Source organism: Corynebacterium lubricantis DSM 45231 (assembly GCF_000379425.1).
In the GTDB taxonomy this organism is placed as follows: Bacteria; Actinomycetota; Actinomycetes; order Mycobacteriales; family Mycobacteriaceae; genus Corynebacterium; species Corynebacterium lubricantis.
The window spans coordinates 1-57,671 of sequence record NZ_KB902187.1; the positions used below are offsets into that span (position 1 = coordinate 1).

Annotated in this window: 49 protein-coding genes, 3 tRNA genes and 3 pseudogenes (1 of these 55 running past the window's edge); 22 read left to right on the forward strand and 33 right to left on the reverse strand. The window is 58.6% G+C overall.

What is annotated here, in order from left to right; genetic code table 11:
- From A37O_RS16060 to A37O_RS0104195, 5 genes and pseudogenes are all read left to right on the forward strand, one after another.
- Window positions 1-210: transposase (locus A37O_RS16060; protein WP_018295694.1), on the forward strand; the 210-nt coding region annotated here is incomplete at its 5' end.
- Between the two features lie 77 nt (window positions 211-287).
- Window positions 288-653: pseudogene (locus A37O_RS0104180) on the forward strand (oxidoreductase C-terminal domain-containing protein); the annotation flags it as partial.
- Complete coding sequence (locus A37O_RS0104185) at window positions 650-1,384, forward strand: HD domain-containing protein (RefSeq protein ID WP_018296243.1); 735 nt, start codon at window positions 650-652, stop codon at window positions 1,382-1,384. The pseudogene A37O_RS0104180 and the gene A37O_RS0104185, both read left to right, overlap by 4 nt.
- Window positions 1,381-2,871, forward strand: a complete 1,491-nt coding sequence (locus tag A37O_RS0104190) for an aldehyde dehydrogenase family protein (RefSeq protein WP_018296244.1) — start codon at window positions 1,381-1,383, stop codon at window positions 2,869-2,871. The genes A37O_RS0104185 and A37O_RS0104190 overlap by 4 nt, the downstream gene beginning before the upstream one ends.
- A 97-nt stretch (window positions 2,872-2,968) precedes the next feature.
- Window positions 2,969-4,225, forward strand: a complete 1,257-nt coding sequence (locus tag A37O_RS0104195) for a benzoate/H(+) symporter BenE family transporter (protein WP_425386895.1) — start codon at window positions 2,969-2,971, stop codon at window positions 4,223-4,225.
- Between the two features lie 43 nt (window positions 4,226-4,268).
- Here A37O_RS0104195 and A37O_RS0104200 read toward each other — a convergent pair whose 3' ends face one another.
- The gene (locus tag A37O_RS0104200) at window positions 4,269-4,589 is read right to left on the reverse strand and encodes a hypothetical protein (RefSeq protein ID WP_156802497.1); all 321 of its coding nucleotides are present in this window, start codon (window positions 4,587-4,589) and stop codon (window positions 4,269-4,271) included.
- On the opposite strand from A37O_RS0104200, the gene A37O_RS0104205 reads away from it, so the two are divergent.
- Complete coding sequence (locus A37O_RS0104205; RefSeq protein ID WP_018296247.1) at window positions 4,588-4,977, forward strand: hypothetical protein; 390 nt, start codon at window positions 4,588-4,590, stop codon at window positions 4,975-4,977. The two genes, A37O_RS0104200 and A37O_RS0104205, sit on opposite strands and share 2 nt — an antisense overlap.
- A gap of 3 nt (window positions 4,978-4,980) precedes the next feature.
- On the opposite strand, the gene A37O_RS0104210 is transcribed toward A37O_RS0104205, so the two are convergent.
- A complete protein-coding gene (locus A37O_RS0104210) occupies window positions 4,981-6,276 on the reverse strand; it encodes an MFS transporter (RefSeq protein WP_018296248.1) in 1,296 nt (431 codons plus the stop codon).
- 278 nt (window positions 6,277-6,554) lie between these two features.
- Between A37O_RS0104210 and A37O_RS0104215 the strand changes: the two genes are divergently transcribed.
- Entirely contained in the window at window positions 6,555-7,844 is a 1,290-nt protein-coding gene (locus A37O_RS0104215) for an MFS transporter (protein ID WP_018296249.1), read from the forward strand.
- Window positions 7,845-7,854: 10 nt separating this feature from the next.
- Here A37O_RS0104215 and A37O_RS0104220 read toward each other — a convergent pair whose 3' ends face one another.
- The 3 genes from A37O_RS0104220 to catA all read right to left on the reverse strand — a co-directional run bounded on the left by A37O_RS0104220 (window position 7,855) and on the right by catA (window position 10,200).
- Window positions 7,855-8,100: a muconolactone Delta-isomerase family protein gene (locus tag A37O_RS0104220; RefSeq protein WP_169332145.1), complete on the reverse strand. Its 246-nt coding sequence runs from the start codon at window positions 8,098-8,100 to the stop codon at window positions 7,855-7,857.
- Window positions 8,101-8,122: 22 nt separating this feature from the next.
- A complete protein-coding gene (locus A37O_RS0104225) occupies window positions 8,123-9,244 on the reverse strand; it encodes a muconate/chloromuconate family cycloisomerase (RefSeq protein WP_018296251.1) in 1,122 nt (373 codons plus the stop codon).
- Window positions 9,245-9,330: 86 nt separating this feature from the next.
- Entirely contained in the window at window positions 9,331-10,200 is an 870-nt protein-coding gene (gene catA, locus A37O_RS0104230) for a catechol 1,2-dioxygenase (RefSeq protein WP_018296252.1), read from the reverse strand.
- Window positions 10,201-10,750: 550 nt separating this feature from the next.
- Here catA and benA point away from each other — a divergent pair.
- The 6 genes from benA to A37O_RS0104260 all read left to right on the forward strand — a co-directional run bounded on the left by benA (window position 10,751) and on the right by A37O_RS0104260 (window position 20,276).
- On the forward strand, window positions 10,751-12,271 hold the full coding sequence (gene benA / locus A37O_RS0104235) for a benzoate 1,2-dioxygenase large subunit (RefSeq protein WP_018296253.1): 1,521 nt from the start codon (window positions 10,751-10,753) through the stop codon (window positions 12,269-12,271).
- Between the two features lie 47 nt (window positions 12,272-12,318).
- Complete coding sequence (gene benB, locus A37O_RS0104240; protein ID WP_018296254.1) at window positions 12,319-12,813, forward strand: benzoate 1,2-dioxygenase small subunit; 495 nt, start codon at window positions 12,319-12,321, stop codon at window positions 12,811-12,813.
- A gap of 73 nt (window positions 12,814-12,886) precedes the next feature.
- Window positions 12,887-14,473, forward strand: a complete 1,587-nt coding sequence (benC, locus tag A37O_RS0104245) for a benzoate 1,2-dioxygenase electron transfer component BenC (protein ID WP_018296255.1) — start codon at window positions 12,887-12,889, stop codon at window positions 14,471-14,473.
- Window positions 14,473-15,312 (forward strand): 1,6-dihydroxycyclohexa-2,4-diene-1-carboxylate dehydrogenase, encoded by an 840-nt coding sequence (locus A37O_RS0104250; protein ID WP_018296256.1) that lies wholly within the window; start codon window positions 14,473-14,475, stop codon window positions 15,310-15,312. The genes benC and A37O_RS0104250 overlap by 1 nt, the downstream gene beginning before the upstream one ends.
- Window positions 15,313-15,369: 57 nt before the next feature.
- Complete coding sequence (locus tag A37O_RS0104255) at window positions 15,370-17,943, forward strand: helix-turn-helix transcriptional regulator (protein ID WP_018296257.1); 2,574 nt, start codon at window positions 15,370-15,372, stop codon at window positions 17,941-17,943.
- Window positions 17,944-17,987: 44 nt separating this feature from the next.
- Window positions 17,988-20,276, forward strand: coding sequence for a helix-turn-helix domain-containing protein (locus A37O_RS0104260; RefSeq protein ID WP_156802498.1), 2,289 nt, complete (start codon window positions 17,988-17,990; stop codon window positions 20,274-20,276).
- Between the two features lie 155 nt (window positions 20,277-20,431).
- On the opposite strand, the gene A37O_RS0104265 is transcribed toward A37O_RS0104260, so the two are convergent.
- The 11 genes from A37O_RS0104265 to A37O_RS0104315 all read right to left on the reverse strand — a co-directional run bounded on the left by A37O_RS0104265 (window position 20,432) and on the right by A37O_RS0104315 (window position 32,735).
- On the reverse strand, window positions 20,432-21,730 hold the full coding sequence (locus A37O_RS0104265; RefSeq protein ID WP_018296259.1) for an MFS transporter: 1,299 nt from the start codon (window positions 21,728-21,730) through the stop codon (window positions 20,432-20,434).
- A 35-nt stretch (window positions 21,731-21,765) separates the two neighbouring features.
- On the reverse strand, window positions 21,766-22,965 hold the full coding sequence (locus tag A37O_RS0104270) for a 4-hydroxybenzoate 3-monooxygenase (RefSeq protein ID WP_018296260.1): 1,200 nt from the start codon (window positions 22,963-22,965) through the stop codon (window positions 21,766-21,768).
- Window position 22,966: 1 nt separating this feature from the next.
- Window positions 22,967-23,371: a 4-carboxymuconolactone decarboxylase gene (gene pcaC, locus A37O_RS0104275; protein ID WP_018296261.1), complete on the reverse strand. Its 405-nt coding sequence runs from the start codon at window positions 23,369-23,371 to the stop codon at window positions 22,967-22,969.
- The gene (locus A37O_RS0104280) at window positions 23,371-24,474 is read right to left on the reverse strand and encodes a lyase family protein (RefSeq protein ID WP_018296262.1); all 1,104 of its coding nucleotides are present in this window, start codon (window positions 24,472-24,474) and stop codon (window positions 23,371-23,373) included. The genes pcaC and A37O_RS0104280 overlap by 1 nt, the downstream gene beginning before the upstream one ends.
- Window positions 24,475-24,507: 33 nt before the next feature.
- Window positions 24,508-25,104: a protocatechuate 3,4-dioxygenase subunit alpha gene (gene pcaG / locus A37O_RS0104285; protein WP_018296263.1), complete on the reverse strand. Its 597-nt coding sequence runs from the start codon at window positions 25,102-25,104 to the stop codon at window positions 24,508-24,510.
- A 28-nt stretch (window positions 25,105-25,132) separates the two neighbouring features.
- Window positions 25,133-25,846: a protocatechuate 3,4-dioxygenase subunit beta gene (gene pcaH, locus A37O_RS0104290; RefSeq protein ID WP_018296264.1), complete on the reverse strand. Its 714-nt coding sequence runs from the start codon at window positions 25,844-25,846 to the stop codon at window positions 25,133-25,135.
- 169 nt (window positions 25,847-26,015) lie between these two features.
- Window positions 26,016-26,483, reverse strand: coding sequence for a TlpA disulfide reductase family protein (locus A37O_RS0104295; RefSeq protein WP_033377777.1), 468 nt, complete (start codon window positions 26,481-26,483; stop codon window positions 26,016-26,018).
- A gap of 169 nt (window positions 26,484-26,652) precedes the next feature.
- Complete coding sequence (locus A37O_RS0104300) at window positions 26,653-28,119, reverse strand: aldehyde dehydrogenase family protein (RefSeq protein ID WP_018296266.1); 1,467 nt, start codon at window positions 28,117-28,119, stop codon at window positions 26,653-26,655.
- Window positions 28,120-28,260: 141 nt separating this feature from the next.
- Window positions 28,261-29,715 carry a carotenoid oxygenase family protein gene (locus tag A37O_RS0104305; RefSeq protein ID WP_018296267.1) on the reverse strand — a complete coding sequence of 485 codons (1,455 nt, stop codon included), beginning with the start codon at window positions 29,713-29,715 and terminating at the stop codon, window positions 28,261-28,263.
- Between the two features lie 31 nt (window positions 29,716-29,746).
- On the reverse strand, window positions 29,747-31,291 hold the full coding sequence (locus A37O_RS0104310) for an FAD-binding oxidoreductase (protein ID WP_018296268.1): 1,545 nt from the start codon (window positions 31,289-31,291) through the stop codon (window positions 29,747-29,749).
- A gap of 133 nt (window positions 31,292-31,424) precedes the next feature.
- Window positions 31,425-32,735, reverse strand: a complete 1,311-nt coding sequence (locus A37O_RS0104315; protein ID WP_018296269.1) for a PucR family transcriptional regulator — start codon at window positions 32,733-32,735, stop codon at window positions 31,425-31,427.
- Window positions 32,736-33,187: 452 nt separating this feature from the next.
- Between A37O_RS0104315 and A37O_RS16880 the strand changes: the two genes are divergently transcribed.
- Entirely contained in the window at window positions 33,188-35,671 is a 2,484-nt protein-coding gene (locus A37O_RS16880; RefSeq protein WP_018296270.1) for a YPDG domain-containing protein, read from the forward strand.
- 155 nt (window positions 35,672-35,826) lie between these two features.
- Here A37O_RS16880 and A37O_RS0104325 read toward each other — a convergent pair whose 3' ends face one another.
- The 3 genes from A37O_RS0104325 to A37O_RS0104335 form a co-directional block, all read right to left on the reverse strand.
- Entirely contained in the window at window positions 35,827-36,447 is a 621-nt protein-coding gene (locus A37O_RS0104325) for an ATP-dependent Clp protease proteolytic subunit (RefSeq protein ID WP_018296271.1), read from the reverse strand.
- A gap of 23 nt (window positions 36,448-36,470) precedes the next feature.
- Window positions 36,471-37,073 carry an ATP-dependent Clp protease proteolytic subunit gene (locus tag A37O_RS0104330; protein WP_018296272.1) on the reverse strand — a complete coding sequence of 201 codons (603 nt, stop codon included), beginning with the start codon at window positions 37,071-37,073 and terminating at the stop codon, window positions 36,471-36,473.
- Window positions 37,074-37,172: 99 nt separating this feature from the next.
- Entirely contained in the window at window positions 37,173-37,754 is a 582-nt protein-coding gene (locus A37O_RS0104335; protein ID WP_018296273.1) for a TetR/AcrR family transcriptional regulator, read from the reverse strand.
- Window positions 37,755-37,900: 146 nt separating this feature from the next.
- Between A37O_RS0104335 and A37O_RS0104340 the strand changes: the two genes are divergently transcribed.
- Window positions 37,901-39,085, forward strand: a complete 1,185-nt coding sequence (locus A37O_RS0104340) for an acyl-CoA dehydrogenase family protein (protein WP_018296274.1) — start codon at window positions 37,901-37,903, stop codon at window positions 39,083-39,085.
- A gap of 4 nt (window positions 39,086-39,089) precedes the next feature.
- Here A37O_RS0104340 and A37O_RS0104345 read toward each other — a convergent pair whose 3' ends face one another.
- Together A37O_RS0104345 and A37O_RS0104350 are read right to left on the reverse strand one after the other, a co-directional pair.
- Entirely contained in the window at window positions 39,090-39,470 is a 381-nt protein-coding gene (locus A37O_RS0104345) for a tautomerase family protein (protein ID WP_018296275.1), read from the reverse strand.
- Between the two features lie 10 nt (window positions 39,471-39,480).
- The gene (locus A37O_RS0104350; RefSeq protein ID WP_018296276.1) at window positions 39,481-40,494 is read right to left on the reverse strand and encodes a YeiH family protein; all 1,014 of its coding nucleotides are present in this window, start codon (window positions 40,492-40,494) and stop codon (window positions 39,481-39,483) included.
- 71 nt (window positions 40,495-40,565) lie between these two features.
- Between A37O_RS0104350 and A37O_RS0104355 the strand changes: the two genes are divergently transcribed.
- Window positions 40,566-41,495, forward strand: coding sequence for a LysR substrate-binding domain-containing protein (locus tag A37O_RS0104355; protein ID WP_018296277.1), 930 nt, complete (start codon window positions 40,566-40,568; stop codon window positions 41,493-41,495).
- Window positions 41,496-41,518: 23 nt separating this feature from the next.
- Here A37O_RS0104355 and A37O_RS0104360 read toward each other — a convergent pair whose 3' ends face one another.
- From A37O_RS0104360 to A37O_RS0104395, 8 genes and pseudogenes are all read right to left on the reverse strand, one after another.
- Window positions 41,519-43,768 carry a 3-hydroxyacyl-CoA dehydrogenase/enoyl-CoA hydratase family protein gene (locus tag A37O_RS0104360; protein WP_018296278.1) on the reverse strand — a complete coding sequence of 750 codons (2,250 nt, stop codon included), beginning with the start codon at window positions 43,766-43,768 and terminating at the stop codon, window positions 41,519-41,521.
- A gap of 2 nt (window positions 43,769-43,770) precedes the next feature.
- Complete coding sequence (locus A37O_RS0104365; RefSeq protein WP_018296279.1) at window positions 43,771-44,943, reverse strand: acetyl-CoA C-acyltransferase; 1,173 nt, start codon at window positions 44,941-44,943, stop codon at window positions 43,771-43,773.
- 227 nt (window positions 44,944-45,170) lie between these two features.
- Window positions 45,171-46,559: a trigger factor gene (tig, locus tag A37O_RS0104370; protein ID WP_018296280.1), complete on the reverse strand. Its 1,389-nt coding sequence runs from the start codon at window positions 46,557-46,559 to the stop codon at window positions 45,171-45,173.
- 82 nt (window positions 46,560-46,641) lie between these two features.
- Window positions 46,642-46,715, reverse strand: a tRNA-Pro gene (locus A37O_RS0104375).
- A gap of 201 nt (window positions 46,716-46,916) precedes the next feature.
- Window positions 46,917-46,990, reverse strand: a tRNA-Pro gene (locus A37O_RS0104380).
- Window positions 46,991-47,102: 112 nt separating this feature from the next.
- Entirely contained in the window at window positions 47,103-47,891 is a 789-nt protein-coding gene (locus A37O_RS0104385) for a quinate/shikimate dehydrogenase (NAD+) (protein ID WP_018296281.1), read from the reverse strand.
- A 72-nt stretch (window positions 47,892-47,963) separates the two neighbouring features.
- Window positions 47,964-48,303: pseudogene (locus tag A37O_RS14635) on the reverse strand (type II 3-dehydroquinate dehydratase); the annotation flags it as partial.
- Window positions 48,304-48,490: 187 nt separating this feature from the next.
- Window positions 48,491-48,565 (reverse strand) — tRNA-Gly (locus A37O_RS0104395).
- Between the two features lie 164 nt (window positions 48,566-48,729).
- On the opposite strand from A37O_RS0104395, the gene A37O_RS0104400 reads away from it, so the two are divergent.
- Window positions 48,730-49,512 (forward strand): hypothetical protein, encoded by a 783-nt coding sequence (locus A37O_RS0104400; RefSeq protein WP_018296283.1) that lies wholly within the window; start codon window positions 48,730-48,732, stop codon window positions 49,510-49,512.
- Window positions 49,513-49,608: 96 nt separating this feature from the next.
- Window positions 49,609-50,433: pseudogene (locus tag A37O_RS15645) on the forward strand (aldo/keto reductase).
- A gap of 54 nt (window positions 50,434-50,487) precedes the next feature.
- On the opposite strand, the gene A37O_RS0104410 reads toward A37O_RS15645, so the two are convergent.
- Together A37O_RS0104410 and A37O_RS0104415 are read right to left on the reverse strand one after the other, a co-directional pair.
- On the reverse strand, window positions 50,488-50,961 hold the full coding sequence (locus tag A37O_RS0104410) for a ribose-5-phosphate isomerase (protein WP_018296286.1): 474 nt from the start codon (window positions 50,959-50,961) through the stop codon (window positions 50,488-50,490).
- A 61-nt stretch (window positions 50,962-51,022) separates the two neighbouring features.
- On the reverse strand, window positions 51,023-51,637 hold the full coding sequence (locus A37O_RS0104415) for a mycothiol-dependent nitroreductase Rv2466c family protein (RefSeq protein ID WP_018296287.1): 615 nt from the start codon (window positions 51,635-51,637) through the stop codon (window positions 51,023-51,025).
- A gap of 160 nt (window positions 51,638-51,797) precedes the next feature.
- Here A37O_RS0104415 and pepN point away from each other — a divergent pair, with 160 nt between their 5' ends.
- The 4 genes from pepN (at window position 51,798) to A37O_RS0104435 (ending at window position 56,758) form a co-directional block, all read left to right on the forward strand.
- Window positions 51,798-54,203, forward strand: a complete 2,406-nt coding sequence (pepN, locus tag A37O_RS0104420; RefSeq protein ID WP_018296288.1) for an aminopeptidase N — start codon at window positions 51,798-51,800, stop codon at window positions 54,201-54,203.
- An 80-nt stretch (window positions 54,204-54,283) separates the two neighbouring features.
- Window positions 54,284-54,694 carry a hypothetical protein gene (locus A37O_RS0104425; protein ID WP_018296289.1) on the forward strand — a complete coding sequence of 137 codons (411 nt, stop codon included), beginning with the start codon at window positions 54,284-54,286 and terminating at the stop codon, window positions 54,692-54,694.
- Window positions 54,657-56,108, forward strand: coding sequence for a sensor histidine kinase (locus tag A37O_RS0104430; RefSeq protein ID WP_245533789.1), 1,452 nt, complete (start codon window positions 54,657-54,659; stop codon window positions 56,106-56,108). The genes A37O_RS0104425 and A37O_RS0104430 overlap by 38 nt, the downstream gene beginning before the upstream one ends.
- Complete coding sequence (locus A37O_RS0104435; protein WP_018296291.1) at window positions 56,105-56,758, forward strand: response regulator transcription factor; 654 nt, start codon at window positions 56,105-56,107, stop codon at window positions 56,756-56,758. The genes A37O_RS0104430 and A37O_RS0104435 overlap by 4 nt, the downstream gene beginning before the upstream one ends.
- On the opposite strand, the gene A37O_RS0104440 is transcribed toward A37O_RS0104435, so the two are convergent.
- Together A37O_RS0104440 and A37O_RS0104445 are read right to left on the reverse strand one after the other, a co-directional pair.
- A complete protein-coding gene (locus tag A37O_RS0104440) occupies window positions 56,755-57,462 on the reverse strand; it encodes a GntR family transcriptional regulator (RefSeq protein WP_018296292.1) in 708 nt (235 codons plus the stop codon). The genes A37O_RS0104435 and A37O_RS0104440 overlap by 4 nt on opposite strands.
- 126 nt (window positions 57,463-57,588) lie before the next feature.
- Window positions 57,589-57,671: the end of a cystathionine gamma-synthase gene (locus A37O_RS0104445; RefSeq protein WP_018296293.1), read on the reverse strand. The gene runs 1,054 nt beyond the window's last position; only the last 83 of its 1,137 coding nucleotides appear in the window; its start codon lies beyond the right edge, outside the window — the gene reads right to left on this strand; its stop codon occupies window positions 57,589-57,591.

The following is a 57,671-nucleotide window of genomic DNA, read 5'->3' on the forward strand; positions in this document are numbered from 1 at the left end:
ACCAATGTCGTGGGGATCTTCCCTGACCGTGATTCGGTGGTCCGGTTGGTCGGGGCAGTGCTGGCTGAGCAGCATGAGGACTGGATGCAGCAGCGTCGGTACATGCCTCTGGCGATGCTGTCCTCGACGGCGGAGATGCTGGCGAAGGCCCGGGCAGCTGACGGCGTCGGCGTCGTTGTCGGTGACGGTCAGGAGGCTCTGGTGGCGTAAGGAATCCTGTTCCGTCAGCGGTCAGTTCATCGCTGAGTCAACCGCTGGCGGATACACCACTCAAAAGGACTTGACCGATTGAGAGCGTCAATAATGCCATCGAACACGCAAAGGTCGCGGCCTATTCCGTCATGGGCCAGCGCGAAGAATATGCAGGAATTCCCTGGTTTTGGTCAAATCAAGGCGACCTCAAGCTCCAGATCGCCGGATTGTCTACCGGATTCGATTCCACCGTCATTCGACGCGACGACGAGAAACAAAAGTTCTCGGTTCTGTACTACAAAGACGGCCGGATTATTGCTGCGGATTGCGTGAATAACCCACTTGATTTCATGGCAGTCAAGAAGGCCCTCGGCGCCACGCAAAACATCCCTGCTGAAGCTGCCGCAGACAGCTCGGTTGCATTGAAAACACTCACAGTTGAATTGGAGAAGACCCGATGAGCACGACCAGTCCACAATGGGCTCCGGCCGATAAGAAGGAGCACGCTAACGACGAGCGCGCACAGGAATTTGCCGCGCAGTACCCGCAACGGCCAATCCCCACCGATCAGCCTTTTCACACTGATCCATTAATCACCAGTCCGGCATTCGGACTCGATGAATTGTGGAAGGCCATTGAGCCGGAGACCCGCACGCGCGCAAACGATATTCATCTCCCCGTGGTGGTCGCTTTTGCGACACGGCTGTGCGATGCCTACCCACAAGCAGATCGCGACATCGTTCTGACGGCTGCACTGCTACACGACACAGGGTGGGCGCACGTCGACGAAAGTCGCATTATTTCTGAAGGGTTCAGCGGAGACTGGCGAAAGGCAGCAATTCGCTTCGAGCACGAAGCCGAGGGTGTCAAAGTCGCTCGTCGTGTGCTTCCAGGCCTTGGTGCCGACGAGGCGTTCATCACCGCTGTCTGTGACATTATCGATGGGCACGACACCCGCCATGTTCCTTATTCACTTGAAGATGCCCTCGTACGCGATGCCGATCGGCTCTGGCGCTTTGATCTCGCAGGTATCTCGCTTTCCTGCTCGTGGTTTGGAATGGCTGCAAGCGACTACGTTGCTCGTCTCGAGCGGGAGATTCTCCCCGAGCTGATCACTGAGGTAGCTCATGCAATCGCCAATGCTGACTTGGAGCGCTCCCGCCAGCTACTGCGTACGGAGGTCATCCGATGACGTTGACTAGGTCCGCTGCACTTCCATATACCCACGTCGACGATTTCTATATCGGTGGGCACTGGGTGTCGTCGCAAAGCGATGCTCGAAGCGACGTCACCGACCCAGCAACCGGGGAGGTCTGGGGCTCGGTCCCGGTCGCCACGGAGGTGGAGATCAACGCCGCGGTGGAATCGGCAGCGCAAGCATTGGACGACTGGTCGACGCTGTCGGCGGCGCAACGAGCGGAATTCATGGGTCGGATGGCCGATGAGATTGAACTGCGTGCCGAAAACTTGGCGTTAACCAATTCACGTGAGAACGGCAGTCCGACGAGTGAAACTTTGGGGGCGGCAAAGAACGCTGCGGGAATTCTGCGGTATTTCTCCACTCTTGCGGGCTTTCTCGACGGTGACGATGTTCGCCCCTTCCCTGCGGGCGGCGCGGAGTCCATCGTGGATAAGGATCCGATTGGGGTCTGCGCGCTGATCGCGCCGTGGAATTTCCCCATCAATCTCGTGGTGATTAAGTTGGCGCCGGCGCTTCTTGCAGGGTGCACTGTGGTGATTAAGCCCGCCTCGCCGACTCCGCTTTCCATCCGTTTTATTGTCGATGCGGCCGCTGCTGCGGGCATCCCTGGCGGGGTCATCAATTTGATTACAGGTCCAGGCCGCATGGGAGACACGCTGGTGCGGCATCCGAAAGTTGCGAAGGTCGCCTTTACGGGATCTACCGGGGTAGGCAAAAAGATCGCGGCGGCATGCGGTGAAAATCTGAAGCCGGTCACGTTGGAGTTGGGCGGAAAATCGTCGGCAATTGTGATGCCCGATGTTGATCTCGACGCGATGTCGAAAAACCTCATCCGTACGTGCCTAAGAAACACCGGCCAGACCTGCTATATCTCCACTCGGATTCTCGCCCCTGCCTCGCGCTATGACGAAGTGGTGGACATGGTCGCGGACACGATTGCGTCAGCCAAGCAGGGCGATCCCATGGAGAGCGACACCGTATTTGGTCCGATCGCGAATAAACCTCAGTACGACACTGTCGTGGGGTATCTGGATTCGGCGAAAAGTGAGGGTGCTCGTTTTGTCACCGGTGGTGACAAGCCCGCTGATCTCAGCGACGAGCTAACTAATGGATACTTTCTCGCACCCACTGTGCTTGCGGATGTCACCCCGGATATGACCGTTGCCAAGGAAGAAATCTTCGGCCCAGTGCTCACCATTCTCAAATATGACGATTCGGACGGCACATACGACGAAGCAATTGAGCTGGCAAACAATACAGAATTCGGACTCGGCGGAGTTGTTTTCGGTAGCGATGAATCCGAGGCGTTGAAGATCGCACGCCGTGTGGATTCGGGCTCGGTGGGGATCAATTTCTTTGGTTCCAACCACTCTGCGCCTTTCGCAGGCCGCCACGATTCTGGCCTTGGTGCGGAGTACGGTATCGAAGGATTGAGTGCTTATCTCACCTACAAATCGATTCATCGACGCACACATTAGGATACTGCGTTAGGGGCCTTCTTTAGGGGCAAGACTAGGGAAAACTCCTATTAAAGCGACAGTTTTGTCCGTAGCATGGGCAAATCTGTCGCTTTAAATGTCTAGATCAGGAGTTGAGATTGACGTGAGCATTTTCCCGCTCCTTGCCGTCGAGCGTCCCACGCTGCCGCGGCCCACTCTGAAGGAAATTTTCAGGGACCTCGGCCCGCAGGAGTTCGGCAACGGCATCGTTGCGCTCATCTTCTCGGCGTCGGGCCCCATTGCCGTCATCCTCGCCGCCGCGGCCGCCGGCCAGCTCTCGGCCCAGGAAACGTCGTCGTGGATTTTCGGTGCCTTCCTCGGCAACGGCCTCCTCACCCTGGTGATGACCTATCTTTATCGCTCCCCGATGGCCTTCTTCTGGACCATCCCGGGCACCGTCCTCGTCGGCGACGCGCTCACCCATTTAAGCCTCCAAGAGGTCGTCGGCGCGTACATGGCCACAGCAGTGCTGGTGTTCTTTCTCGGGTGGACGGGTCTGATCGGCAAAATTATGGAACTGCTCCCCGCCACGATCGTGATGGCCATGGTCGCAGGTGTGTTCCTGCGCTTCGGCACGGACTTAATACATTCGCTTATCGACGATCCGCTGATCGCCGTTCCGATGGTGGTCGTTTTCGTCGTTCTCACCATGTTTTCCGCCGTGGGCAAATATCTTCCGCCGGTTGCTACCGCGGCTGTATTGGGCACAATTGTGGCTATCGTGGCCGGCCGTCTCCAGGGCGGGATCTTGGATAACGGTGTCGTCGCAAAGCCTCTCTTGATCGTGCCGGAGTTCTCTTGGTCCGCGATGATCGAGCTAGTCATCCCGTTGGCCGTGACCGTGGTGTTCGTCCAAAACGGGCAGGGTCTGGCGGTCCTGCGCGCTGCGGGACACCGGCAAGGAGTCAATCTCTCTGCTGCAGTCTCGGGATTGTGGTCGATTCCGGTGGGCCTGCTGGGTTGTACTTCCACGTGCCTCACGGGCCCGACCAACGCGTTGATCGTGTCCGGCAAGGACAAGTCGCGCCACTACACAGCTGCGATGGTCACCGCGGTGGGCGCGATTATCGTCGGTATCTTCTCTCCGGCTTTCGTGGGTTTCATGCTGGCCATGCCGGCCTCGTTCATCGCGGCTTTGGCAGGTATTGCCATGTTAACTCCGTTGAAAAATGCGTTTGTCGCAGGTTTTAGTGGTTCCTGGTCGACAGGTGCGCTGGTATGCTTTTTAGTAACTATCACTGAGGTGACTTTCCTTGGTTTGTCTGCACCATTCTGGGGTCTTGTCGCCGGGGTGGTCGTAGGCAAGCTGCTAGATCCTGCCCCCACCAAGTAGAGGGCCGGCGGTAGCTTCGACAGAGAGGCACCGTCATGGGCACTCAGCGAACAATTGTCATCGCAGGTCTCAGCATGGGCGCGGCACTTACTTTGGCCGCCTGCCAGTCTCCGGATCCTCCCCCAGCAGCGGCGCCGTCGTCGACAAGTACTCCGCGCACTACTTCTTCAGCAACACCAGCGACGAGTTCGCGCGTATCTACGAGCTCTTCCGCGCCACAGTCGAGCGCTGGTACCAGTACTAGTACGAGCGCGTCGACGCCTACTTCGCCTACGGCATCAGCGACAACGACAACAACAACGCCCGTTGAGGACCGCTGCCCGTGGCAGACCATTGAAGACTCGCAACCGGGCGAACTTGGCATGCTTTATTGCGACGGCCAGTGGGCACACCTGGGTTGGGCAAACACCGACGGGATGTTCTTCCTGCGTTACGTTGACGGCAGATGGACCGATGTCCCATCCGCTGGCGAGAGCTGGCCGTCAGGCTACCCGTGCTACGACGTTGAGTACTGGGCGGAGCAGGGCGCACCGGAAAATATTACGAACCGGATGTTGGTCTGCTCCACGGAAGAGGGAGAGGAGCAGACTCAGTACGAGCCGCACGGGATGACAACAGAAATGACGACCACTGAGGAGACTGCAACCTCGTCTGCAACCTCGTCTGCAACCTCGTCTGCAACCTCGTCTGCGACCTCAACGGCAACCGAAACTGAATCGGCTCCAGGGACGGACGCAGAAGTCGTCGAGTAACGATTAAGCGTCAATCTCTTTGAGGGTGAGGTCTTTAGTTTCGCGCGCCGTGAGCGCAGCAAGCGCGGCAACGATACAGACCACGGCAACTGCAACGGCAACCGCCTGGTAATTGTCGCCGTTTTCGCCAGCGACCCAACTCGCCAGCACTGGTGCAAAACCACCCGAGACTGCGAAACCGATTTGTGTGCCTAGGGCTAGGCCGGTCACGCGTACCGACGAGGGGAGCATCTCGGCATAGAACGCAGGCCAGGTCGCGTTCGCCATTGAATAGAAGCCACCTGACATCAGCACACCGCAGACAAAGATCAGTGCCCAGTTTCCGTCAGCTACGGCGTTGAGATAGAAGAACATCATGATTCCCGAGCTCAGCGCACCGGAGATGAACACAACCTTGCGACCAATCTTGTCTGCCAGGCGCCCCGAGAGTGGAATGACAACAAGCGCCAGCGCGTTCGCCGCGATGCTGACCATGAGCATCGTCGAGCGATCGAGGCCCACAATGGAAGTAGCGAAGCTCAGCGACCAAACGGTAAAGACAACGTTGACTGTATTAATCAGAGCGGCGCACGCGATTCGGACCACGGCCGTTTTGTGTCGAGAGAGTACCTCGCGCAGTGGGTTTTCGCTCTTGGATTCATAAAACGCCGGCGGCTCAGAGAGCTGCCTGCGAATGAGGTAGGCCGCAACGACAACCACGGCGGAGAGCAAAAATGGGATCCTCCATCCCCAGCTAAAGAGTTGCTCCTCGGTGAGGAAAGCCGTAAACGGCAGGAACACTGCGGTGGCCAGCAGAGTACCGAATTGCGTGCCATGCAGCGTCCACGATGCGGTGTAGGCGCGTTTGTCTTCGTCGGCATGTTCCAGCGAGGTAGAAATTGCCGACGATTGCTCGCCCGCAGCCGACAGCCCCTGGAAGATGCGGCAAACAACCAACAAGATGGGCGCTAAGATGCCCACCTGCTCATATGTGGGCAGAAGTCCGACGGCGAAGGTCGCAGCACCCATCATGAAAAGTGTCAGCATGAGCACGAAGCTGCGCCCATATCTGTCGCCCAGCGGGCCCATGATCAGTGCGCCGAGCGGGCGGACGACATAGGCGATACCCACGGTGGCCATTGAGCCTAAGATGGCCACGGCCGGAGAGGCGTCTTCTGGAAAGAAGAGGTGGTTGAGCACGAGTGCGGCGGCGGTGCCATAGACCGCAAAATCGTAGTACTCGAGCGCAGAACCGATCCAGCTTGATAGTGCCGCTCTCTTCGGTGTTTTCGTCTGAGGCGTCACGATATGCGTTCCCATGCAGCATCATTGTTGTCGCCAAAGTCGACGAGGGGAAATCGGTCTGCGTTTCCCCTCCCCCACTGCCCGTAGTTCTGAATATAATTCGGACTTTTCTCAGTCAATAGGCTAAATTTCTCATTCGTAAATAATTTCACAGTCCGTGACGCCGAGAGCCCTTGAGCCGAACGGAAACGTCTGCCCAGCCACAGTTGTGCAGCCGTTCCCTCTTCGACATAGCAAGGATGCTCCTTTTGGATACCCGTATGGATATACGCTCGCGTATCGATTTCTCACGTATGACTGGCTACCAATGGCTGATTATCGCCTTGGTCACCTACCTCAACGCACTCGACGGATTCGATCTCGTCGCCACGTCCTATTCCGCAAACTCGATTACTGAAGAGTTCGGAATTGGCTCCGCTGCACTTGGCTGGCTGCTCTCCGCCGCACTGATTGGCGTGGGCATTGGTGCTTTGTTCCTCGGTCCCGCTGCGGATAAGTATGGTCGCCGCAAGATCATCATCCTGGCCTCCGTGATCGACCTGATCGGCCTGGCCATGACAGGCCTGGCTACCTCATTTGGTGGCCTGATGTTCTGGCGCGTGGTCACCGGCATCGGTGTCGGCGGCATCCTTGCCTGCATCACCGTGGTGGTCTCTGAGTTTTCCAACCGCAAGTATCGCGGTCTCGCCATGGCGATCTACGCCTCTGGCTACGGCATCGGCGCTGCGATCTGTGGCGTTCTGGCTGGCCGTTTCATCCCCACGATCGGCTGGGAGTGGATCTTCTTCACCGGCGCGATCTTGACCGCGATCGGCCTTGTCGGAATCTTGGTCATCCTGCCCGAATCCACGGACTACCTTTCCAACCGCCGCGACCACGACGGAGTGCGCAAGATCTCCGCACGCATCGGTCTCGGCAGCGACGTCGATCTTAACCCGGTGGTCAAGCAGGACAAGGCTCCGATCCGCCAGCTCGTATCCAAGGAATTCTGGCCGGTCACGATCCGCCTCTGGATCGCATTTTGCTTCGTCAACTTCGGATTCAACTTCGCCAACTCGTGGACCCCGCGCCTGCTTTCCGAGTCCGGCATGACCGCGCAGCAGGGCATCCTTGGCGGCATCATGTTGTCCTTCGGCGGCACGATTGGCTCGATCATCTTCGGCATCATCACCACCAAGGTCTCCGCCCGCAAGGTGCTGATTACCTTCTCCATTCTCGGAGCGATCGCGCTGGTGGCCTTCATCTACTCGGTGTCGCTGCCCGGTATCGCCTTTACCCTGGGTGTACTCGTGGGCATGCTGCTCAACGGTTGTGTCACCGGCATGTACACCGTCACCCCGGCCGCCTACCCGTCACATCTGCGCGCCACCGGCGTGGGCACCACCCTTGCTGTGGGCCGCGTCGGCTCCGTCCTCGGCCCGGTCATCATCGGCTACCTCGCCGAGGCGGGCTGGAGCCCGCAGGCGCTCTACATCACCGCAGCAGCCGTGTTCGTCCTCGCCGCATTCGCGCTCGTCGGCTTGAAGTCGCCACAGACCGAGATCCAAACCTCCACCCAGGTCGGCGACAAGGTCAGCGCATAAAAGAGCTCGCTTAACGACGAGCCAACGCCACCACGCTCACCTCGAGCCAGGGAAACAACGGCAACCCCGCGATGAACTCGTGGGGTAGTTCCATTTCTACGATCCCAACGACAGCCTGTTTACCGACGACGCGATGAAAATCCTGCGCGTACTCGTCGTCAAGCATCTCTCTTGTGCGTGCAAAAAGGTCAGCTCGGATCTCCGGGTCCATGTCCCCGGGGGTCCGAGCTTCTAAAGAGATGAGGTAGCGGTTCACCCTGCTCATCCTAGTGCGAGCACTAGTCGCGGGCGAACGCCTTGACCTTGTCCCAGTCCGGGTCGAGGCCAAGACCTGGACCCTCGGGCAGTTTGACCACGCCATCTTCGTAGACGAGGTCCTCGGTGGTGTACGACTCCTTGAGCAACATCGGGCCGAAGAGCTCGGAACCGAAGGTGATCGCCGGAGTGGAACAAGCGAAGTGCAAGGACGCGGCGGTGCCGAATGGGCCCTCCAGCGAAGTAGCACCGTGGCAGGCCAGGCCTGCTGCTTCGGCAATCGCAGCGGTCTTCTTCGACTCCTGGAGGCCACCGAGCTTGGTGGTCTTGATGGCGATCACGTCGGCTGCCTGAGCCTTCACCACGGCAAGGGCGTCGGCTGGCGAGCACACCGACTCGTCGGCCATCACGGGCACACCGATGCGGGTGGTGATCTCGCGCAGGGTGTCCAGATCGTCGGCAGGGGTTGGCTGCTCGAAGAGCTCGATGCCGGCATCCTTCAGACGTGGTAGGTACCGCAGTGCGGTGAGGCGATCCCAGCGTGCGTTGACGTCGATGCGCAGGCCGACCTTGCCGTCAAGTGCCTCGGAGAGCTCGGCGATGCGCTTGGTGTCGCGGTCAGGGTCGCCGGCACCCATCTTCAGCTTGAAAGATTTGTGTCCGTGGGAGGCAATGCGCTCCTCGATCTCGGCCACGGCTTCGTCGAGAGGCAACACGCCAAGCGCCCAGGTCACGTCGACCTCGTCGCGAAGTCGGCCACCGAGCAGGTCGCGGACCTGCACTCCGAGGGCACGGGCCCACGCGTCGTGCATTGCCACGTCGACGGCAGCCTTGGCGAAACGCATGTTTGCCACGGAGCCCTCAAAGTCCTTGAGGATGCCTACGAGTTCATTGACTTCGCGGCCAACCATGATTGGTGCCAAGTGTCCGTCGATGATGACCTTCATGGTCTCAGCGGACTCGCCGCCCCACCATGGACCGCCTGGGACGACACCCTCGCCGTAGCCCTTGACCCCGCCGTCGAGGACGACCTCGACGAGCAAGATGGGCTGAGAAGTAGCGGTGTAAGTGGCAAACCCGTGCGGGCGGATCAGCGGGACGTCGAGCAGTGTCGTATTTACTTGCGCAATTGTTAGATCAGACATGTGTACTCCTTGCTTAGCAGCGAAACCCCCACACCCACAGTAGCGGGGTGCGGGGGCTAGAAGGTAGACCAGTAAAGTCTTCCTAATTAGTCTTCCTTGTCCAGCGCGAAGCTGTAGTTGACCAAGTTGTTGCCGTCTTCGGTCTTCTGTGGATCCAGGATGAGCTCTGGCTTCACTGCGGTTGCAACGTCATTCTCAACCCAGTCTCCGCCCTGGAAGTACAGCTGAGTGGTGATCTCACGGTAACCCGGGTGCTTGATGCGCAGGTGCAGGTGAGCTGGGCGCCATGGGTGGCCGCCGTAGGAAGCGATGAACCAGCCGGTAGGACCGTCGGTTGGGATCTGGTACGGAGCAGGCTGCAGAGTCTTGATCTCGTACTCGCCGTTCTCGTTGGTGCGGATGGTGCCGCGCAGGTTCCACTCTGGGATACCAGGAGCGAACTGGGAGTAGTAGCCCTCTTCGTCCGCGTGCCACAGCTCAACGGTTGCGCCGCCGAGGCCGTTGCCGTCAACGTCGGTGACCGAACCCTTGAAGATCAAAGGAGTTGCAGCCTTGTCCTGCTCGCGCATTGGCATTTCGGTGTTCCAAGGCAGCTCTGGAGCGTTCTCCACGTAGTAAGGGCCTTCGATGGAACCCTTGGTGCCGGTGTAGCCCATGCGGTTGTAGTTGATCTGCTCGATCTCGTGCTCGAGGAAAACGTCCAGCCACAGTGGCCACTCGCCGTACTCGCCAACCTGGATGAGCCAGTTCTTCAGCACGCGGTACTCGTCGTAGGTGACCTGGTGCTTACGAGCTACCTCGCCAAGTGCTGCCAAGGTGTCGGTGTAGATCGCGTTAGCGCGCTCCTGGGAAGTATCGGACTTCACAGCCTCGTGCTTGAACTTGTCGGTTGCTGCGTTGCCGGAACCCTTTGCGGTTAGGTCGCCCTCTGCGCCGGAGAGATTTTCGAAGGACATGTATGTACTCCTGGTAGTTGGTGAGTTGGTGATTTCTGCTCGTAGCATGTGCCAGTCTACTGAGCATCTCACTAAAGAGTGATCCGCCCTGTTGGCCTACTAAGAGTGTGGCCTAAACCACGAGGGACTCGCAAGGGGGTAGGCGCCTCATTTGGCCCACTTGAGTGTCGTTTCCCAGCACAAAGAGCAAATGCACTGCTAGTGAACGCAGCGTTCACATTGTGAACCCAATGCCCCTAGCCAACCCTAGGAATTGTACTAGGGATCGGGGGAGGTTCGCCATCTCGTACTACTTTTCGCCATAAATTACGCCATTTAGCTGGAGTTTCTCATTTTTGAAAACTGACCCCCTAATCACACCTAGGACATTCCCCAATGTGATGCAGTTCATTCTTTGACAGCATTGTGGCATCCCACCCCGCAGTTCATATGAGCCAAATCCAGCACAACCGCAGGTAAGGCGCCTGTTCGGCACACGGTGGAAGCCCCGAGATAAGTCTTCCAGCTTATCCAGATCACTCTTGAACTCTAGTTAGCAAAGGAACGCACCATGACGTCACCGACCGCAGATGTTCGCGAAATCCTCTCCCGCGTCCTTCAGAACGAGCCAGAAGAAGGCATCGTCCGCCTCAACCGCGAAGTCTTCACCGATGAAGAAATCTTCGACCTCGAGATGAAGTACATTTTCGAAGGCAACTGGATCTTCCTGGCCCACGAGTCCCAGATCCCTAACGTTGGCGATTACTTCACCACCAACATCGGCCGTCAGCCAGTTGTGATCACCCGCTCCAAGGATGGCGAGCTCAACTGCATCGTCAACTCTTGCTCCCACCGTGGCGCGATGCTGTGCCGCAAGAAGGTCGACAACCGCACCACCCTGACCTGCCCTTTCCACGGCTGGACCTTCTCCAACGACGGCACCTTCCTCAAGGCCAAGGACGAGGCCAACGGTGGCTACCCTGACACCTTCAAGAAGGACGGCTCCCACGACCTGCGTCGCATCCCGAAGTTCGAGTCCTACCGCGGCTTCCTCTTCGGTTCGCTTAACGACGATGTCGTGCCGCTCGAGGAGTTCCTCGGCGATACCCGCGTGATGCTCGACATGCTCATCGACCAGTCCCCTGAGGGCCTCGAGGTTCTCAAGGGCACCTCGACCTACACCTTCGACGGCAACTGGAAGCTGCAAACCGAAAACGGCGCGGACGGCTACCACGTGTCCTCCGTGCACTGGAACTACGCGGCCACCACCGGCCGTCGCTCCACCGGCGAGTCCGAGAACGACACCAAGGCCATGGACGCAGGCAAGTGGGGCGAGCAAGGTGGCGGCTACTTCTCCTTCCCTCACGGCCACCTCGCACTGTGGACCGAGTGGGCAAACCCTGAGGACCGCCCAGTCTTCGACCGCCTCGGAGAGCTGCAGGAACTCCACGGCGAAGAGCGCGGCAAGTTCATGGTTGGCGCATCGCGCAACCTCTGCCTCTACCCGAACGTCTACATCATGGATCAGTTCTCCACCCAGATCCGTCGCCTCGAGCCAGTCTCGGTAGACAAGACCGAAGTCTCCATCTACTGCATCGCTCCCAAGGGCGAGTCCGCTGAGAACCGCGCGAACCGCATCCGCCAGTACGAGGACTTCTTCAACGCAACCGGCATGGCTACCCCAGATGACCTGGAAGAGTTCCGTTCCTGCCAGAAGACCTACCAGGCAACCTCCTTCCCATGGAACGACATGACCCGCGGCTTGGAGCACCAGGTTGAGGGCGCTAACGAAGTAGCGAAGCAACTGGGAATGAACGAAGTGCTCTCCTCCGGTGCCCGCGCTGAGGACGAGGGCCTCTACCCAATCCAGCACACCTACTGGGAAGAGCTCATGGAAAAGGCCGTCGATCAAGAAGACGCCGACCTAGCCGCCCGTACTTCCAAGCAGGTGCGTGACGACGAGGAATCGTCTGCAGCCACCGTCGCATTCGCCAAGGCACGTGCAGCTGCGAAGGCCTCCTCTTCCTCCTCCGCCAGCGCAGGCGAAACCAGCTCCACCGGCCGTCGCGTCCGCCGCAAGCGCAAGCAGTAATCGTCCCTCGCTTTCACTCACACACCTATTTCAAAGGAGCTTCGCCAATGTCTGAAATCACCCGCGAACAAATCCAAGATTTCCTTTACTACGAAAACCGCCTCCTCGATGACCGTCAGTTTGAGGAGTGGCTCGAGTGCTACCGCCCAGACACGTCCTACTGGATGCCGGCCTGGGACGTCGATGAGCAGCTGACCACCGACCCACAAAATGAAATCTCGCTGATCTACTACCCCACCCGCGCTGGCCTCGAGGATCGTGTGTTCCGCATCCGCACCGAGCGTTCGTCTGCAACCTCGATCCCTGAGCCACGCACCAGCCACAACGCCTCCAACATCGAGATCTTGGAGCAGCGTGACGGCGAAGTAGACATCCGCTACAACTGGATTTCTTACTACTTCCGCTACAACACCACCGACCACTACTTCGGCACCACGTGGCTGACCATCGACTTCTCTGGTGAGAAGCCACAGATTGCAAGCAAGAAGATCGTTTTGAAGAACGACTACATCCACCACGTTGTAGATATCTACCAGCTCTAATTCGTTCTGGTTTTCACGTAATTGAAGTTCAGTATTAGGACCCACGAAAGTTGGGTAGAACAGGAGGCCACTCATGGCTGACCCACAAGTTGCCCTGACCTTCGAAGACGGTGTGACTCGATTCATCACCGTCGAAGAAGACCAGACCATCACCGATGCGGCATACAAGGCACGAATCAACATCCCCTTTGACTGCCGTGACGGCGCCTGCGGTACCTGCAAGGCGTTCTGTGAGTCTGGCGAGTACGAAGAAGGCGAGTACATCGATGACGCCATGACCGAGGAGGAGGCAGACCAGGGCTACATCCTGGCGTGCCAGACCTACCCTATCGAGGACATGGTTGTGCAGATTGCCACCACGTCTGCGGCGGCGAAGGCCGGCGCAGCAACGCTGATTGGCCACATCACCGAACTCGACCGTCTTTCGGAGTCGACAGTGCGATTTGCCGTGCAGCTAGAAGAGCGCGATCAGCTCAACTACCTGCCGGGTCAGTACATGAATATTGCCCCACCTAATGCTGACTTCCACCGTTCTTACTCTTTCAGCTCGGGCCCAAGCGACGACATTGTGACCTTCCTGGTGAAGTACACCAAGGACGGCAATATGACTCGCTACCTCACCGAGGAAGCCAAGGTCGGCGACCGACTCAACCTCACCGGCCCCATGGGTTCGTTCTTCCTGCGCGAGCCACAAGCCCCAGTCACGCTGCTCGCCGGCGGTACCGGCTTGGCTCCCATCCTGGCGATCTTGGAGAAGCTCGCCGAAAACCCTGATCTTGACCAGCCCGTGCGCCTGATTTACGGCGCTACCTTCAACCACGACATCGTCGAGGTTGAGCGTCTCAATGCTTTCAAGGACAAGATCAAGGACTTCGACTGGTTCTCTGTAGTCTCTGCACCGGATGAGGAGCACGAGCGCAAGGGCTACGTCACTCAGTTCATCACGGACGAGCACCTGCACGACGGCGACGCTGACATCTACCTGTGTGGCCCACCACCAATGGTCGAGGCAGTACGTACCTTCCTCAATGATCTGGATAACCCACCGGCTAACTTCTACTACGAGAAGTTCACCCCGAATGCCGCAGCGGCAGCCGGAGAGAAGAAGCCTGAGCCAACGGCTACGAAGCCAACGACGACCAACGTCGTGGAAGATGGCCTGTCGAAGACCGTCACCTCGGATGAGGCAGGTGGCATCGAAACCGGCCACATCCTTACCGCAAAGACCAACTCCGAAGCACAGTTCAACGCACTTATGGCGCTTGAGCTTGGCGTGGTCACCCTCATGATCGACAAGCTTGACAGCGAGGACTACGCGGAACTGCGCCGCCGCGCAGAGGAGTGCAAGAAGTACATCGAGGGTGACAAGTTCCTCGATGCTGTGGCCTACACCGAGGCGAACCACAACTACCACGACTTCTTGTTCGATCGTTCCGGTAACCCTGCGATGCAGCAGGCCTACCACGTGCTCGATGTCGTCGAGGTCATGCACAACGAGCTCGCCGATAAGGGCTTTGTGGCACCAGGTGTAGTCCAAGACCACTTCGACTTCGTCGACGCGCTCGAAGCACACGACTTCGACGCCGTGCGCACCATCGTCGAGCGCCACCACCGCAGCGCCATCAAGACCGTCCACACCGCTATCGAGGAGAGCAATTAATGGCCAAAGGTGAGATGCCTACCGGCGCAGGAATCGAAGGAACGCCTGAACTAATCACCCCGGAGCGCTTCAAGGGTCAGGTCGTGTTGATCACGGGCGCAGCTCAAGGCATCGGCCTTGCGGTTGCAAACCGGATCGCGCACGAGGGTGCTCAGCTCTTCCTCGTTGATCGCGCGGATCTCGTCGGGGAGGTTGCTAGCGAGATCGCGCAGCGCTCCGGTGCCGAGATCGGCTGGGCCACGGCGGACCTGGAAACCTTCGCTGGTGCCGATTCCATGGCGCAGGCCTGCAAGGACAAGTTCGGACGCATTGATGTCGCAATCAACGTTGTTGGCGGCACCATCTGGGCGAAGCCTTTCGAGCGCTACGCACCGGAAGAGATTGAAAAGGAAGTCAACCGCTCCCTCTTCACTACCCTGTGGTCCGTGCGCGCCGAGCTTCCTCACCTCATTGAGGCTGGCGGCGGGACGATCGTCAATGTGTCCTCCGTTGCTACCCGCGGCGTCAACCGCGTGCCTTATGCAGCATCGAAGGGTGGCGTCAATGCTTTGACTTCGGCGCTCGCGCTCGAGGCTGCCGAAAAGAATGTTCGCGTGGTCGCTACTGCCCCAGGTGGCACCCTCGCACCTGAGCGCAAGGTGAAGCGTGGGCCAGGACCTGAGGGCGAACAGGCCAAGCAGTGGTACCAGGCGATCGTTGATCAGACCATCGATTCCAGCTTGTTTAAGCGCTACGGAACGTTGGACGAACAGGCTGCACCTATCGTGTTCCTGGCTTCTCGCGAAGCCAGCTACATCACCGGATCGGTGCTTCCTGTCGCTGGCGGCGATCAAGGATAATTACTTAGGGTCGTGTGAGGGATTTCCCTCGCAAGACCTGACGTAAGGTGAACAATCATGGCTTATAGTGCAGCGACCGATACCCAAAGAGTGGTTGAGCAGATCGTCGGCTCCCCCGCGGGAACCGGAACAATTATCATTCTGGCCGGTCCGGGCCCCTCAGAAGTAGTGGACCGAGTGGTGCGTACTCTTCCGGGATTCGCCATCGCGCGAATCTCTGCAATGGAATGGCGCAGCGAGGACCAGGGGTGGCTTAGCTGTCAGCTGCAGCGCGACCTTGGAGACTTTAAGGAACTCGATTCCGCGAAGTCCGCGCAGGCCATCGTGGTGGATAACGCCCAGTGGGCAGACAAGTCTTCGCTGCACGAGTTGATCGAGCTGGCGCAAACGACCAAGGAAGGTCGTTTCGCCTTGGTGCTTGCCACCACGTCCAACACGACCGTGGAACAGTATCGCTACCTGGCTGATCTCACCATCACATTGCCGCCTCTGGGTATCGACGATGTTGCTGCCTTAAGCCTGCGTCACCGCGGTGTGCACTTGAATCCGGATTTGAGCAATCGCGTCCTTGAAGTCACGGGAGGCGACCCGGGGCTCATTCGCGACCTCCTAGACGCGGTTCCCGAGGACCACTGGCACCAAAGCAACCCCTACTTGCCGCTGCCCGCGCATTGGCGTCGCGCCTTCGATGAGCGGACCAAGGACATAGATGTGATTGAGGCCCTGCAGACCGTCAGCGCATGCAGCGACCTCGATGCGCTCGAAGAACTTATCGACGACAAGCTGCAGCTCACCACCGCTTTCGCACACGGAATCGTGCATTCGGTTCCCGATGGCACTCGTCGCGTCGTGGTCTTTGCCAATTCCACCGACCTCGCCGTCATTCGTGCCTCTACCCCACCCGAGGAATTGCGCTCAATCCACCAGCGGGCAGCAACCTGGTTCCGTGTGCAAGGCAATGAAACTGAAGCGCTCATGCATGACGCGCAGGGGCTCGAAGAATCCTCCGATGAGCTGGCCGAGATCATGACGAAAAGGTCGCGTCAGCTCAGCATGGCGGGAAACTATCGACAAGCGTTTACGATGTTGAGTTTTGCCTCCAAAGTGGCCGGCGATTCGTCGTTAAGCGACAAGCTCACTCTTCGCGCTATCGAGTCGCTGATCTCCGACTCTGATATTCCTCGTGCCCGGCAATACGCCCTGCAAATGCGAGGGCAGGGCAACAATGCACACGTGGATTCGATCCGCGGTTACCTCGCTCTGCATGAGGGTCGACGCTTCGACGCGAAGTCCCTGATCGAGCGTGCCTGGGCAACTCTGGAAGCACACGATAGTAAGGACGCGGAGATGCGCACACGCGTCGCATCGCGTCAAGTACTGCTCTCCTTGTGTGAATGGCAACCGGAAAAGCTGGTCGGCTGGGCAGCGACGAGTAGCCAGTGGGCCGAGCCACAATCGTCAACGAACCTGGAGGCGCACTATATCTCGATTATTGGCAAGGCCGCGACCTCCGGTGTCGCCCCGGACGACGCTCCCGTGCCCTGGGAGACTGAGATCATGGCGCAGCGTCGCCACATGGCTACCGGCTGGGTCGCACTCGTCCACGACGATCTCACTGCCGCGCGCCAGCACCTGATGGTGCAAAGCTCAGGCGAAGGCTCGGAACGCATTGGTACCTGGATGGATGCGTGGCTTGCGCGCGCTTACTACCTATCCGGGGATCTCGATGCCGCAGAACGTGCCATGGAGCGCGGACTAGCCCGCGTCGAGCGCTTTGGCATCACCTTCCTCGAGCCACTATTGCTGTGGACCGGGTCAACCATTGCCAGCATGCGCGGTGACCGCGAGCTCACGCGTATGTATACGAGCCGGATGACCTTAAGTCACGATGCATTCCCGATCCAGCAAATCCCTTCGGCCATGGCGCGTCTGCACGTCGCGCAGACCGACGCTGATTTGACCACCGCGCTGCGTTTCGGCCAGCACCTCGTTGACCTGGACAAAGAAGTGGACACCTCGCAGCCGGGTTTTTGGCCGTGGCACGACGTGTGGGTCAATACCCTGGTCCAGGCCGGGCGTCTCGACGAGGCGCAGTGGCAAATCGACCGTGACCTCGATCGGGTCCAGGCCTCGAACATCATCTCGGTCAAGGCCAAGCTGAACACCTCGCACGGTCGCTTGCTGCTCGCCCAAGGTGAGGTGACCAAGGGAGTACAGCTTTTCGACGACGCCATGTCCATGATTGAACCGCTGAATACCCCTATCTATACCGCCCGTATTTTGTTCGAGTATGGCCAGGCGCTGCGCCGCGTCGGCAAACGAAAACTTGCCGACGACCGCTTCGCCCGTGCCGCCGAACTCTATGCCACGATGGGTGCTGATTTCTTTGTCGAACGCTGCAACCGAGAGCGTCGCGCCGGTGGCTTGGGCTCCCGCGAGCCTTCGCCCAATGGGTTGACGCCGCAGGAGATGGAGATTGCCACACTGGTCGCCGACGGTGCCACCAACAAGGAAGCCGCGACCGAACTGTATCTTTCGGCCAAAACTGTGGAGTATCACCTCACGCGGGTGTATCGAAAGCTGGGGATTCGTACGCGCTCCGAGCTTTCGCGCGCCTTGCATAACCAATAGGTTCTGTCTGCCCCCATGGTGTGCTTCGCCTAGGGTAGATATTTATGAATGCTCGGACGAGTACGATGCTGCGCGGTGACATCGTGGACCGGATCACTTCCCTGATCTCTGCCCATGAACACCGACTCGTCGTGCTGCCCACCACCGTGGGGATGGGCACCAAGGAGTTCCTGGATTCGCTGCCGGAGTCGCTGTCTGGCTCCCTGTCTGGCGCTCTTTCTGGCGAGCGGACGTCGGTGTTCACTACGTTGCCGTGGGAGCGCGACGAACCCGGCGCGCTGCTCGCTCAACTCCCTGACCCTAGCGCGGCGGCACCCATTTATGTGATCCACGATTTCGATCAGGCCGACGAGAGGTCTTTTCAAACACTCATCAAAGCGGCAAAACGGGAGTCCACGACCCTTATCGCTTCGGTCACCTCGGATCGCGTGCACGGTTTTGCTGATGACGTTATTGATCTTCCTCCCCTCACGATGCGCGAAACCGACCAATTAGTACGCCTGATTACCGGGCACAAATTGCCAGTGATGCTCGTCGAGGAGCTCTATGTGGCAAGTCGGGGTCGCCCAGATTTCATCGTCGAGATCCTGCGTGAAACTCCGCGGGATTCCTGGACCCAACCCGGGGCAACGCTGGCGATTCCTTCGGCGTGGCATGACGAATTCGCAGCGCGCACCGCAGACCTGAGCCCGCAGACCCGCGACGCTCTCTTCGCTCGGCCGCTGAAGGCAGAGGACCTGCAGGAAGCTATTAGCGCTGGTCTCGTAGATCTTCGTCCGTCAGAAAAAGGCCGTACCCCGGTCCTGAGGGATCCGCGCTTCGCTGCCATCACCGATGCCGCAACCCCCACCGACGCGCGCGCGAGCAATCCCGTGACCCGCGAAAAGTTGCTGTTGCAGAAGGCCACGTCCCACATCGCTCACCTGGATTTGGACACAACTGAGCTCTACCTGCAGGACTGCACGGGAATCGTTGATGTGGAACAGCGCGATTCCTTGACCGGCTATGTTGCTCTCTACGGCGGGCACCACGCCCAGGCCACAGCAATGTTGCGCCAGACCACAAATTCTGCCGATCAGTCGGCCATCGGATCCGTCTATGATCTGTCGAACTGGGATCTCCACGCCGTAGCGAAACGCTCGGCGCACATCATGACGATTACGGCTCCTACCTCTGAGCACCACGAAGAAGCCAAGATCCACAACGCCTTCGCCCGCGACATCCTCGAAGGCAAGAAACCCGCCGAAGCGCCAGAATTTACCCACACCATTTCCCGGGAGCGCGGCAGTCTGTTTGCCGGGTGGGTCGACCTCGCCAACGACGATCCTCACAGCGCCCGCGTCAAACTGCGCCACGTCCCCGGCGGCGCCCTGTCGGTCAGCATGTGGCGCGACGCCGTACTCGCCCGCACCCTCTACGTCACCGGCGAATGGAAGGCCGCCAAGGAAGTTGTCGAACGCGGGTTGTCCACCTGCGAGCTCAACGGCATCTCCCTCCTCCAGCCGTTTCTGCTCTGGACAGGCGCCCAAATCGCCGCCATGGAGGGCAACGAAACACTTGCCAATTCCTACCTCAAGCGCACCAACATTGGCAGCGACTCCTTCCTTATCCAGCAACTCCCCGCCGCGATGGGCAAGATGATCGTCTCTGCCAGCGTCGGCGACCTCCGCATCGCGCTCGATGCCAGCGAAGCCCTCGCCCGCACAGTCCGCGGCGTGGATACCTACCATCCCGGTTATTGGCCATGGGAAGATGTCTACGCCCAGACACTGATTCGCGCCGGGCGTATCGACGAAGCCGACCAGGTCATCACCGAAGCCGACGAGCGCAGCCGCCCCTTCCATCTCCGGTCGCTGTTCGCCAAAAATGCCGTGCCGCGCGCCACGATCATGATGCAGCGCGGACAGACCACGAAAGCATTTTCGCTTTTCGACGACGCCGTGGACTCCGTGGAGCACTCAGAAATGCCCGCCTACGCGGCACGAGTGTTGTTTGAGTATGGTTTGGTCCTGCGCCGCGGCGGGCGGCGGTCCTTTGCCGACGAGATTCTGCGCCGCGCCTCCGACCTCTTCTTAGAGATGGGCGCGCACGCGATGGTGGAGCGCTGTAACCAGGAACGACGCATTAGTGGTGTCGGCGGGCACGTCCATAACAAGCTCGGGCTCACGGCCCAGGAAGAACAAGTCGCCCACCTGGCTGTCGAGGGCACCACCAACCGTGAGATCGCCCGCCAGCTGACCATTGCTCCCAAGACCGTGGAATATCACCTCACGCATGTGTACAAAAAGCTTGGGGTCAAGGGCCGCGATGAGCTCGCGGCGGTGCTGCGGTAGATTCGCGGCCGCCCTGCTGTCGCGTGGTCGAAAACCGACCGACCCCTTTTTCGACCACCCGGCGCTTTTCGACCATCCGACCCAGAAAAACACACGCAAAAACCCGGTTGGTCGAAAACTGTTTTCGACCAACCGGGTCTAAGCCCCTAATGAACCTAGCTCACGGACTGTGGTTCAGCCTCCGCGGTGACCCGGGAGCGCTTTTTGTACAGCGGGCGGGTAATACTCATCAGGATCGCGCCCAACAGGCCCACGGCCGCGTAGGCGAAGAAGCCCCACGGGTAGGCCAGGTTGTAGGTAATCAACAGACCACCCAGGACCGGACCACTGATCGCGCCGAGGCGACCGATACCAGCGGCCATGCCCATTGCCGTCGCGCGCAGATTCGACGGATGGTTCTCGCCCACAAACGCGTACACCAGGTTCTGCGAGCAGAACACAAAGATACCGGTAATAAACACCGTGATGTACAGTGCGGTCATTGGCATCCGGATCGCCATCAGGGCGAGGAATACTGCGGACATAACAAACCACAGCAACGCAGTGGTGCGTGGCGAGAATCGGTCGGAAACCGCACCCGCAATGATCAGGCCAACCACGGCACCGATGTTGAGCACCATGAGGAAGCCCAGCGAGTTGCCCATGTCGTAGTCGGCAGCACGCATGATCTGTGGCAACCAGGTGTTCAAACCGTAGACCAAGAGCAAGCCCATAAAGGAGGTCGCCCACACCGCCAGCGAGTTACGCAGGTATGGCGGCTTGAGCAGGGCCTTGGCCCCGGTTTCTTGGGAGTGGGCCGCAGCTTCGCGGTCCAATTCGTCGACAAGCTCAAGCCCGTACTGATCGGCGATTTCTTGTGCTTCCTTGGTACGGCCCACGTTGTTGAGGTACTGCGGGGATTCCGGCAGCAGGAAGTACATGACAGGCGCCAGGATCAAACCTGGGATCGCACCGATGATGTACATCGCGTGCCAGCCAAACGGCTCAATGATGAAGATGCCCAGCAGCGCCGTCAGCACAGCACCGATGTGGTAACCGGTCATGACGGTGGTCGTCGAGGAGCCGGCCTTGTCGCGCCCGCGGAACTCGGTGACCATCGAGATTGCCGTGGGCAGGCAGCCACCGAGGCCCACGCCTGCGAAGAAGCGCAGCAGGAGGAAGATCCAGAAGCTGTAGGTAAAGCCCATCGCCAGGGTGAGCAGCGAGAACGCGGAGACGGAGAAGATCATCACGTTGCGACGACCGATCTTATCCGTTGCCGCACCGATGACCAGCGCGCCGATCATCATTCCGAATAGGCCCGCGGTGGAGATCTGGGTGCCCTGGGCCGCGGTGGGGTGCCAATTCGGGTCGTCCATCATGGCCGGCAACGTCGCACCGAGGACGACCATGTCGAAGCCGTCGAGCAGGACCGCAATCCACAGCAAAACGACGACAATAGCAGGTGAACGCAAAGGTTCGCCCCTTTCTGAAAAAAGCTAGAACGAAATTAGATATCAAACTTTGGCAGGTCCATGCCGACGTACTGCTCCGCCTGGTACTTGCGGCCTGCCTCAGAGGACAGCATGGCGCGCAGCTCGCCGCGGCGACGCTGGGACTGGAAGTACTCCTCACCTGGGGTGGCATGCAGCATGGAGCTCATCCAGTAGGAGAAGTGCTGTGCCTTCCACACGCGTGGGATGGCCAGGTCGGAGTACTTCTCCAGCAGGTCGGTGTTGGACTTCTTCACTGCGCGGATCAGTGCTGGTGCAAGGACGGCCACGTCGGCCACTGCCAGGTTGAGGCCCTTCGCGCCGGTTGGTGGGACGGTGTGTGCCGCATCGCCACAGATGAACAGGCGACCACGCTGCATCGGCTCGGTGACAGCAGAGCGGAAACGCAGGACGTTCTTGTCGAAGATCTCTCCTTCGGAGACCTGCAGGTCATCGGAGTCGACGCGCAGGTGGAGCTGCTCCCAGATCTTCTCGTCTGGCCACATGTCCACGGAGTCCTCCGGGTCGCATTGTAGGTAGTAGCGCTGCACGGTTTCGGAGCGAGTAGAAATCAGAGCGAAGCCCGCGTCGTGGGTGGCGTAAATCAGTTCCTTTTGGGTCTGTGGGGCGTTGACTAGGATGCCGAACCAGGCGTATGGGTACTCGTGGTGCGCGCGGTGAGCACCGGGCAATTCGAGGATGGGCTTGCGGTACGGCGACTTCGATCCATCACCGGCGACCACATAATCCGCGGTCAGGGTGTGTTGGACACCAGCCTCGTCGGTGTAGGTGACGGTACAGAGGTCCTCGTCGTAACCCGTGACATCATCCACGGTGGTGTTAAACAGCAGTTCCCCGCCGTCTTCGATCCGCTTGGCAATGAAGTCCTTCAGGTACTCATGCTGCGGGTAGACCGCCATGTGGTAGCCGGTCAGCTCGGTCAGTGCGATGCGGGTGCGCTGGTTATCCACGGAGATATCAATGCCCTCGTCGATGTCTGCTTCCGCGTCCATGCGCTCGCCGACTCCGGTCTCGCGCATCATCTGCATGGTGCCCTGCTCGAGCACGCCAGCGCGCACGGTCTCTTCGACGTCCTGGCGCGAGCGGGTCTCGAACACTACCGACTCCACGCCTTGCAGGTGCAATAAGTGTGCCAGGGTCAGACCTGCAGGGCCGGCACCGATAATGGCTACGGGTACGTGTGATGGGGTGGTCATTTTATTTCTCCTCTTTCATTTCTTTGACTGCCGCATCCAGCAGCTTGAATCCGTGGTTTGAGTTCGGCACACCTGCGTAGACGGCGGTGTGCAGCATGACTTCCCCGATCAGATCTGGGTCTACGTCAGCACGCAGTGCCGCGCGGATATGCATGTCCAGCTCGCCGTAGTTGCCCAGCGCGCACATAATCGCGATGGTGATCAGGCGGCGCTGGGTATGGTCGAGGCCCTCGCGGTTCCAGATATCGCCCCATGCGGTGCGGGTAATAAAGTCCTGGAATTTCTCGGTAATTTCGCTTTTGTTCTCATTCGCGCGGTCCACGTGCGCGTCTCCGAGCACAGCGCGGCGGTTCTTTTCGCCGACTTCCGCGGCGGCCTTGCGGCCTGCTTCATATTGTTCGTTCACTAGTTTTCCTTTGCTAAAATCTCGTCGACAATGGCCACGGCGTTGGCAGTATCGGGGTTTTCGCCACAGCGAGCAGACATTGATTGCTTATCGACGATCAGCCCATCCAAAGCCGCAGTAATGCGATTCAGGGCACTGGCGGTCGCCGCCACGATCTCGCGTACGGTCTGCCACTCGGCGTGCCAGCTGCCTACTCCGCGCTGGGCACGGGAATCGAGTGCGTCGAGAAGCGTGGCCGCCAGCGCCGGGGTGCGCCTGGCATATCCGTCAGCTGCTACCGATGCCGCCGGGTTGGCCTTGTGTGGCATCGAGCTGGAACCACCTGGGGTGGCTTCGCGTAGCTCGGCCACTTCAGTTGCCGAGTACATCACGATGTCGCCCGCGATCTTGCGTACGGCACCAGCGAGCTGCGCCATCGCCACACCTACCTGGGCCACCGGCTGGCGGTTGGTGTGCCACACGATCGGGCGCGCTGCGAGTCCGAGGTCCGCGGCAAGCTGGTCGTGGGTGTCGATTCCGCCAGGCAGCGCGCCGACGGGACCTGCATATTGGACGGGAAAGACCAAAGATTCCGCTTCGCGACGAGCCGCGCGTACCCCTTCCAACCAGCCTGCGGCAACGAGCCCGAAGGTCGTTGGCAATGCTTGCTGGCCCAAGGTCCTCGCCATCACTGGTGTTGCGCGGTACTCGGTGGCCAACTCGGTGAGGAGGCGTTCTACGTTGCGTGCGTCGTCGATAAGCACTGCCACCGCGCGCTTGAGACACAGCGAGAGCGCCGTATCGATCGCGTCCTGGCTGGTGGCCTGGAAGTGAATCGCCGTCGTGTCACTGGCCAGCGCTTTGAGGCCCTTGGCAATGGGGATCGCCGGATTCGCGCCGGCGGCCGAGGCGTCCGCGATCTCTGCAAGATCGAGTTCGAAGGCCGTGGTTGCTGCTCGTGACTGGTCCGCTTGATCGGCCGTGACTTTGCCGGTGGTCTCGGCAGCCGTGGCAAGCGCTGCTTCGAATTCGACGATGGCCTGGAGGAACGCTTCGTCGGAAAGCAAAGCGTGGATGTCGGTCGCGCCCGAGGCACGATCCGAGTAGGTGTTGCGGGACAGCACGAAACGCTCCCCTTTCCTGGTTAGATAACGCGGTTAGATTTTGAAGAACGGAGTTTCCTGGCTCAGGTCCTCGTGCTGCACGTAAATGTTGAGGTGGTAGCCGTTCTCGGTCTTGTCGGCGACAAGGAGTTCGCGACGTGGCTCGTCGACGGCCTGCAGCACGGGATCGTTTGCGTTGGCGTCTGCGTTTTCCGGGAAGTACAGGCGGGTGTTCAAGCGCTCGAGCATGCCGCGGGCAAAAACACCGACGTTGAGGTGCGGAGCCTCGTCCTCGAAGCCGCCAGGGATCAAGGTGGTGAAGGTAACCGAGCCGGTCTCATCGACCATGCCACGGCCGAGGCCGCGGAAGCCCTCGACAGTTTCGGTGTTGAAGGTGCCATCTGGGCGGGCCTGCCACAGCTCGATCATGGCATCGGCAATCGGATTGCCGTCGCCGTCGAACACGGTGAAGCTGATTGGGGTGCCGTTCTCCTCGACCATCACCTCGGAGTTATCCAAGGTCAGACCGATGTGAACATAAGGGCCCACGGTTTGCGAGGGAGTAATGCCGAACTCGACATGGTCCTGGTCTGCGGCATCGCTGGCGGTATCCGGGTAGCGAAAACCCTCGTGTTGACCTGTTTCAATCATGATGATTCTCCTCTAGCTCTTAGTGCTATTAGTGCTTGTGGGTTTCGAAGTAGGTCTGGTTCTTGCCGCGCAAAACGATGTCGAACTTGTAGCCCAGGGAGTAGTTCGGTTCGGTCTTGTCGTAGTCGAAGACGGCGATCATGCGTTCGCGCGCACCCTGTGGGACCGAGTTATAGATGGGGTCCTGGAAGAACATCGGGTCGTTTGGGAAGTACATCTGGGTGACCAGGCGCTCCGAGAACTGACGGCCGTACAGCGAGAAGTGAATGTGCGCTGGGCGCCATGCGTTGTTGTGGTTGCCCCATGGGTACATGCCGGGCTTAACGGTGTAGAACTCGTAGTAACCGTCAGCGTTGGTCATGGTGCGAGCGACACCATTGAAATAAGGGTCCAGGGGTGCTGGCCATGAGTCGTTCTTGTGGCGGTAGCGACCCGCTGCGTTGGCCTGCCAGACCTCAACCAAGGTGTTGGCGACGGGCTTGTTGTCCCAGCCAAGTACTCGTCCGTGGACGCGGATGCGCTGACCGATCGCTTCGCCACCGTTGGCGTGCGTCATGTCGTTATCCAGGCCGCCAAGGTCGCGGTCACCGAGGACTGGGCCTGAGAGCTCGCCGAGGCGCTGCGGGGTCAGGATCAAATCGTTGGTGGGGTTGCGCTTGATTGTGGTGCGGTATTCAGGAAAGTGCAAAGGCGCGAAGACACCGTCTGTCGGTGCGGTATGCAGAGTATTTTCGGCACTCATGATGATCCAGTGCTCCTTACTTGGTAGTTGGTGATGTAGGCCACTTTATGAGGTGGTGGACATGTAGACAATTGGGGTGACATGGGAAAACAAGCCATAAAACTGCGAACAGCGGTTATAGCGTGACCCCGGGTACAACTAGGGGTGGAGACAAGGGTGGCAGGTGGGGCTAGGGCTGTGGCTCCGACAACAGGCTCCCCAGGAGGAAACCAAGGGCAATATCGTCAATCTGCCCGAAATGGGTTTGCCTGATCTTGCCGTGGCGATCCACCAACATCGAGGTGGGAGTGCCCTCGAGGCGGTATTTTTTCATCGTCGACGGAATGGGACCACCTTCTCGTGGCCTATCTACGGCGACAGGAAACTCCACCCCAAATTCCGAGCAGAACACTTTCAGTGCGGCTGGTGTCATCGCCTCGTGGTGCTCGAAAACGCTATGGAGTCCGATGACTTGCAGTTGCGAAGAATCCACCATCCGGTGCACCTTTTTCGCCTGGGGAATCGCGTGATTGACGCATCCCGGGCAGAGCATTTGAAACACCTCGATAAGCAGTACCTTGCCTTCCAGGTCTGGGGCTTGGCCATCAGGGGTGTTAATCCACTCCTGCACATCCAATTCCAGCTGCGGGGCCTCCATGGCACACTTCCTTTCTGTAACCTCCATCACATTTCCTTAAGCTCCATCTTGGACGAGCCACAGAAGTTTCGCCATACCCCTAGTGGACAAATAGGACGGCCGGCCCCCTGAACAATGTGAGTTCAGGGGGCCGGCCGGTTTTTTGTCGTAAAGCGAGCGTTTGGTGCGACTAGATTGGGTAGTCGCCTGGCTCGGACTGCACGCCGATCCAGTGATCGGTGGTGAACTCCTCGATCGCCCACTCGCCGTTGAAGCGGCCCAGGCCGGAGTTCTTCTCGCCACCGAACATCACGTGCGCCTCATCGTTGACGGTGATGTCGTTGATGTGGGTCATGCCGGCCTTGATGCCGCGGCCGAACTTCACGCCACGCATCAGATCGGTGGTAAACACTGCCGAGGACAGGCCGAACTCGGTGTCGTTGGCCAGCTCGAGGGCGTGTGCCTCGTTATCAGCCTTCGCGATGCCGACGACGGGGCCGAAGATTTCCTCGCGGAAGATCTCCATGTCAGGTGTGACATCAGCGAACACGTGTGGAGGGACAACACGGCCGACGATCTCGCCGGAAACAACCTCACGAGCACCCTCTGCACGTGCCTGCTCGATCTTGCCGGTGACCGACTTGAGCTGGGAATCGTTGATGATCGGACCAACGCAGTTGCCCGGGTCGGTCTGATCGCCGTAGGCAATGCCAGAGACACGCGCTGCGTACTTTTCCACGAACTCGTCATACACCTTGGCATCGACGATGATGCGGTTGATCGCCATACAAATCTGGCCCTGGTGCAGGAACTTACCCATGGACGCAGCAGCAACAGCCTTGTCCACGTCAGCGTCGTCGAGAACGACCAGCGGTGCGTTACCGCCGAGCTCGAGGGCAACCTTCTTGATGTACTTGCCGCCGACAGCGGTAGCGCCGACATTCTTGCCCACAGGGGTCGAACCGGTAAAGGAGATTAGGGAAGGCACGGGGCTTTCCACAAAGTGATCGCCGATCTCGGAGCCGGAACCGATAACAACGTTAAGCACACCGGTAGGCAGGCCCGCTGCCTCGAAGACGGTGGCGAGCATGGTGCCGCCGACAACTGGGGTATCGGATGCTGGCTTGAGCACAACTGCGTTGCCCAGTGCCAGAGCTGGTGCGACAGAGCGCATGGACAGGCCGAAGGGGAAGTTCCACGGGCTGATCACGCCGACGACACCAAGTGGCTCGCGGAAGACGTAGTTGGTCTTGCCCGGGGTATTCGATGGGTGAATCGTGCCGTGAACGCGTGTTGGGAAGGACGCGGACTCGCGGATGGAGCCCACAGCGATGCCGACCTCGGTGTTCGCCTTGATCACAGTGGAACCGGACTCACGCGAAATCAGCTCAGCAATCGCCTCTTGGTTCTCCTCGATGTAATCAGCCGCAGCGTGCAGCACCTTGGAGCGCTCCGACGGTGCCATTGCTGCCCACTCAACCTGAGCCTTCTTCGCGGTGGCGTAGGCGTCGTCGACGTCCTGCTTGGACGCCTGCTTAAACGTGGTGATTTCCGAGTTATCGAAAGGGTTCGTGGACACCGTGGTGCCCTCAGAGGTGCCCTCGCGCCAGCCGCCGATGTAGAGCTTGTCAGAAACCAGGTGGTCGTATGAAGCCATGAAAGTTTTTCTCCTTGAGAAAGATGTTGGAAAGGATTGATCTTTGTTTGGGGTGGTCCCAGCCTAATGAAAAACTGGGCAATTCTGTAGGGGGGTTATCTCGGGGTTGGTCTCAGGGATCCCTGAGGTTTCGGCCGTCCCCTAGTTCTTGCCCTCGTCGGCAAGCACCTTGAGCGACTGCTCAATCTCGTCGCGACCTGCCCACGAACCGTGGAAGCCGAATGGCACGCGACCTGGCAGCGGGATGCGCGCCAGCGGGGTGCGTCCGAAGTCTTCGGTGTCGTAGATGCACAGCTCGGACTTGCCGGTCGCGCGGTTCCACCAGATGGAGAGCAGGTAGCCTGCGTCCTCGTTGTCGGAGCCCTCGCGAGGCACGAAGATCGGCTCGGATGGGTTGGTCAGGTCGTCGAGACCCTCGATGACGGTGACCGTCTCGCGGTTCAGGTCGTTCTTAGCCAGGCCGTCACTCATGGTGTCTTCGGCGACGCCACGGGTGGTCACGAAGTAGCCGAAGTTGTGCTTGCGGCCCAGGTTCTTCGGGTTGATCATGGGGAACTCGCCGGCGATGTTGGAGGTCACGGTGTCGCGCACAGTGCCGGTGGCGAAGTCGACTTCCCAGCGCCATGGGATGGCATTCTTGAACCACTCATGCGAGGACAGCGGGTTGTTGGTCTGCTCGATCGGGGTACCGAAGCGTTCGATGCGCGGTGCCTCGATGACGAGTTTTGTGCCCTCTTCGTAGGCGTTGAAGAAGTGGGTTGGGAAGAAGGCATCCTCGACGCGGAAGACCTTGACCTCGTGAGTCTTGCGGTGCATGGTCACAATTTCCACGCCGCCTTCGGTGGCGGCCTCGTCCCAAATCAGGCCCGGGTTGCCCTTGGCCACGTTCTCGCCGAGGAAGAGAGCCGGGGTGACGAAGAAGATGGCGTAGTTTTCGCTGATGGCGAAGTCATGGAACATCGACGGTGCCTTGACGTTAAAAGCGTGCGTATCGACGATTTGTCCATGGGAATCTGCCTCGTACCAGGTGACCAGGGTTCCTTGGTAGGAGTAGAACAACATGTTGCCGGTGTCGGGATCGACCTTGTAGTGCGCAGTGCAAGTAAATGGTACGTCGCCGTTAAAGTCGTAGGTGCCGTGAGTCTCCAGGGACTCTGGGTGCATCTGGTGTGGCAGGCCACCTTCGAAGAATACGAGAAGGCGATCGCCCTGGATGCCGACGTTGGTGTTTGGGACGTTCTTCATCTGTGGCGCGCCCTCAGGCAGCGCTGGGATGGTGCCGCCGTTGACGAAACCGGAGTAAATTGCTTCGCCGGCCTCGACCTCGACCTTGAGTGCGTCGGTGTTGACCCACTTGTTCTTGTACGCAGCTTTGCCGTCGCGCAGGTAGACGGCGTAGACCATGCCGTCGCCTTCGAACCAGTGGTAGCGATCCACGTGGCGAGGCTTGTACTTCGGGTTGGATCCGGTGCGGAACAGTGCGCCGTTGAGTTCCTGTGGAACCTCGCCGATGATTTCCAGGTCGAACTGCTCGGTTTCTTCGTGCCAAGGCTCGAATGGGCCATTGAGGAACTTGTTGTTGGTATCGAATTGCATGATGATCTCCTAGTTGTTTTTTAGACGTGCTTTATGCGTGAAGGTGCTTTTGGGAAGTGCCCCAGATCCCGTGGCTTCCGGGCGCGAGGATGCCCTTCGGGTCGAGCGCATCCTTGAGGGTTGTGTAGAGGTTGTGCAAGGCGCCATCGTTAAAGGTGTAGGAAGAGACCACCTCGTCGATGATGTGTGGATGCGCGCGGTATTCGCTCCAGCCGCGTTCGACGGCGTATTGCCCCATCTTCTTCACCGCGCGGACGGCGCGTGCACGCTCGTCTGCATCGTTGGTGTCGAAGAAGACCATGTTCACCGCTGCGATGGAGCGAGGCGATCCGATCCAGCCGAAGGCCGCGACCAGGTCTTCCTCGCGCAGTACCTTCTGTGCGTAGGCTTCGAATTCAGCTGCTGGCTTGCCGTCGAAAGGCATGACTGGCGAAAAGTCGATGTGTCCGAAGCTCTCTCCGAAGTGTGCCTTGAGCACATCGAGCAGGAACATGTTGGGAATGCCCATGGGGACCAGGTCCAGCGGGTGAACGTCCTCGGCCTTCGCGTCGCCTGCGTAGGTCCGCAGCTCGACGGTGACTCCTTCGATGTCCTTGACGGTCTCCCGGAGCTGGCGTTCCTTGACCTCGTTGAGTTCGGGGGTGCCGTAGAACGCGATGCGCGCGTTGAAACGCCCCGGAGGAAGCGAGGCTGAGAGCTTATACAGCTTCGATTTTCCATCGGTCTTCGTCTCAGGGGTCGCGCGTTCGCCCTCTGGTGGCTGCGGCGCGCACGTCATTAGGGGCTGACCCTGGATGACACCACTGGCAACGAGTGGCTGCAGCGCATCCAAAACAGTCGCGATATTTTCGTCGTTATCGCAAATCACGGAACCAGTGGTGACGGACTCCGGTTGCGGCATCAGCCAGACACCAACCTTGGTGACGATGCCGAAGTTGGACTGCATAAACAAAGAATCCACAGATGGCCCGAAACCACGCTTGTGACGGTGCCACATTTCGCTATCCGGGATCGCGCCAAGCCCGGTGCGCACGAGGGTGCCGTCGGCAAGCACGACTTCCATGCCGCAGATTGCAGAGGCGTGGTCGCCGTAGACCGAGTAGCCCATGCCGTGCTCGAGGGCGTTTCCTGTCACGGAACCCCAACCCAGATCAGGCACCGACATGGATAGTTTGTAACCACCATCCTGAATGGCGTTGTAGAGATCAAAGAAGCTCACACCAGGTTCGACCTCTGCGTAAGCAGCTTTCTCATTGATCTCGATGACCTTATTCATGCGCCGCAGATTGACCACTACCGTTTGGTCAACAACAGGGGCGCCACCGCCGTAGCCGTAGTTGCGGCCGGTCGAATTGGCCGACAGGTAGATGCCGTGCTCGCCCGCAATCCGGACAACTGCCTGGACTTCTTCTACCGTTTCCGGCTGCACGATGATAATGGGCCGCTCTCCGGGTGCCTCTTTCGAGGTGTACGGATCGCTAAATTCTTTAATATCTGCGGCCGACGTTTTCACGCCCTCCGGGCCGACGGCTGGCAGAAAAAGTTCTGCCAGCGATTCCGCCGTATGCTCTCCCATAGTCTCTCCTATCTGTTCGGTAGGAGAGAATCTAATGTGGCCTACGGCACATCAATAGGTCTAATAAGCCATGAACCACACCGCCGACTTGTTGCCCTACAACAAATAGGCTGCACACGGGGACAAGAGATGACTAATTTTCCTGCGTTTCGGCACCAAAAAGCTCTGGAAGTTCCTTCAAAATCCGCAACGCCGCGAGCAATCCGCCAACATCAGTCCCCTCTTCCAGGGTGATCCCCGCCTTGCCCAGTGCCTGATCCACGCGGTACGCCACGGTGTTAGGAGCCAACGTCAATTCCTTGCCCGTTGCCTTTCTACTGCGCCCCAAGGCGATGAAGCTCTCCAGGGTATCGCGCAATTCACGATTCCTGCGAGAATCTAGTGCGAGCGACCCCAACTTCGCCCGAAGAAAACGCGCCAGACCCGGGCTATCAATATCAATGAAAGAAAAGATTGCACCCACATCTGGCCCCACCACATCGCCACCGTCCACCCCACGCGCCGGGTGCTCGGCCACCCGAAGGGCTGCGCGTGCCTCGTCGATGGCTGCGGGTAATTCCAATTCACCACGGGTGAACGAGGAGTATCCGGCAATGACCGCACTCGGCAAGCGAAGCAATTGACGAGCGTTACGTGGTCGCAGCCCCTCCGACTCGCGCACGATTACGAACACCCCCTTCGCCACGATCTGCACGACAACCGCCTTAAGGCCGACGGCTTTTGCCACCTCGCGTGCGATTTCGTCGACATCGGAGGCAGATCCCAAAACCGTCTCCTCGGCCCGGTTTTTCAACAGGAGAATGCCGTAGGGCTGATCTAAGTCAAGACCCAAATATCTGGAGATCCCTAGGGACTGGGGCTCGCCATCAAGGAGCGCCTCAATCAGGACGCGCTTACGCTCTGGCGAGGCTCCGTCACCTTCGCTCTCCTGCTGCTTATACGCAACGATGAGGTCGCCGATATATTGCTCCACCACGCTGTTCATGCGGGTGTACAAAATTTGCAGGGCATCCGCCCCATTGAGGGAATCCAGGCGCCTTTGCTCGACAAGCAGCTCTTCTTGCACCTTATTGTGATGCACCCAGACAAACCTGATGATGGACGGAAGAGGAACGCCTCGTCGATACGCGTCTACCGCATGGTCTTTAATATTTTTCGGAGTTTTCCACTCCTGTGATTCGCTGACCAGCACAGACAAGGTGGTAAGCACGCCCGATACCGCCGCTTTGCGCTCGATTATCCCTACTTGATCTCCGGACGCCGCATCTGCGAGCATGCGCGTTTTCTGCGCCTTGTCGGCAGCTTCGTGCCCCACACTGATCGCCCAGTTGAGTGCGCTGGGAGCCAGAGTTTCCTGCGCCCACTCCCAGCCATCAAGTGACTCATAGTCAAAATCAGCGTCTGGCAACGTGTCGGACGAGAGTCGTTGAATCCACGAAAACATCCGCGTGGCCCCCTTCGGTTTCGAACTTCCGACCAAGTCTACGCACACCCCGAGACCAGAACGCTTTGCGACGAAAGACCAAACCTTCCTTCTTGCCAGGTTTTACCAAGCTTTTTATCTTTCTCCAACGTATAAGAATTTTCTATCCACACGCGATGACTACACCCACATATGAATCTTTTAATGTGTCTTAGGATTTTTTAATCATGGCGAAATACCTATTTATAATTGCTGGTATATATGTTTTTATTTGCACATGAAAGAGTGGATAACCCGACGTTAACACCCAAAACTCTCCCAATGGGGGTAGTTTCGGGGGAGGATTAATCTGTGATTTAGGGCGAATAATCATCATTTCTTTCCGAAAAACTCTATTCAGAGGGCGCGCGTTGCCGAACTGGTATTTACTTAACCTGTCAATTAACCGCTAATTGTTTAAGAGGTTTCCTCGAATGAAGAAATTCAAGGCTTTGCCCGGGATGGCCGTTGCCATTGCGCTGGGTATTTCCACCGCCATCACACCGGTGGCAATGTCCCAAGAAACTGGTGAGCAGCCAGGCACCGACGTAACTACCCCCGCGGAAGCCGTGCTCGGCGATCAGTCCCAGGAGTGCTCCTTGGACTACCGCTCGCGCACGACGTGGGAAGATCGCGACAACTACACCCACAACGGCAAGGTCTACAACCCATTCGAAGAGCTGTATAAGCCTTCTGTCACCGCTGAATCCGCCGGCTTTCTCGAGGTCCACGGTTGGGGTGATAATCGCCGTATTGTTGGTGGCACCCTCTACCCAGTCAACAATGCGCAGCTGACCTTAACGTTCCCAGAGGGAACCGATGTCAACGCCTTGGCCTACTCCGCAGAAACCACTTACCTTTGGCAGCCAGACAGGACAGATGGAGACAATCCCTATTCGTACTTCCAGTTCGGAAATCATTTTCCGAATAAGGTGACTGCACTTCCGGCGCCAGTCATCGTTGGACAGTCGGTCACTTTCAATCTCGGCGATCTTGCTGGCCAAACAGCATTCAACGTAATGGCAGTGGGTAACGCAGCTAATCCCGTCACTGCAGGCGCGGTTGACGCGCAGCTAACTGGTGATTGGGATCCAATTCAGGTTGCAGGTTTCGCCCTTCCAAATTCGTACGCAGACGACGTCAAGGCAATTGCTAACGCTGTTCGCCCTGATTGCTACCGTCCGAAGGAAGACGCTGCCGACGGTGACCGCACTGAGGTTTGCGACGTCAATTGGAACGCAGGTGTCACACTCGACCGTCGCTATGTTCAGTGGGTCAATGACGGCTACACCGAGAAGATCAGCAAGGGGCTCTTCCCTGAGCACGACGGTGCCATGGAGATCCAGCACTATTTCGCAGGTCCTGATCTCTACATTCGCATCCCAGTCGCAACAGACGCTGATATCTACAACGCGAAACTGAACGTCGACCTCCCTGCCTTTGAGGGTAAGGAATGGCAGTTCGACCAGTACTTTGATCGTTCATTCGGCGCCGTCGACGACGCCGCGTACACCAACATCACTCCTGCTGCGCCTATCGTCACGGGCAACCAGGCCACTGTAAACATTGGTGAGTTCGAAGCTGGGGAACGTTTCACGGTAATTTTCAAGCTTCCGCTGACCACTGCAGAGCTCGATGCTGCAACCGTCCCAGGCGAAGGCCTCGTGTGGAGCGACGCAGTTCAGTCCACCGCGCAGCTGACTGGTGATTACCCTAACGGCGCTACTGGCACTGATTGTGGCTTCACGTTCGGTTACGACGATTCTTACACCTGGCCAGGTGTTCCTGTCGAGGTTGATCAGTCCCTTGAGCTCAATCCTGCCGTAGGCACCAAGTACAACGTGATTTTGGAAGGCACCGAGCCAAAGGTCACCGACACAGCTGGCAACATCATTCCTGGTTGGGAAGTTGAAGTCGACCAGCGCACCGGCCGCCTCACCATTACCCCACCAGAAAACACCGATTACACCAAGAAGTACTGGGTGCATGTCGGCGTCACCACTCCAGACGGCGAGACTGAAGAAGTCACCGCTGGTGTCCAGGTCGCAGCAGATGCCGCCGACTTTGAAATCCGCGAAGGTCACCTCTGGGTCTTCATCAACGGAGTGTGGAAGGACCTCGGAGAGGTCGTAGGCCCTCCAGGAGCTCCAGGTACCCCAGGCGAGCCGGGCGCTCCAGGTGAGCCAGGTCTTCCAGGCGCTCCAGGCGAAAAGGGCGAGCCAGGCGAAAAGGGCGACACCGGCGAGCAAGGTGAACCAGGCGCTCCAGGTGAACCAGGCGCTCCAGGTGAGCCAGGTGAGCCAGGTGAGCCAGGTGCTCCAGGCGACAAGGGCGACAAGGGTGACAAGGGCGACACCGGCGAGCAGGGTATTCCGGGCGTTGGTGTCACAGTTGTAGAGACCTACATCAACGAAGACGGCAACACCGAGATCGTATTCTCCGACGGAACGATCGTTATCGTCGAAAAGGGTGCACCAGGTACCCCAGGCGAAAAGGGCGATAAGGGCGACGCTGGCTCGAGCATCATCGGCGGCTCGTCCGGCTCTTCTAACTCTTCCGGCTCCTCGGCAGGATCTTCCGGTGCTTCCGACAAGTGCGTAGCCGCGACCGCGTCGGTGGGCATCCCACTGCTCCTGCTGGTACCACTCGCAGCTGCTTCCCAGATGGATATCCCTGGCATCTCGCCACTCGTGCGCGACGTCCAAAAGCAGCTCCAGACGTTCAACACTGACGTCCAGCGCAACTTGGGCATCAGCGATGCCGAATCGTCTGAGTTCATGGCTCAGATCAACGCTGAACTGCAGAAGAACGGTGGCGCTATCGGCTCCGCTGTTGGGCTCGCTGCAGTACTTGCTATCGGCGGCGTAGTTGGCAAGTACATCTACGATGCTTGCGTCCCAAATGATTCACAAGCTTAATGTGATCCAGGTTCACTAAAACCACAAGCGCACCAGCTCCAATTATGGAGCTGGTGCGTTTTAGTTTGTGAACGACCATCCGGACAGCAAACGGCGCGTCCTGAAAAGCACTTTGGCTTTTAGGACGCGCCGCTTGTTGTTTACTGCAGAGAAATTTAAGCGTTGAGCTTGCGGTAGTCGAAGACCTGATCGATCAGGCCGTATTCGACGGATTCTTCTGCCGTAAGGATCTTGTCACGGTCGGTGTCGATGCGGATCTGCTCCGCAGTCTGACCGGTGTGGCGAGCCAAGGTTTCCTCCATGAGGCGACGCATGCGCTCGATCTCCTTGGCCTGGATCTCCAGGTCGGAGACCTGACCCTGAGTGCCCTGGGTTGCAGGCTGGTGGATCAAAATACGCGAGTTAGGCAGCGCTGCACGCTTGCCCGGCGCGCCGGCTGCAAGCAGAACTGCTGCTGCGGAAGCAGCCTGGCCCAGGCAGACAGTCTGGACATCGGGGCGCACGTACTGCATCGTGTCGTAGATAGCCATCAACGAGGTGAAAGAACCACCTGGGGAGTTGATGTACATGGTGATGTCGCGGTCTGGGTCCTGGGACTCAAGCACCAGCAGCTGCGCCATAATGTCGTTCGCAGACGTATCATCGACCTGGGTGCCCAGGAAGATGATGCGTTCTTCGAACAGCTTCGAGTATGGGTTGGTTTCCTTGGTTCCGTACGAGGACTGCTCGATGAAGCTCGGCAGAACATAGCGGGAGCTAGGCATTTGGAAAGACATAGACTTTATTCTCCTCTTCAGTTCTAGTTGCTAATCGAGCCGTTGGATGCGTGTTCGATGACGTGGTCAACGATGCCGTATTCCTTCGCCTCTTGTGCGGTGAACCAGCGGTCACGGTCAGAGTCCTTGGAAATCTGCTCGAAGGTCTGGCCAGTGTGCTCTGCGATCAGCTCTGCCATCTCACGCTTGGTCTGTGCGAACTGCTCGGCCTGAATAGCGATATCAGCAGCGGTACCGCCTACACCTGCGGAAGGCTGGTGCATCATAATGCGTGCGTGAGGAAGCGCGTAGCGCTTACCCTTGGTGCCACCGGAGAGCAGGAACTGGCCCATCGATGCCGCCATGCCCATGCCGTAGGTACGGATGTCGCATGGCGAGTACTTCATGGTGTCGTAGATAGCCATGCCAGCACTGACCGAGCCACCTGGCGAGTTGATGTAAAGCGAAATGTCGCGGGTTGGATCCTCCGCCGAAAGCAGCAGAATCTGCGCACAAAGCTTATTCGCAATGTCGTCGTCTACCTGCTGGCCAAGGAAGATAATGCGCTCACGGAGAAGGCGCTCGTAGACCGGATCTCCGGGGTAGCCTCCAGCAGCCCCAGATTCCATCTTGGTTCCGTCAGTCATGATTGAAAAACTCCTGTTAATAGTCCTAATTCCAATGAGAACCAACGTACCAGCGGTGCTCGACATTTCGCTGCTCTGTTCGCTATCAGCGTAGGAGTACTAACTTTCCCGCGCGCTAACGGTGGCAAGCGCGTAATCTGCGTAGATTTCGCCAAGTTCTTCGGCCGAATATTTACCTTCGGGGCTAAACCACACGGAGACGCCAATGCCCATATCGATAAGCGCGTAGCAGGTAATTTCCGCGTCGTCGACGGTAAAAAGACCTTGACGACGACCCTCCTCGACAATTTTTACCCAGCGGACAACATAGTCGCGGCGCATTTGCAGCACTTCCGACTTGGTTGGCTCCTCGAGGCTATGAATTTCAGCATTGACCACTCGCACCGATCGTGAATAATTCGCATGAGTTTTCACATGCGAGATCATCGAAGCTTTGAGCTTGTCTATGGGACCTTCGGCCCGGGCTACTGCCTGCGCATGATCGTCGAGAAGCTGCTGCATCGACTCGGTCACCAGAGCCGCTAAGACCTCTTGCTTGCTGCGGACATGGTTGTACAGGCTGGAAGTTCCCATGCCGATCTCTCGGGCGATGTCTTCCATTCCGGTGCCGTGATAGCCCCGGTTGCTGAACAGCATGAGCGCGGCTTCGACGATTTGCTGTTTCCTTTGTTCATTGGCCATGCCAGAAGAATGTACCAGTAAAAGCCGAAAGAGTTTCATCCCACTAAGCAAAAAAATTATGTTGCAGCACTCACTTGACAAGTGATGTACGTTACACCACACTTGCAGATAACGAATCGCAGTTCGTATCAGATGAAAGGACAATCATGACTGATACTCACAACCCGCTTTCTGGTGCCCCCACCGATTTTTATAACGTTTTTTCGGACGTCTCTGGCGAGGACCTCAAAGCGTGGCAGGATGCGGCCACCTTCGGCGAGGAAATCGCCCCACATGTCAACGAGGCGTGGGAAAAGGCCGACTACCGCATCGATTTGGTTGAGCGCGCAGGAGAGCTCGATCTCCTCCTCGATGGCATCGAAATTCCAGGCCACCGCTCCATGAGTCGCTTGGCGGTGGGCCTGGTGTACATGGAGATCGCGCGCGCCGATGCTTCCATGGGTACCGCGCTGGCTGTGCAGGCCGGCCTGGCCATGCAGTCCATCGACCAGTGTGGATCACAGGCACAAAAGGACAAATACCTCGACGGCATGGCGAAGGGCGAAATTCTCGGCGCATTCGCACTGACCGAGCCTGATCACGGCTCCGATTCAGTGGCGCTGGAGACCTCTGCCGTGGAAGATGGCGACGAGTGGGTCATCAATGGCGAGAAGAAGTGGATCGGCCAGGGCTCCGTGGGCCACATCTCGGTGGTGTGGGCGCGCATGGAAAATGGCGAGGTCTCCGGCTTCATCGTGCCGCAGGACACCCCCGGCTACGAAGCACAGACCATCGAAGGAAAGGGTGGCCTGCGCGGAATCCCGCAGGCACACATCAAGTTCACCGACGTGCGCGTTCCAAAGGAAAACCGCCTGGAAGGTGCGAACTCCTTCCGCGACGTGGCCAAGGTCCTGACTGGTACTCGTTCCTCCGTTGCCTGGGCAGCACTGGGAATTGCCATCTCCAGCTTCGAAACGGCGCTCGCCTACGTCAAGGAACGCGAGCAATTCGGTAAGCCTCTGGCGAAGATGCAGCTCATCCAGTACCGCCTCGGCAACATGCTCCAGGATCTCACCGCAATGGCGCTGTATTGCCGCCGCCTCGTCAACATGGAGATGGACGGCACCATGACCGAGCAGCAGGCGTCGCTGGCGAAGGTGCACAACACTCGCAAAGCTCGCGCCATCACCTCTGATGCCCGCGACATGCTCGGCGGTGTTGGCATGCTGCTGGAGAATCATGTGATGCGCAATCTCGCCGACATCGAGGCCCTGCACACCTACGAGGGCACCGACACCATTCAGAATCTGATCGTTGGCAAGGAAATCACCGGCATGAGCGCGTACCGGTAGGCAGTTAGTCAGCGTACTGCGCCTCACCGCCTCCGAACGACCAGTTTTCCTTCGGCACTTCCACAAGGTTAATGAACACGTCTTCGGTGCGGATGCCCACCGCATCTTGCAGAGCTTCCGCCAGTACCCGATAGAACTGTTTCTTCTGCTCGACATCGCGCCCCTCATTCAACGTAATTTGAATGATGAGGGCGCGATTACTGCGCCGAACCAGATAGGTCGGATCCATCACCAGATTTTCAAGTTTGTGCGCATTGACGATCACGAACTTGTCGCCGACGGGCACGCCCAGCTCGGTCACCAACGCGTCGTAGATCGTATCGGCGATGGCACCGCGCTGCTCAACGGGGATAAGCTCCGGAAGGTCGATTCTGACTAAAGTCATGATTGCCACCTTATATATAGGCCTGTATAAACACTCCTGCAAGCGCCACACTCATAATGATGCCCGTCGAGATCAATCCTAGAATGACCGGCTTCGCGCCTACTTTGATCAGCGCACGGAAGTTCAGCCCGAGTCCGAGCGCGAACATGGCAGCCGAAAGCAACAGAGTCTGCGCGATCTGAATGGCGCCCAGCACCGACTCGGGAACAATACCTGTGGTGCGCACAAGCATCGCGACGATAAACCCCACAATAAATAAGGGAACGATTGGTGCATTGTTCTTCCCCACCGATTGCCCGCTGCGTTTCATCGTCCACGACACCCCAGCAATGACTGGGGCCAGCATCAACACCCGGGCGAGTTTAACCGTCACCGCGACACCAAGAGCAGCCCCTCCCACTGCCCCACCGGCCGCGACAACTTGGGCAACCTCATGGGTCGAAGCTCCAATCCAGATCCCTAGATCATGCTCCGAAAGCCCCAGGGCACCGCCAAGAAATGGCACCAGCGGGATCATGATCGTGCCAAACAATACGACCAGGCCGACCGCCGTAGCCACCTCTTCCCTTTTCGCCTTCACAGTTTCGTCCATCGCCGCCACCGCCGCCGCCCCGCAAATGGAAAATCCAGACGCGATAAGAACGCGCTGCGTCAGACTAATCCCAAGCAGCTTGCCCACCCAGAGCGTGGACATAAAAGTCACCCCAACAGCGGCTATGACGATCAGCAATACACCGACGCCGAGATCGAGAATCGCAGAGAGTGACAATTGAAATCCGAGCAGAACAATGCCCGCTCGCAGCAAGCTTTTCGACGAAAAGGCGATGCCGCGATCAAGGACCGCTGGCACCGGTGCGAGGTTACTCCACAAAGCTCCGAGCACAATTGCGATCAACAATGCACTGATACCCGGTAGAAACCGTGCAATTACCCACGCTGCCACTGCGGCCACGGTTGCGACGAGCACCCCGGGAAGAGTGGTGCGCAGCCGGGAATTCTGCTTGGCCAGGGCAATTTTATTCATGTGTTCAGGTTGTCACCAAAGCTCAACCAGTTGTAGCCTCTAAATTGCCAAGGCAGATATATCATCGTGATATGTCCCCGGTAATTCCCAACATTGATCAATGGCTCAGCCTGAGCATGTTGCGCCTGCTCACGAGTGTCGCTGAACTCGGAAGCTTGAGCGCCGCTGCGCAGTCATGCGGAATTGCACAATCGAATGCCTCTCGGTCGATGAAAACACTTGAACGACGTTTGGGCTATCCGTTGCTTCATCGCACCCCACAGGGATCCTCGCTCACCCAGGAGGGAAAACTCACTGTCGAGTGGGCCCGGGGAGTCCTTGATGCCGTTGACCGCCTAGCCGCGGGGGCGGAATCTCTGGCACACGCTGGACACGAACAATTATCCATCAGTGCGAGCATGACTATTGCTGAGCATCTATTGCCCGGCTGGCTCGGAGAGTTCCGCAAGCAACAACCTCAGGTATCCACGAAACTTCGGGTACTTAATTCCGCGGATGTCATCGCCTCTGTCGAGTCGGGAGCTGCGGCGCTGGGATTCGTCGAAACGCCAACGCTGCCCACCACCCTGCATTCCGCCCCGGTGTGGACCGACCAACTCGTCGTGGTTGTCGGTGCCGAGCACCCGTGGGCGACGCGCAGCGCACCGCTTGGAATGGAGGAGTTGGCTGCAACGCCACTAATCGAGCGCGAAGAGGGGTCGGGCACGCGGGCGTTTTTGGACTACTTGGTCAGCAATGACCGCCCGGCACCATTGCTCGAGCTCAACAGCATTTCTGCGATCTGCCACGCAGTCATGGAAAGCATCGGTCCCGCCGTGTTGAGTCGGCTCGCGGTGGACAGTTATCTCCGAGCCGGGCAATTGGTGGAAGTTCCCACCGACGGTATGGCGCTGAACAGACTTATGCACGTTTTGTGGCGCGGCGAGGCCGATAGTGCGGAGGCCGTGAGGAATTTTCTGGACGTGGTGGGAACGAAAACCCGCACTACCAACGATCGGTAGTGCGGGCGCTTCCCGAAGCGCGTTTAGTTGCGCAGCGGCTGGCGCGGGTTCTTATACATCTGCACCACGCGGTCGATGTTCTCCTGATACTCGAGAAGCGGAACGGTGTTGCGGGTTTCGCGCTTGCCCATCTCGAAGGAGTCGATGGTCTCGCCGTCACCGTCCTGCGCGGTGTAGGTCGCGCCGATGGCCTGGGAGATCCGCAGGTCAGTGGCAGTGCCCTCGGTGTACTCCAACTTTGGTGCCTCGGCTGGGTACAACGGCAGCTCGCGGGTGCCCGGTTCGGTGTACCCGTCTGCGAGATCGCGAGCAAGCTCGAGCGCATCGGCGACGACGTGCTGTGCCGATAGCACGATGCGGTCAGAGTCCTCTCTCAGGAAACCCTGCTCTGCAACCGCGTGAACCGGGAGCTGCTTCGACGCCATGATGAAGCTGAACGCTGCGAGATGCGGGTTCTCCACACCGTTGTCGATCAGCCGCTCCAGCGAGCGGACAGTACCGCCCCAGCCAGGGATGATACCCACGTTGGGCTCGGGGAAGCCCAACCGAGTTTCCGCGTGAATCACGGTAGCGTCGCAATGCATCACGGTTTCCAGTCCACCGCCAAGAGCGACGCCTCGTACGGCACCCACCACCGGGAATGGTGCGCGGCGCAGCTGCTCCAGGGCCTCAGCACCCTGGCGGAGTACCTGCCGGATCCCTGTTTCGTCGCGGGACTTCGCCAGTTCGGAGAGGAGTTTCAGGTCGGCGCCGGCGGAGAACGCACGAGCCTCGTCGTTGGCGATGACGAGCGCGCGGATATCCTCGCGACGTGCCGTCTGCTCCATCGCGTCCAGGACCGAGCGATGCAGCGAGTTCATCGGGGTGCGCATGGCAAAGATGGCGACATCGTCGTCAAGCTTGAATACCTGTGCACCTTCGGTCTCGACGATGACCTCGGCGCCGTCGGTGAGTTGCGCTACCGTGACCACACCTTCGCGCTCCGGGAGGTCGATGACGGTGCCTGACGACGAGAGCACCTTGCCGGCCTCCGGGTAGAAGCCGCCGGCGGTGGCGGCTGCCTCGAGCAGCTCGGGTGCGTCGTCGACGTAGGCCTCGAGTAACCAGTCGATGCCGATGGAATCTGCCAGTGCGAAGGGGCCCTGCTTCCAGCCGTAGCCGAGAGCCATGGCCTCATCGATTTGGGAGACCGAGTCGGTAATTTCTGGGGCCGTGTCGCAGCAGTAGCGCAGCGTGGTCAAAAAGACCTCGCGGGCGTAGCGGCCAGCTGGGGTATCTGTGCCCATCAGCGCCTTAGCATCGCGCTCGCGCAGGGCGGCGTCATCGAGAGCAACGCGGGCCCGGTAGTCGCCTGCCTGCGGGTCGTAGACCTCGAGGCCCTTGTTGCGGTAGAAACCGGCACCCTCTGGGTTGGTGCGACCGGTCAGTCCCTTGTCCAGTAGTTGCGTGACTACATCGGCCTTAGTGATGTCGTAGGAGTGGTACGCATCGGTCTCCGGCAGGGCCTTGAGCAGGGAGCCCCAGATCGGAGGAACGAGCTGCAGACCAACGTAGTCAAACAGGCCGAAGATGCCAGTGCGGGGAACACCAAATGGCTTCCCAAATGCGGTATCTGCGAGTTCGGGTGCGATATCGTCGCGAAGCGCGACGGCAGCTCCCACTGCCATCCAGAAGTTGCCGATGCGGTTGGCGATAAAGCCCGGGGTATCGCGGCAATCGATGACGACCTTGCCCAGCTGCTGCTCGCAGATGCGCGTCAGGGTGGTGGCGGTGTCCTCGGAGGTCTCGGTTCCGCGCACGAGCTCGACCAGTGGCATCACGCGTGGAGGGTTGAAGAAGTGGATGATAGCGAAGTCGGGCAACATGTCCTGATCCATGCCCTCGGAAAGCACGGACAAAGGAATGGTCGACGTATTCGAGCTCACCGGAGTGCCAGGTGCGCGATGCGCTGCGATCTTGGCGAACGTGTCGTGTTTGACGTTGATGTCCTCGAAGACTGCCTCGACGATCCACTCGGCCTCGGCGAGGCGGTCGAGGTGATCTTCGATATTGCCGGGGCGCACGTTCTCTGCGAAGCGCTTCGACATAAATCCGCGGGCCTTGAGCTGCTTCTCAATGCCGGCCTTCGCGCGCGCGTCGCGGTCGTCTCCATCTGCTGGAACGTCGAAGAGGTCGACCTGCACACCCGAGTTGGCCAGGTGGGCGGCAATGCCTGCGCCCATGGAGCCTGCTCCGATGACGGCTGCGCGTGAGATGAATTTCCGGTTCTCCATGTTTAAACCTCCACGATCAAAGCGATACCCTGGCCGCCACCGATACACATGGTGACCAGGCCGTAGCGCAGGTTGTCTGCCTTCAGGCGGTGGATCACTTTCACTGTCAGGATCGCGCCAGTGGCACCGATGGGGTGACCTAAGGAGATCGCGCCGCCGTCGACGTTGGTCTTTTCCGGATCCAAACCAAGACCGTCCTGGACTGCGAGTGCCTGAGCGGCAAAGGCTTCGTTGGATTCAATCAGATCAATGTCGTCGAGCTTGAGGCCTGCCTTGGCCAGTGCGCGCGGCACGGCCTCGATGGGGCCGCAGCCCATGTACTTGGGATCCACACCAGCGAAGCCCCAGGACACGATGCGTGCCATGGGCTCGAGGCCGTGGGAATCCACCGCGGTCTGGGACGCCACAACGACTGCTGCTGCCGCGTCGTTCATACCGGAGGCATTACCTGCGGTGACGGAGCCACCCTCTTGGAAAGCTGCTGGCAGCTTAGCCAACGACTCCATGCTCGAAGCGCGTGGGTGCTCGTCGGTATCGAAAACGACATCGCCCTTGCGACCCTTCACGGTCACAGGCACGATCTGATCCTTGAAGCGGCCCGCCTCGATGGCAGCTGCCGCGCGAGTCTGGGAGAGCAGAGCGAATTCGTCCTGGCGTTCGCGGCTGAGGCCGTACTTTTCAGCCACATGCTCCGCGGTAATGCCCATGTGGCCGTGGCCCATCGGATCGGAGAGCGCGCCGGTGAGCCAGTCATCCAACTTGCCAGGGCCCATCTTCTGGCCCTTGCGCATACCACGCACGGAGTAGATTGCCTTGGACATGATTTCGGTACCACCTGCAATGGCGAGCTCGGAATCGCCCGTCATGATGTTCTGTGCAGAGGTGACAATGGCCTGCACACCGGAGCCACAAAGACGGTTCACGCCGACTGCGTGGGAGGACTGCGGCAAACCTGCATCGAGGCCAACTACGCGGGAGGTGTAGAGGTCGCGCGGCTCCGAGATGACAATGTTGGCGAAGTTGGAGCTATCCACCGCCGCTGGATCTACTCCGGCGCGCGACATTGCTTCTTTGGCCACGATGGTGCCAAGAGAAATTGGGGTCTCGTTCGACAGGGTGCCCATAAAGGTTCCAATGGCGGTGCGCGCCCCGTTCACGATGTAGATGTCTTGCATGTGCATTCCTTTGCAGCTAGTGGTTATTCACGCCTACGAATTGTGATTCGTATCGCGCAGTTCCCACGAGTGTAACCCCCGTCACCACTCAATGCAAGCAACTAAAATGTGTTTGTCGGAAAAAGCAATAATGCCTCTGGAAAATGGCATAGAAAAGGCCGTTCCCGCCGATTAAAGCGGGAACGGCCCTCAAACTTCAGAGGCTTAAAGCCCCGAGAAAAGGAGGATTACTCCTTGTCTGCGCCACCTTCAGTAGCCTCTGGTGCCTCAGCCTCAGTTGCCTCAGCGTCTTCCTCGGTCTCGCCGAAGTAGATGTCAGGATCGATGGAGTTGCCCTCATCGTCCTTGACGGTGGTGCGAGAGATCGCGGCGGCCAGAGCCTTGCCACGGCGCACGTCAGCGAACAGGTTCGCGATCTGGCCGGACTGCTGCAGCTGGCCGACGAACTGGTTGGGATCCATGCCGTAGGACTGCGCGGTGAACAGGATGTGGTCGGTGAGCTCCTGCTGGGAAACCTCTGGCTCCTCTTCCTCTGCGACAGCATCGAGGAACAGCTGGGTGCGCACGGACTCTTCAGCCTGCTCGCGGGACTGCTTGTCAAACTCTTCGCGGGTGGTGCCCTGTGCCTCAAGCATCTGAGCAAGCGCGTTCTCGTCGTGAGCCATCTGGCCCAGCAGCTGGTGGAGCTGGTTGTGAACCTGCTCGTCCACGATGGACTCAGGAAGAGCGAACTCGGACTGAGCCAGAGCTGCCTTCAGAACCTCGTCGCGGATATCGGAAGCCTGCTGTGCCTTCTTGGAGTCTTCCAGCTGGCTCTTGGTGGACTCACGCAGCTCCTCGACGGTGTCGAACTCAGAAGCCATCTGCGCGAACTCGTCGTCAAGCTCAGGAAGCTTGCGCTCCTTGGTCTGCTGAACGTGCACCTTGATGGTGGCTTCCTTGCCCTGGTGCTCACCGGTCTGCATCTCAGCGGTGAACTCGCTGTCCTCGTCGGTCTTCATACCGCGCAGCGCGGTGTCCAGGCCCTTGATCAGGTCGTCGGAGCCGACCTCGTAGGACAAGCCCTCGGTGGTTGCCTCTTCAACGGTCTCACCGTCGACTGTTGCTTCCAGGTCGATGATGGCGAAGTCGCCGGTCTTCATCTTGCGCTTGGTGTCCTTGAGCTCACCGAAGCGCTCGCGCAGGGAGGTCAGCTCTTCGTCGATAGCCTCATCGTCGATCTTGATGGCTGGGACCTCAACCTCGATGGTGGAGAAGTCTGGCACGGTGATCTCTGGGCGAACGTCAACCTCAGCGGTGAACTCGACGAACTCGTTGTCCTCGATCTGGGTGACCTCGATGTTTGGCTGGCCAATGACCTTCAGGTCATTCTCCACGCATGCTGCCTCGTAGCGAGTTGGCAGCATGTCGTTGACCACCTGCTCCAGGATTGGGCCGCGGCCGAAGCGCGCGTCAATCAGCTGACGTGGCGCCTTGCCCTTGCGGAAGCCTGGAATGGTGACCTGCTGAGCGACAGATGCGTAAGCCTGATCAATTTCCGAACCGAGTTCCTCGAATGGAACGTTGACGGTCAGCTTCGCACGGGTATCGCTGAGCTTCTCGACGGAAGTCTTCACGAGTAACTCTCCTGGATATGTTCGATGGATAAACGAATGTCTCGGATGACCACTTCCCGATCAGGAAATAGCCGTCCCGATGTCGGGGCGACAGGATTTGAACCTGCGACCCCCTGCTCCCAAAGCAGGTGCGCTACCAAACTGCGCCACGCCCCGTAAATTTCTTGAGTCTTTTAGAACCCGTTGAAACGTACTTGCCTGATTCTACAGAAGCCAAAAGACACCGCGCTCACTTGGGGTCCCTGTAGCACACACGGTCGCTTGGAGTCTTCCACTTTACGACGATTGCCCCCGCCCGCTTTGTGCGGACAACAAAAAAGGAACTCTCCGTTGCCGGAAAGTTCCTTTTCAATACTGTCGGGGCGACAGGATTTGAACCTGCGACCCCCTGCTCCCAAAGCAGGTGCGCTACCAAACTGCGCCACGCCCCGTATTTTTTTGTTCGTACCTGCGGTACTTGAAGTACTTTACCCACAACCTGACAGGAAAAGGAAATCGCCAGCTCAGAGGGTAAAAATAATCATCGCAGATACGAAAATTTAGCTACTGCGCCAGGAATGTTTCGCGCATGCGCTCCACGCTCGGCTCGAGCCCGGTGAAAAGCCTAAACGCGTCCACGGCCTGATGGATCGCCATGCGAGTGCCGTCCAAAACTTCGCAGCCGCGTGCACGTGCTGCCTGCAGCAGCTCCGTCTCAATTGGCATGTACACAACGTCGCCCACCCAGTGATCAGACGTCAGGCAGCTGACATCGAATGCCGTACCGGGGTGGGCAACCATGCCCATCGGAGTCGCATTGACCACGCCGTCGGCTTCCGCGATGGCTTGCTCGACTCCAGCCGAGGACACCCCGACGACTGCCTCGCGTCCGACGGCGTTATTGATCACGGTGGCCAATGCCTGCGCCCGAGTCGGGTCGAGGTCAGCAATCTTCAGCGTCTGCACACCGTTGGTCACCAGGGAATACGCCACGGCGTTGCCCACACCGCCGGCTCCGACTTGGACCACGGTGTCCATTTTCGCGTTCGGCAACCCTTCTGCCAATCCACGGGCGAAACCAGTCACATCGGTGTTGTGTCCGGTCGTGTGACCGTCAGCATCAATCACGACAGTATTTACCGCTCCCAACTGTCGGGCCTGTTCGGACACCTCGTCGAGAAGAGGAAGCACCGCCTGTTTGAAAGGGTGTGTGATGTTAAGGCCATTGAAACCGGCGGCGATGGCTGCGTCGAGAAGCGTCTTTAGCTCTCGCCCTTGTGCGCGCGGTGTCAGTGTGTCAATGCGGCGGTATACCGTCGCCCGTCCCTGCGCGAGGCCTTCCGCCTCGTGCATGGCGGGAGTCCGTGACAGATCGAGTCCCTCACCGATGAGTCCAAGAAGAATGCTGTGCAATGGTGTGTCTTTCTAATTTTCGTGATGTGCGAGGATGTCTACCGCATAGCGGTATCCTGCGGTCCCTGCGCCGGCAATCACGGCGATCGCGGCGTGGGAGAGATATGAGTGGTGGCGGAACGCTTCGCGAGCGTGCGGATTGCTGATATGTACCTCTACAGTAGGCAGCTCGGAGGCTTTGACGGCATCGAGTAGCGCCACCGAAGTGTGCGTCAACCCTCCCGGGTTAATCACACAGCCCAGGTGAGTGCCCCGCGCACGATGCAACACATCGATGAGATCGCCTTCGTGGTTGCTCTGCCTCAACATCCGCCAGCGTTTCATGTCCGTAGATGTGTGGTTCACGGGTACCGCTTGATGGCGTCGATGCCTCCGGGAAACGATCTCAATGTGCGTACCTAGGCTACCTGGAATCCACTGCCATCACCCGAGGTTAAGGCGCTGATCCAGCAATTTATCGAGCCGATGACTGGGGGTAAGCAATCGTCGTTAAGCGAAATGCGAAAACCGCCGGCCTACGAGGAGAACCGGCGAAAAATTGGAGGGAATGACGGGAATCGAACCCGCGTCTTCAGCTTGGAAGGCTGAGGTATTAGCCACTATACGACATTCCCATGTCGTGATATCACGCACTCAAAGACATTAGTGCATACCTTCCCGATTCACCAAAATGCGTGCTGGATCGCCCGAGCTGCCACGAGTGGGAACCATTTCGCACTCCGCACCGTTAGAGTGGAAGATAAGAAATTTATGTACCCCACAGTACAAGGAATGTGACATGCTGGATATCCTCGTCTTGCTCGCGATCGCGGGCGGCGCCGTTTGGTTCTTCAACTCTAGGAAAGATAAGAAGCAGCAGCAAGAACTCGAACAGGTGAAGTTCGACGATGCCATCGCAGACGCACGTCGCTGGGTTGATCGTCTCGGAAATCAGGTTCTCACCATTTCGGGCGAAGACGCGGCCTCCACTCAGGCTATGGCTGATGCCTCGGAGCGCTATAACTCCGCAGCTTCCGCTCTTTCCTCGGCAACGACCGTCAAGCAAGCTCAGCTCGCTCGCGAGTCGGCACTTGAGGGCATGCATTACGTCAACGCAGCTCGCGAGATCATGGGCATGACCCCGGGACCTGAATTGCCAGAGCTGGAGGGCCAGCGTCGCGCCGGTAAGGTCACCGAGCGCCGCACGATCCAGCAGGAAGACGGCACCACGTTGACTGCATCGCCGGTAGCTACGGATGAAACACCGAATTACTACCCTGGTGGCAATGTTGCAGGTCGTCCGGTCCCTGCTGGCTGGTACTCCGCAGCCTGGTGGGCACCGGCAATGATGACCGGCATGTGGACCGCCAGCTCCATGATGATGTTCTCGGCCATGTTCGCTGGCATGGCTGGCACTCCTTCCGCTGAAGAATTCGCAGCAGGTGATATGGGAGGCGACATGGGCGGAGAAATGGGTGATGCCGGTGGCGAAATGGGCGGAGACATGGGAGGTGACTTCGGCGGCGGTGACTTCGGTGGAGACATGGGCGGCGGCTTCGACTTCGGTGGCTTTGATTTCTAGAAGCCTTTCCTAGTCCTAGCAATAGGCCGGTGCGGAGAGATCCGCACCGGCCTTATGCGTATCCAAATTTGACCCGGCGGAGTAAAATGACATCCTATGGTTCCTCGCATCGAACTCAACGACGGTCATTCGATTCCCCAGCTCGGTTTTGGCACTTTTGTCGTCGACCCGAACGATACTGAACGGGTCGTCTCCGATGCCCTCGAAGTGGGCTACCGCCACATCGACACTGCCGCGGCCTACGGCAACGAAGAAGGCGTCGGCAAAGCCATCGCAAAATCTGGAATCCCGCGCGAGGACATCTTCGTCACCACAAAATTGTGGAACGATCGCCACGAGGACGCCGAAGTAGCCCTCGCAGAATCCTTGGAGCGCCTCGGCCTTGATTATGTGGACCTCTACCTCATTCACTGGCCAGTGCCCTCCCGCGACAAGTACGTTCAAGCGTGGAAGACAATGGTCGAACAACGCGATAAGGGTCTGACCAAGTCCATTGGTGTCTGCAACTTCCTTCCCAAGCACTTGGACAAACTCGAAATGGCATCGGATGTGACTCCAGTGGTCAATCAGATCGAGCTCCACCCCTGGTTGCAGCAGTGGAAAGACGTCGATGCCGCGAAAATGCACAGCATCGCCGTCGAGGCGTAGGCGCCACTGGCGAAGTTCCAATTCGATCCCGAGGACTACCCAGAGATCACCGATCCCGCCGAGGCCCACGGAGTCACCCCGGCGCAGGTCATTTTGCGGTGGCACATCCAAAATGGAACCATCATTTTTCCGAAGACCACACACAGGGAACGGATGGAAGAAAACTTTGACATCTTCGGATTCGAACTCACCCGCGCGGAAATGGAAGGCATCATCGGCCTCGACGAGGGCGAGTTTGGTCGCCTAGGGTCGCATCCCAACGAGAAGGAATAGAAAATGGGCTGGTCCTGCTTGTGCAGGTCCAGCCCAAATGTCTTGATGCAGTTCTTATGCTCCAGGTACTTCTGGAGCGACACCGGTTTCTTCATACTTGGACAAGATGTCAATGCGGCGCAGGTGGCGCTCCGCTACTGACCAGGACTCATCCAAGAAAGCGTCAACGATTGCGAAGGTTTCTTCCTTGGTGTGCATCCGCCCGCCGATGGCGATGAGCTGTGCATTGTTGTGCTCACGGGCAAGACCTGCTGTCTCCACAGACCAAGCGAGGGCGCAACGCGCTCCCTTGACCTTGTTGGCTGCGATTTGCTCGCCGTTGCCGGATCCACCCAGCACGATGCCGAGCGAGCCCTCGTCGTTAACTGTCTTTTGTGCTGCATCAATGCAAAATGCTGGGTAATCGTCGTCAGCGTCGTAGACGAACGCTCCGCAATCAATTACCTCATGGCCGTTGGCTTTCAGGTGCTCGGCGATTTCGTTCTTCCGTTCGAACCCTGCATGATCTGCTCCAAGATATACGCGCATGTTAAGCGAGTTTACTTCACCTCGTTAAGCATGCGCGCACAAGTAGCGGTGTTTTTACAACCTAGTTCTGTGGCATCTCGAAGCGGTTGCGCTTTGCCTCGAAGAAGTATGAGTAGCCAGCCAGGGTGGCGTATGCGTCGAAGAGCTCGCCGGATTCTTCGCCCTCTGGGAAGCGGGTGATCACTGGGCCGAAGAATGCGTTGTCGCGCACCTTGACCACTGGAGTACCTGCGTCGCCGCCGACAGCGTCCTGACCCTGCTGGTGGTAAGCACGCAGGTCCTCGTCCATTTCCTCGGTGTTAGCAACATCTGCGTAAGAAGCGTCGAGGCCAACCTCAGCCAGAGCCTTCTTGATTACTTCGTCGTAGCCGCCGAAGTCGCTCTTGCCACCCTCACCCTGGGTGTGCACGAGGGTACCCATGGCGGTGTAGAGCTCGCCGACCTTCTCAGGCTGTTCGTTCTTGACCTTCGCGAAGACGCGGGCTGGGCCCCAGTTTGCCTTCATCTTGTTGGCGTAATCTTCTGGAATGTCTGCGCCCTCGTTGAGAATCGACAGAGACATTGGGGTCCACTCGACCTCAATGTCGCGGACGGTTTCAACTTCCTTGATCCAACGCGACGTCTTCCACGCGAACGGGCAGGATACGTCGAACCAGAAAGTTACTTGCTCAGCCATGGGTATTGTCCTCCAGACAATTTTCTCTAAGTTTGCTCTATCCAGCACTGTCCACGACAGTGGGACTGCTCTGTCTAGCAATCGCTTTTATCTTACAGCCTCCTAAACATTCGCCAGGGGGTTAATATTCCTGAGAGCGTTCATGGCTACAGTGGAATCCATGAACACAAAATCTTTAACCCGCGATCATGCTGCCCTGCGTGCACGCGTGATCAGCAACGTGCACTACGGCATCCACCTGGATATCCATGATGCTGAGAACTTTGTCTCCCGCACCACGGTCACCTTCGAAGCCGGCTCCGCGGAAGAGGTCTCCATCGACCTCGCCGCCGACGCATTCACCGCTTCGCTTAACGACGAAGCCCTGGAATCACTCGTGTTCACCCCCGTCCAGGGCGCCAACACCTTGGTCATCGAAGCCACCATCCCCTACTCGCACACCGGCGAGGGCTTGCACCGTTTCGTCGACCAAGCGGACCAAAAAGAGTACCTGTACTCCCAGTTCGAGCCAGCCGATGCGCACCGAGTCTTTGCCTGCTTCGATCAGCCCGATATCAAGGCGACCTATTCCATCAGCGTCGATGCTCCCGAGAAGTACACCGTTGTCTTAAATGAGCCAACTACCGTGGACGGCACCACGCACTCCTGTGAGATTGACTACCCGCTGTCTTCCTACCTGATTGCGTTCATCGCCGGCGAGTACGCTTCCGTACACGACACTTATTCGGACGAGCACAAGGACATCCCGCTCGGCCTCTACGCTCGCGCATCAATTATCGAACACATGGATTCCGAGCGACTCTTCCGCGAAACCAAGGAAGGCTTCGGCTACTACCACGAGAACTTCGGCACCCCGTACCCCTTTACCAAGTACGACCAGATCTTCTGCCCCGAGTTCAACATGGGTGCCATGGAGCACGTCGGCGCAGTCACGATCCGCGACGAATATGTGTTTACTTCAGAGACCACCCCGTACATGTACGAGCGTCGCAACGAAACGATTCTCCATGAGATGGCACACATGTGGTTCGGCGATCTGGTGACCATGAATTGGTGGGATGACCTGTGGCTCAACGAATCCTTTGCCACCTGGTCCGCGGCCATCACTCAGGCCGAAGCCACGGAGTACTCCAATGCATGGGTCACCTTCGCCAATGTAGAAAAGGCTTGGGCCTACGAGCAGGACCAACTGCCGTCGACCCACCCGATCTCCACCGACGCGCCTGATGTTGAGACTGCGGAGCAGAACTTCGACGGCATCACCTACGCCAAGGGTGCCTCCGTGCTCAAGCAGCTTCAGGCCTACGTCGGCCGGGATGCATTCTTCGCCGGCGTGCGCGAGCATTTCAAGAATCACGCCTTCGGAAACGCTACCTTTGCGGATCTGCTCGGCGCGCTGGAGAATTCCTCGGGCCGCGACCTGTCTACCTGGGCCGATCAGTGGCTGAAAACCACGGGCATCTCACACCTCACCCCGGAAATCTCCGATTCGAGCTTCACCGTGGTGCAGGATTCCGACGTGCAGCGCACCCACCGTATCGGCGTGGGCCTGTACTCGCTTAAAGGTGACGAAGTTGTACGCACCCATTACACCGAAGTGGACGTCGAAGGCGAGCGCACCGAGATCCCTGAGTTCGCCGGCGTTGAGCACGACCTGGCTCTGGTTAACGACAACGATCTGACCTATTGCCTCATGGGAATCAGTGCGAAACAGCGTGACTTTCTGCTCAACAACCTGGGCAACATCACCGACCCAATGCCGCGCACCCTGGCATGGTCCGCCCTGTGGCAGGACACCCGAGATGGAAATCTCCCTGCCATCGAGTTCGTCCGCTTGGTCTCCCGCTTCATCGGCTCCGAAGACCAGCCTTCCGTCCTCGAGCGCCTTGCCGGCCAGGCCACACTTGCCGCGAAGAATTACGTCTCGCGCAAGCACCGCGACAAGGCCTTCGCCATGCTCAATAAGGCGTTCCGCGGCACCGAGCCCGCAGTCATCTTCGACCGAGCTCTCGCACGCCTTCCGCTTGACGACGATTCGGCTGCACATCTTTCACAACTGCTAGAAACCTCCGATAACCAGGAAGTTCGCTGGCTGGCACTCACCGCACTCATTGCCCGCGGCGACCGCGAGCTCACCGCGATCGAGCAGGAAAAGGACCCGTCCTCCACTGGAGCGATGTCGAAGCTGCGAACGCAGGCGGTCGTCGATAAGCCATGGGCCTACGAGCAGATCATCTCGGGGGAGCGCAGCAACGTGGAGACGCGCTATCTGATGGACGGTCTGACCTTTAACAGAGAGGGTCTCAGCCAATTCACGGATGTCTACTTCGAGAAGGCAAAGACGCTTTGGGATTCGTTGTCCTCGGAGATGGCGCAGCGCACCCTGGTGGGCATTTACCCGAAGTGGGACATCAGCTTGAAGGGGTTGGGCAAGGCGGATGATCTTCTGGCAAAGGAACTGCCGAATGGTCTGCGCCGCATTATTTCGGAGGAGCAGGACAAGGTAGCACGGAGCCTGCGCAACAGAAGCGTCGACGAAAACCACGAGATGAAGAGATCTTCATAATCGTTTCACGTCGGTCTCATGTCGGTGGGTGACAATTATCGGTATTATTCACCCACCTACAGAAAACAAGGGGCGCCACCATGAACTCGTTGCGACAATCTGCACCGATTCTTTTCGTTTTGGCGTTGCTATTGGCGGTTGTCGCAGGTGGCACCGCTCTTGCTAACAACAATCGAGTCCCTCAGGTCAGCGAGGAATCCGCACATGTGACGTTGGAGACTTCCAGCTCTGCGCCCCAGACCTCCGCGTCCTCTACGACTTCCGTGACGGAAACAGTGCCGGAGCCAGTACCAGAAACTGCGCCAGAGCCAGTCCCTGAACCTGCGCCGGAACCCACACCCGAGCCTGCGCCCGCGCCTGAGCCTCAGCAGCACTACATTCCTCCTGCTCCTGCCCCAGTCTATTCCCAGCCTTATGATGACGATTGGGATGACTGGGACGACGACTGGGACGATGACGATTGGGATGATGACGGGGATGATGACGACTAAAGCCCCCAATCGCAGATCCTCCCTGCGTTTTCGCGTTGTCACCTGGACCACCCTTGTCGTTTTTCTAACGCTCTGCGTCGTGGTCATCCTGACGCGAGCATTCTCCATCGGCCAAGTCATCGACAATGCCAATCGGGCGGTAGAACAAGAAGCTGAAGAATTTAATCGGTTCGCTTCCGAAGGGCTCGACCCCGCTACGGGCGCGCCTTTTGCGTCCTCACAGGCGCTGATTGAAACGTATTTGTCCCGACAAATTCCCACCGACGACGAAGTGCTGCTGGGTTTTGTTGGCGGGCAGATGCTGCAATTGGATTACTCCAGTTTGTCCGGCAATCGGCCCGAGCCAATCGCACACGACGACCCCTTGGTGCACGAGATTCTGCACAGTGCTGCGGCAACAGGAGTTTCCGACAATACGCATTGGGCGCGGGTGAGCATCAATGACTCGGACTACTTCACCATCTTGTTCGACACCTCTAATTCCCGCGACCAGGTCACCACCAGAACACTGTGGATTTCGCTCATTTCTACCGGCGGCCTATTGGCTTCCATCGTGCTGGCATGGATGATGTCCGGCCAAATTACGGCACCGTTGAAGCGACTGCAGCAGGTAGCATCGTCGATAAGCAATTCGGACCTGACCAAACGCGTGCCGGTGGAATCGAACGACGAGATCGGCCAACTCGCCACCACTTTTAATGCGATGCTCGACCGCATCGAAACCGCGTACCGCGACCAACGGAAATTCGTCGACGATGCTGGCCACGAACTGCGCACCCCGATTACCGTCGTGCGCGGGCAACTCGAACTGCTACCCCATTCCAGCGAGGAAGACAAACAGAAGTCGATTGAATTGTGCATGGCCGAGCTTGACCGGATGGCGCGCATGGTCAACGATATGCTCACGTTGACCGTGGCTGATTCCGACGATTTTGTGCGAACGGCACCCGTCGACCTCGGCGAACTGACCATCGCCATCGACGATAAAGCCACCACCCTCAACCCCCGCGCACAGCTAGTCGAAGTAGCTGAAGGCGAAGCCTTCCTCGATGCTGAGCGCATTACCCAGGCCGTTTTGGAGCTTGTAAGCAATGCGCTGCGATATTCGACAGGCCCGGTCGAATTGGGCAGCACGCTTATCACAGATAACGACGAGCGACTCGTGCGATTCTGGGTGCGCGACCACGGAGCGGGTATCCCAGAGGAAGAACGCGCGCCCATCTTCGAACGATTCTCTCGCAGTGATCACCACCAGGCGCGTGCTGGCGGAGCTGGTCTCGGCCTGTCGATTGTTCACGCTATCGGACAGGCCCATGGCGGTCGCGCCTATGTTGATTCGACTGTGGGACTCGGATCCGTCTTCGGTATCGAAGTCCCGCTTTCACGACCTGAAACTTTCAAGGAGACATCATGAGCACGATCCTCATTGCCGAAGACGACCGCGGTATCGCTGACTTCATGAAGCGAGGTCTGATCGCGGCTGGTTACTCGTGCGAAGTTGTGGAGTCGGGTCCAGCAGCGTTTGTCATGGCACGCTCCGGGGATTTCGACTTGATGATCCTTGATCTCGGTCTCCCCCACATGGACGGCGCGGACGTGTTGACGCAGCTGCGCGCATTGCGGGTGACGGTGCCGGTCATCGTATTGACGGCGCGCACCTCCCTCGACGACCGACTGCGCGCCCTCGAAGGCGGTGCTGACGATTACATGCCGAAGCCTTTTCAGTTCGCGGAGCTTCTTGCTCGCGTCCGACTACGTTTATCGGAAAGACAAACGGTGTCGGCGGAACTTACCCGCGATGACATGATCCTCGATCTGAAAACTCAGCGAGTCAAAATCAACGACAAATGGAAGGACCTCTCCCGGCGCGAGCTCAGCTTATTAGAAACTTTCATGCGTAATCCAGGCCAGATTCTCTCGCGGGCGCAATTGTTGTCGCGTGTGTGGGGCATGGAATTCGATCCCGGCTCCAACGTGGTCGACGTTTATATCCGCAGTTTGCGCAAAAAGATTGGCGCCGAGCGCATCGAAACTATTCGCGGGTCGGGCTACCGGTTGCTCTAGTTGGTGGTGACGACCTTGACCTGCATCGCGTCTGGGCGGATCGCGAGGTAGGAAAATGACACCACCTCGTCGCCCACGAAGGATTTCCGCATCAAGCGAAGAAGTTGAGCACCACCAGAGACTTCGAGTACTTCGCGTTCGTATTCCGTGGCCGCGCCTGGCGTGATCACGTCTTCGCGCCGATCGATCTTCTTGCCTAGCAGCACCGAGAGCGCATCGATGGAGGAAAGATCGAAGTGATCGACAATCGAGTCATATTCCTGCGACACGAACAGGGCCTCCACCATCGCGGGTACCTCCGAGATGAGACGAAGCACCTCCACCTGGAACACTTCGTCGCCGGGTTCAATATTGAGCGCCTCTGCCACCGTGTGCGAGGCGGCAACGAACGCGCGGCTTAAAACCCGGTGCGACTGTGCAATGCCCATCGCTTCGAGCTGGCGGTTAATCCCCTCTAAGCGAGTTAATTCCAGCATCGGAGGCACCGTGCGGACAAAAGTTCCGCCGGTGCGGCCACGGCGACGGTCGATGAGGCCTTCCATTTGCAACAGGTCGAGGGCGTGGCGAATTGTCATGCGCGCCACTTCGAATTCTGCAACGAGTTCGCGTTCCGCAGGCAGACGATCGCCGGGTTCATACTCCCGTGTCTCAATCCGTCTGCGCAGCACTTCTGCGATGGCCACATAGGCAGATTTGCGAGCCATGGTTCCCTTCCGACAATCAGCGAGGCGGCCTGCCCCGCCAATCAAGACGTGACGCGACGTGACTCACAATAATTAGTTTCTAGACATTATTGCAGATCGCCAGCGGGCTGTGCCTACATTTGGACCCTACAATTGGGCCAATGCCTGCTCGATATCGGCAATAAGATCGTCAATATCTTCAATTCCCACCGAGATACGGACCAATTCCG

Bases quoted from the DNA above. Each gene is read 5' to 3' on its own strand.
- A37O_RS0104185 (WP_018296243.1), top strand. From the start codon at position 650: ATGAGCACGACCAGTCCACAATGGGCTCCGGCCGATAAGAAGGAGCAC.
- A37O_RS0104190 (WP_018296244.1), top strand. From the start codon at position 1,381: ATGACGTTGACTAGGTCCGCTGCACTTCCATATACCCACGTCGACGAT.
- A37O_RS0104195 (WP_425386895.1), top strand. From the start codon at position 2,969: ATGTCTAGATCAGGAGTTGAGATTGACGTGAGCATTTTCCCGCTCCTT.
- A37O_RS0104205 (WP_018296247.1), top strand. From the start codon at position 4,588: ATGCTTTATTGCGACGGCCAGTGGGCACACCTGGGTTGGGCAAACACC.
- A37O_RS0104200 (WP_156802497.1), bottom strand. From the start codon at position 4,589: ATGCCAAGTTCGCCCGGTTGCGAGTCTTCAATGGTCTGCCACGGGCAG.
- A37O_RS0104210 (WP_018296248.1), bottom strand. From the start codon at position 6,276: ATGGGAACGCATATCGTGACGCCTCAGACGAAAACACCGAAGAGAGCG.
- A37O_RS0104215 (WP_018296249.1), top strand. From the start codon at position 6,555: ATGACTGGCTACCAATGGCTGATTATCGCCTTGGTCACCTACCTCAAC.
- A37O_RS0104225 (WP_018296251.1), bottom strand. From the start codon at position 9,244: ATGTCTGATCTAACAATTGCGCAAGTAAATACGACACTGCTCGACGTC.
- catA (WP_018296252.1), bottom strand. From the start codon at position 10,200: ATGTCCTTCGAAAATCTCTCCGGCGCAGAGGGCGACCTAACCGCAAAG.
- benA (WP_018296253.1), top strand. From the start codon at position 10,751: ATGACGTCACCGACCGCAGATGTTCGCGAAATCCTCTCCCGCGTCCTT.
- benB (WP_018296254.1), top strand. From the start codon at position 12,319: ATGTCTGAAATCACCCGCGAACAAATCCAAGATTTCCTTTACTACGAA.
- benC (WP_018296255.1), top strand. From the start codon at position 12,887: ATGGCTGACCCACAAGTTGCCCTGACCTTCGAAGACGGTGTGACTCGA.
- A37O_RS0104250 (WP_018296256.1), top strand. From the start codon at position 14,473: ATGGCCAAAGGTGAGATGCCTACCGGCGCAGGAATCGAAGGAACGCCT.
- A37O_RS0104255 (WP_018296257.1), top strand. From the start codon at position 15,370: ATGGCTTATAGTGCAGCGACCGATACCCAAAGAGTGGTTGAGCAGATC.
- A37O_RS0104260 (WP_156802498.1), top strand. From the start codon at position 17,988: ATGAATGCTCGGACGAGTACGATGCTGCGCGGTGACATCGTGGACCGG.
- A37O_RS0104270 (WP_018296260.1), bottom strand. From the start codon at position 22,965: ATGACCACCCCATCACACGTACCCGTAGCCATTATCGGTGCCGGCCCT.
- pcaG (WP_018296263.1), bottom strand. From the start codon at position 25,104: ATGATTGAAACAGGTCAACACGAGGGTTTTCGCTACCCGGATACCGCC.
- pcaH (WP_018296264.1), bottom strand. From the start codon at position 25,846: ATGAGTGCCGAAAATACTCTGCATACCGCACCGACAGACGGTGTCTTC.
- A37O_RS0104295 (WP_033377777.1), bottom strand. From the start codon at position 26,483: ATGGAGGCCCCGCAGCTGGAATTGGATGTGCAGGAGTGGATTAACACC.
- A37O_RS0104300 (WP_018296266.1), bottom strand. From the start codon at position 28,119: ATGGCTTCATACGACCACCTGGTTTCTGACAAGCTCTACATCGGCGGC.
- A37O_RS0104305 (WP_018296267.1), bottom strand. From the start codon at position 29,715: ATGCAATTCGATACCAACAACAAGTTCCTCAATGGCCCATTCGAGCCT.
- A37O_RS0104310 (WP_018296268.1), bottom strand. From the start codon at position 31,291: ATGGGAGAGCATACGGCGGAATCGCTGGCAGAACTTTTTCTGCCAGCC.
- A37O_RS0104315 (WP_018296269.1), bottom strand. From the start codon at position 32,735: ATGTTTTCGTGGATTCAACGACTCTCGTCCGACACGTTGCCAGACGCT.
- A37O_RS16880 (WP_018296270.1), top strand. From the start codon at position 33,188: ATGAAGAAATTCAAGGCTTTGCCCGGGATGGCCGTTGCCATTGCGCTG.
- A37O_RS0104325 (WP_018296271.1), bottom strand. From the start codon at position 36,447: ATGTCTTTCCAAATGCCTAGCTCCCGCTATGTTCTGCCGAGCTTCATC.
- A37O_RS0104330 (WP_018296272.1), bottom strand. From the start codon at position 37,073: ATGACTGACGGAACCAAGATGGAATCTGGGGCTGCTGGAGGCTACCCC.
- A37O_RS0104335 (WP_018296273.1), bottom strand. From the start codon at position 37,754: ATGGCCAATGAACAAAGGAAACAGCAAATCGTCGAAGCCGCGCTCATG.
- A37O_RS0104340 (WP_018296274.1), top strand. From the start codon at position 37,901: ATGACTGATACTCACAACCCGCTTTCTGGTGCCCCCACCGATTTTTAT.
- A37O_RS0104345 (WP_018296275.1), bottom strand. From the start codon at position 39,470: ATGACTTTAGTCAGAATCGACCTTCCGGAGCTTATCCCCGTTGAGCAG.
- A37O_RS0104350 (WP_018296276.1), bottom strand. From the start codon at position 40,494: ATGAATAAAATTGCCCTGGCCAAGCAGAATTCCCGGCTGCGCACCACT.
- A37O_RS0104355 (WP_018296277.1), top strand. From the start codon at position 40,566: ATGTCCCCGGTAATTCCCAACATTGATCAATGGCTCAGCCTGAGCATG.
- A37O_RS0104360 (WP_018296278.1), bottom strand. From the start codon at position 43,768: ATGGAGAACCGGAAATTCATCTCACGCGCAGCCGTCATCGGAGCAGGC.
- A37O_RS0104365 (WP_018296279.1), bottom strand. From the start codon at position 44,943: ATGCAAGACATCTACATCGTGAACGGGGCGCGCACCGCCATTGGAACC.
- A37O_RS0104385 (WP_018296281.1), bottom strand. From the start codon at position 47,891: ATGCACGAGGCGGAAGGCCTCGCGCAGGGACGGGCGACGGTATACCGC.
- A37O_RS0104400 (WP_018296283.1), top strand. From the start codon at position 48,730: ATGCTGGATATCCTCGTCTTGCTCGCGATCGCGGGCGGCGCCGTTTGG.
- A37O_RS0104410 (WP_018296286.1), bottom strand. From the start codon at position 50,961: ATGCGCGTATATCTTGGAGCAGATCATGCAGGGTTCGAACGGAAGAAC.
- A37O_RS0104415 (WP_018296287.1), bottom strand. From the start codon at position 51,637: ATGGCTGAGCAAGTAACTTTCTGGTTCGACGTATCCTGCCCGTTCGCG.
- pepN (WP_018296288.1), top strand. From the start codon at position 51,798: ATGAACACAAAATCTTTAACCCGCGATCATGCTGCCCTGCGTGCACGC.
- A37O_RS0104425 (WP_018296289.1), top strand. From the start codon at position 54,284: ATGAACTCGTTGCGACAATCTGCACCGATTCTTTTCGTTTTGGCGTTG.
- A37O_RS0104430 (WP_245533789.1), top strand. From the start codon at position 54,657: ATGACGATTGGGATGATGACGGGGATGATGACGACTAAAGCCCCCAAT.
- A37O_RS0104435 (WP_018296291.1), top strand. From the start codon at position 56,105: ATGAGCACGATCCTCATTGCCGAAGACGACCGCGGTATCGCTGACTTC.
- A37O_RS0104440 (WP_018296292.1), bottom strand. From the start codon at position 57,462: ATGGCTCGCAAATCTGCCTATGTGGCCATCGCAGAAGTGCTGCGCAGA.